This window comes from Porphyromonas gingivicanis JCM 15907, from assembly GCF_000614585.1.
GTDB classification, from domain to species: Bacteria; Bacteroidota; Bacteroidia; order Bacteroidales; family Porphyromonadaceae; genus Porphyromonas; species Porphyromonas gingivicanis.
In genome coordinates this window covers 1-48,706 of the sequence record NZ_BAKX01000010.1, presented here as the reverse complement: position 1 = coordinate 48,706, position 48,706 = coordinate 1, and the positions used below count along the sequence as shown (strand labels likewise).

General features: G+C 43.4%; 33 protein-coding genes, 1 tRNA gene, 9 pseudogenes and 1 CRISPR repeat array. Of the genes and pseudogenes, 22 read left to right on the top strand and 21 right to left on the bottom strand.

Translation table 11 applies throughout. The features are described from left to right. The 4 genes from JCM15907_RS08870 to JCM15907_RS08855 all read right to left on the bottom strand — a co-directional run. Positions 1 to 618: transposase (locus JCM15907_RS08870; RefSeq protein WP_025843520.1), on the bottom strand; the 618-nt coding region annotated here is incomplete at its 3' end. Between the two features lie 239 nt (positions 619 to 857). Beyond that, entirely contained in the window at positions 858 to 2,417 is a 1,560-nt protein-coding gene (locus tag JCM15907_RS08865) for a T9SS type A sorting domain-containing protein (RefSeq protein WP_025843519.1), read from the bottom strand. Between the two features lie 19 nt (positions 2,418 to 2,436). Beyond that, positions 2,437 to 2,979 carry a T9SS type A sorting domain-containing protein gene (locus JCM15907_RS08860; protein ID WP_025843518.1) on the bottom strand — a complete coding sequence of 181 codons (543 nt, stop codon included), beginning with the start codon at positions 2,977 to 2,979 and terminating at the stop codon, positions 2,437 to 2,439. Between the two features lie 185 nt (positions 2,980 to 3,164). After that, positions 3,165 to 4,508, bottom strand: a complete 1,344-nt coding sequence (locus JCM15907_RS08855; RefSeq protein ID WP_148297509.1) for a hypothetical protein — start codon at positions 4,506 to 4,508, stop codon at positions 3,165 to 3,167. Positions 4,509 to 4,721: 213 nt separating this feature from the next. On the opposite strand from JCM15907_RS08855, the gene JCM15907_RS13070 reads away from it, so the two are divergent. Then, complete coding sequence (locus JCM15907_RS13070; RefSeq protein WP_025843516.1) at positions 4,722 to 4,997, top strand: hypothetical protein; 276 nt, start codon at positions 4,722 to 4,724, stop codon at positions 4,995 to 4,997. A 149-nt stretch (positions 4,998 to 5,146) separates the two neighbouring features. Here JCM15907_RS13070 and cls read toward each other — a convergent pair whose 3' ends face one another. From cls to JCM15907_RS08805, 8 genes and pseudogenes are all read right to left on the bottom strand, one after another. Beyond that, a complete protein-coding gene (cls, locus tag JCM15907_RS08845) occupies positions 5,147 to 6,574 on the bottom strand; it encodes a cardiolipin synthase (RefSeq protein WP_025843515.1) in 1,428 nt (475 codons plus the stop codon). Between the two features lie 212 nt (positions 6,575 to 6,786). Beyond that, positions 6,787 to 8,037 carry an ABC transporter permease gene (locus tag JCM15907_RS08835; RefSeq protein WP_025843514.1) on the bottom strand — a complete coding sequence of 417 codons (1,251 nt, stop codon included), beginning with the start codon at positions 8,035 to 8,037 and terminating at the stop codon, positions 6,787 to 6,789. A gap of 21 nt (positions 8,038 to 8,058) precedes the next feature. Beyond that, positions 8,059 to 9,938: pseudogene (locus JCM15907_RS11655) on the bottom strand (ABC-F family ATP-binding cassette domain-containing protein). An 18-nt stretch (positions 9,939 to 9,956) separates the two neighbouring features. Next, on the bottom strand, positions 9,957 to 10,802 hold the full coding sequence (locus JCM15907_RS12475) for a transglycosylase SLT domain-containing protein (RefSeq protein ID WP_025843513.1): 846 nt from the start codon (positions 10,800 to 10,802) through the stop codon (positions 9,957 to 9,959). Between the two features lie 25 nt (positions 10,803 to 10,827). Beyond that, entirely contained in the window at positions 10,828 to 12,255 is a 1,428-nt protein-coding gene (rlmD, locus tag JCM15907_RS08820; protein ID WP_025843512.1) for a 23S rRNA (uracil(1939)-C(5))-methyltransferase RlmD, read from the bottom strand. 9 nt (positions 12,256 to 12,264) lie between these two features. Beyond that, positions 12,265 to 13,655 (bottom strand): annotated as a pseudogene (glmM, locus tag JCM15907_RS11645) (phosphoglucosamine mutase). Positions 13,656 to 13,775: 120 nt separating this feature from the next. After that, positions 13,776 to 14,405, bottom strand: a complete 630-nt coding sequence (locus JCM15907_RS08810; protein WP_036882901.1) for a DUF4827 family protein — start codon at positions 14,403 to 14,405, stop codon at positions 13,776 to 13,778. 13 nt (positions 14,406 to 14,418) lie between these two features. After that, positions 14,419 to 15,519 carry a DHH family phosphoesterase gene (locus JCM15907_RS08805; protein ID WP_051522459.1) on the bottom strand — a complete coding sequence of 367 codons (1,101 nt, stop codon included), beginning with the start codon at positions 15,517 to 15,519 and terminating at the stop codon, positions 14,419 to 14,421. A gap of 266 nt (positions 15,520 to 15,785) precedes the next feature. Here JCM15907_RS08805 and bioD point away from each other — a divergent pair, with 266 nt between their 5' ends. From bioD to JCM15907_RS13890, 3 genes are all read left to right on the top strand, one after another. Further along, complete coding sequence (bioD, locus tag JCM15907_RS08800; RefSeq protein WP_025843509.1) at positions 15,786 to 16,451, top strand: dethiobiotin synthase; 666 nt, start codon at positions 15,786 to 15,788, stop codon at positions 16,449 to 16,451. Positions 16,452 to 16,533: 82 nt separating this feature from the next. Continuing rightward, positions 16,534 to 18,030, top strand: a complete 1,497-nt coding sequence (locus JCM15907_RS11640; protein ID WP_306305491.1) for a RelA/SpoT family protein — start codon at positions 16,534 to 16,536, stop codon at positions 18,028 to 18,030. Further along, positions 18,027 to 18,797: an ACT domain-containing protein gene (locus JCM15907_RS13890; protein WP_306305490.1), complete on the top strand. Its 771-nt coding sequence runs from the start codon at positions 18,027 to 18,029 to the stop codon at positions 18,795 to 18,797. The genes JCM15907_RS11640 and JCM15907_RS13890 overlap by 4 nt, the downstream gene beginning before the upstream one ends. Before the next feature lie 184 nt (positions 18,798 to 18,981). Here the strand turns inward: JCM15907_RS13890 and JCM15907_RS08790 are convergent, their stop codons facing one another. The 3 genes and pseudogenes from JCM15907_RS08790 to JCM15907_RS13525 all read right to left on the bottom strand — a co-directional run bounded on the left by JCM15907_RS08790 (position 18,982) and on the right by JCM15907_RS13525 (position 22,652). Further along, entirely contained in the window at positions 18,982 to 19,938 is a 957-nt protein-coding gene (locus tag JCM15907_RS08790; RefSeq protein WP_025843508.1) for a calcium/sodium antiporter, read from the bottom strand. A gap of 90 nt (positions 19,939 to 20,028) precedes the next feature. After that, the gene (locus JCM15907_RS08785; RefSeq protein WP_025843507.1) at positions 20,029 to 21,258 is read right to left on the bottom strand and encodes an ROK family transcriptional regulator; all 1,230 of its coding nucleotides are present in this window, start codon (positions 21,256 to 21,258) and stop codon (positions 20,029 to 20,031) included. A 4-nt stretch (positions 21,259 to 21,262) separates the two neighbouring features. Then, positions 21,263 to 22,652: pseudogene (locus tag JCM15907_RS13525) on the bottom strand (DEAD/DEAH box helicase). Between the two features lie 253 nt (positions 22,653 to 22,905). Here JCM15907_RS13525 and JCM15907_RS08770 point away from each other — a divergent pair. The 11 genes and pseudogenes from JCM15907_RS08770 (at position 22,906) to JCM15907_RS13055 (ending at position 33,237) form a co-directional block, all read left to right on the top strand. Next, complete coding sequence (locus tag JCM15907_RS08770) at positions 22,906 to 23,943, top strand: radical SAM protein (protein WP_025843506.1); 1,038 nt, start codon at positions 22,906 to 22,908, stop codon at positions 23,941 to 23,943. A gap of 428 nt (positions 23,944 to 24,371) precedes the next feature. Next, complete coding sequence (locus tag JCM15907_RS13515; RefSeq protein ID WP_148297507.1) at positions 24,372 to 25,658, top strand: GAG-binding domain-containing protein; 1,287 nt, start codon at positions 24,372 to 24,374, stop codon at positions 25,656 to 25,658. Positions 25,659 to 26,144: 486 nt separating this feature from the next. Further along, positions 26,145 to 26,215: transfer RNA gene (locus tag JCM15907_RS08760), tRNA-Gln, on the top strand. A gap of 321 nt (positions 26,216 to 26,536) precedes the next feature. Next, complete coding sequence (locus JCM15907_RS08755; protein ID WP_025843504.1) at positions 26,537 to 26,995, top strand: 6-pyruvoyl trahydropterin synthase family protein; 459 nt, start codon at positions 26,537 to 26,539, stop codon at positions 26,993 to 26,995. Further along, entirely contained in the window at positions 26,992 to 27,594 is a 603-nt protein-coding gene (locus tag JCM15907_RS08750; protein ID WP_036882567.1) for a 7-carboxy-7-deazaguanine synthase QueE, read from the top strand. The genes JCM15907_RS08755 and JCM15907_RS08750 overlap by 4 nt, the downstream gene beginning before the upstream one ends. Before the next feature lie 8 nt (positions 27,595 to 27,602). Beyond that, positions 27,603 to 28,628, top strand: a complete 1,026-nt coding sequence (locus JCM15907_RS13510) for a TolB-like translocation protein (RefSeq protein WP_242396881.1) — start codon at positions 27,603 to 27,605, stop codon at positions 28,626 to 28,628. Next, entirely contained in the window at positions 28,622 to 29,575 is a 954-nt protein-coding gene (locus JCM15907_RS13505; RefSeq protein ID WP_242396880.1) for an OmpA family protein, read from the top strand. The genes JCM15907_RS13510 and JCM15907_RS13505 overlap by 7 nt, the downstream gene beginning before the upstream one ends. A gap of 10 nt (positions 29,576 to 29,585) precedes the next feature. Continuing rightward, positions 29,586 to 30,142, top strand: a pseudogene (gene rfbC / locus JCM15907_RS11625) (dTDP-4-dehydrorhamnose 3,5-epimerase). Beyond that, positions 30,139 to 30,711, top strand: a complete 573-nt coding sequence (locus tag JCM15907_RS12470; protein WP_025843502.1) for a hypothetical protein — start codon at positions 30,139 to 30,141, stop codon at positions 30,709 to 30,711. Before rfbC ends, JCM15907_RS12470 begins: the two are co-directional and overlap by 4 nt. Before the next feature lie 71 nt (positions 30,712 to 30,782). Further along, a pseudogene (gene uvrB / locus JCM15907_RS11615) lies at positions 30,783 to 32,814 on the top strand (excinuclease ABC subunit UvrB). A gap of 255 nt (positions 32,815 to 33,069) precedes the next feature. Further along, the gene (locus JCM15907_RS13055; protein WP_159099936.1) at positions 33,070 to 33,237 is read left to right on the top strand and encodes a hypothetical protein; all 168 of its coding nucleotides are present in this window, start codon (positions 33,070 to 33,072) and stop codon (positions 33,235 to 33,237) included. A gap of 543 nt (positions 33,238 to 33,780) precedes the next feature. Here JCM15907_RS13055 and fsa read toward each other — a convergent pair. The 6 genes and pseudogenes from fsa to JCM15907_RS08695 all read right to left on the bottom strand — a co-directional run bounded on the left by fsa (position 33,781) and on the right by JCM15907_RS08695 (position 40,113). Further along, the gene (fsa, locus tag JCM15907_RS08720) at positions 33,781 to 34,446 is read right to left on the bottom strand and encodes a fructose-6-phosphate aldolase (RefSeq protein WP_025843501.1); all 666 of its coding nucleotides are present in this window, start codon (positions 34,444 to 34,446) and stop codon (positions 33,781 to 33,783) included. A 39-nt stretch (positions 34,447 to 34,485) separates the two neighbouring features. Continuing rightward, positions 34,486 to 35,044 (bottom strand): annotated as a pseudogene (locus JCM15907_RS11610) (gamma carbonic anhydrase family protein). 6 nt (positions 35,045 to 35,050) lie between these two features. After that, positions 35,051 to 36,849: pseudogene (locus JCM15907_RS11605) on the bottom strand (aminopeptidase P family protein). A 29-nt stretch (positions 36,850 to 36,878) separates the two neighbouring features. After that, positions 36,879 to 38,462 carry a DUF4301 family protein gene (locus JCM15907_RS08705; RefSeq protein WP_025843500.1) on the bottom strand — a complete coding sequence of 528 codons (1,584 nt, stop codon included), beginning with the start codon at positions 38,460 to 38,462 and terminating at the stop codon, positions 36,879 to 36,881. Positions 38,463 to 38,490: 28 nt separating this feature from the next. Next, positions 38,491 to 39,411: a DUF8429 coiled-coil domain-containing protein gene (locus JCM15907_RS08700; RefSeq protein WP_025843499.1), complete on the bottom strand. Its 921-nt coding sequence runs from the start codon at positions 39,409 to 39,411 to the stop codon at positions 38,491 to 38,493. Between the two features lie 45 nt (positions 39,412 to 39,456). Beyond that, the gene (locus tag JCM15907_RS08695) at positions 39,457 to 40,113 is read right to left on the bottom strand and encodes a DUF3256 family protein (protein WP_025843498.1); all 657 of its coding nucleotides are present in this window, start codon (positions 40,111 to 40,113) and stop codon (positions 39,457 to 39,459) included. Between the two features lie 200 nt (positions 40,114 to 40,313). Here JCM15907_RS08695 and JCM15907_RS08690 point away from each other — a divergent pair, with 200 nt between their 5' ends. The 7 genes and pseudogenes from JCM15907_RS08690 (at position 40,314) to JCM15907_RS11585 (ending at position 47,521) form a co-directional block, all read left to right on the top strand. After that, positions 40,314 to 40,619 carry a GNAT family N-acetyltransferase gene (locus tag JCM15907_RS08690; RefSeq protein WP_051522458.1) on the top strand — a complete coding sequence of 102 codons (306 nt, stop codon included), beginning with the start codon at positions 40,314 to 40,316 and terminating at the stop codon, positions 40,617 to 40,619. A gap of 442 nt (positions 40,620 to 41,061) precedes the next feature. After that, a pseudogene (locus JCM15907_RS11600) lies at positions 41,062 to 42,203 on the top strand (acyl-CoA dehydrogenase). Positions 42,204 to 42,219: 16 nt separating this feature from the next. Then, positions 42,220 to 43,003 (top strand): annotated as a pseudogene (locus JCM15907_RS11595) (electron transfer flavoprotein subunit beta). A 7-nt stretch (positions 43,004 to 43,010) separates the two neighbouring features. Then, a complete protein-coding gene (locus JCM15907_RS08670) occupies positions 43,011 to 44,024 on the top strand; it encodes an electron transfer flavoprotein subunit alpha/FixB family protein (protein ID WP_025843496.1) in 1,014 nt (337 codons plus the stop codon). A 348-nt stretch (positions 44,025 to 44,372) separates the two neighbouring features. Then, entirely contained in the window at positions 44,373 to 44,717 is a 345-nt protein-coding gene (locus JCM15907_RS11590; protein WP_502685357.1) for a DUF8478 family putative metalloprotein, read from the top strand. Between the two features lie 171 nt (positions 44,718 to 44,888). Continuing rightward, the gene (locus tag JCM15907_RS14045) at positions 44,889 to 45,344 is read left to right on the top strand and encodes a carboxypeptidase-like regulatory domain-containing protein (RefSeq protein ID WP_502685356.1); all 456 of its coding nucleotides are present in this window, start codon (positions 44,889 to 44,891) and stop codon (positions 45,342 to 45,344) included. After that, positions 45,299 to 47,521, top strand: a complete 2,223-nt coding sequence (locus JCM15907_RS11585) for a TonB-dependent receptor plug domain-containing protein (RefSeq protein ID WP_502685355.1) — start codon at positions 45,299 to 45,301, stop codon at positions 47,519 to 47,521. Before JCM15907_RS14045 ends, JCM15907_RS11585 begins: the two co-directional genes overlap by 46 nt. 784 nt (positions 47,522 to 48,305) lie before the next feature. Continuing rightward, a CRISPR array of direct repeats spans positions 48,306 to 48,667; the repeat unit is 30 nt; unit sequence CTACTAATCGCACCATTATGGAATTGAAAC. Between the last annotated feature and the right edge of the window lie 39 nt (positions 48,668 to 48,706).

Sequence of the window (48,706 nt, the reverse complement as noted above, 5' to 3'; positions counted from 1 at the left end):
AGATTTCAACTCCGCCTCCCAATTCAACGCTCCCTCTGTGGGATGATTCACCACACAAAGCACCTCGCGACTACCATCTGGAAGTAGACCCAGCATCGTGTAGTAAGCCTCCTTAGAGACACTATCCTCTCGCCGAGTAAAGGCAAACGTTGCATCAATGTACACTGCCAAATAGTGAGGAGACAATTGGCGTTCTAACCACTTGGATATCTCTGCCTTACTCGTATTGGAAAGGAAGCTAACTTGCTGTTTACTATAGTGATGTCCATAGAGGCGTTCGCACACGGCGCCAATATCTTCGCACGAAAGTCCTCGCGTATAAAGTTCATGGAAGAGCAGGGCGCGTTCGCTTTCCTGATGGGAGAGGATGCCCAAAATCAGGGGCTGGAAATGCCCTGAACGAGTACGTGGAATCCGAAGCTCAAAGCTACAGCCATAGCCCCGCCATCGACGGGGACGGAAACCATTGCACTGTTCGCCTTTATGCTCTTGGACAAAAAGAGAACGTTCTTGCTTGGAGAAGGTGTTCAATAATACACGAATAAGTTCGTTAATACCTGACTCCGATGATAGCATTTCAGAAATAAATGCCGACTTTTGTGATGTTGTAAGCTCCATTGTTCTTAGTTTGTTTTTTCTTCTTACCTCAAAGTTAAGAGCTACGGGGCTTACACACTTTTTGAGGACAGTATCGCCGCATTCAGTTTCAGGGTTATCAAAAGTACAACTGTCTGCTTGACAAAAGAAGGGGCTGCGCCAAAATCTGATTTTGACACAGCCCTTTTTTACAGTTAAAGAAGTAATACAGCTATTATTACTCTAATAGTAGCTACATTGATAGATTAATCGAAAGCCATTTACGGCACTATCACTTTTATAACGGTGGTATTGACACGTACAAAGTAGACTCCAGGCTCCAAAACCAAAGGGATGCTTTGTACTATTTGTCCATTGTACACCTCTCTACCACAAATATCGTAGAGAGTAAAGGAAAGAGTTGCCTCGTTGGGACAATAGAACCTAAGCGCACCATTGCTATACCAAACGTTAAAAGGATTGATAATCCGATCGATAGCAGAAGGAAACGAAGTGTGCCATTTCAATTCAGGATGATTGAGTCCTTGGGTAATTACCCACGTGTTGGTAAAATCCCACTCCTTGAAAGATGCAGCCTTTTGCATAGCCTCACTATTGAGAGCTGTAAGTTCTACATCAGCATGAGAGGTGCCTCCTACCCCTTCAAGAGCGGTATTGGTATCACTTGCATAGTAGCATCCCATAACAACACCGCCTGCTTTAGCTCCCATAAAAGCACCACAAGAAGCATCAGTAGATTCAACCCGACTTGCCGAAAAACAATGTTTAATAGAGGCAGTAGAATAAGCCATCCTTCCTACTAAACCACCACACAAAGTATTACCTTCGACCGTGGCTGTACTATAACTATCTTGCAAGGTAGCCTCCTCATGCGCTCCCACGACTCCACCAATAAAGCTATCTCCCTTTAGGGTACTCTTTATTGTTAAGCAACGAGCAATCTCTGCTTCCTTACTACCTCCAGCTATACCTCCAACATATACATTTCCCTGAACATCAAGATTAACTGCACGGCACTCAAGCACTTTAGAACGCATCACATAACCCACTACACCTCCAGCATAGCGACCATTATCTCGAGCTATCACCGTTCCCTGTGCAGTACAGTGCTCCACGGTCCCTTCGCTACTCCAACCAACGATAGAACCAATCCAATCTTGCCCTTTTACAGTAGCAGACGATGAACAGCCATACACCACAGCTTCACTATAGATATAACCTACCACACCGCCAACATACAGAGCAGCCTCTACACTACCGCCGACAACATGGCAATTGGTTACCTTACCGTCGAAAAGATAAGCCAGTAAGCAGGCTGCATTTTCGCTAACCAAAATTTCAGGGGCTTCTATACGTATATTCTTTAGTTCCCCTCCAGATACATAGCCAAAAAGACCTCCATATATCGCTTGGGGGCGGTTTTCATACAAACCTCTAATTGTATAATTTTTTCCGTCATAAATCCCCTTAAATCCTACCTTGGTCAAAAGGTAATTAATATAGTAGTATCCACCTATGGGCTTCCAGCCCTTTCCCCCATTCCACGAACGGGTTTCACTCATATCAATATCCTGGGTTTGCTCAAAGTAAACATCTGTGAAGTCAAACTTTTTACTATTCACTTCTCCCGCAATCCACAGAAGATGCTCAATAGAGCTTATTTTATAGGGATTCTCTTGTGTACCCTCTCCCGAAGGTTCTTTGGCGCGCTCCACAGGATATTCATCTTCTTCCTGTGTATAGGCAGGTAGAGGCGCAAGAAAAGAGAGGAAAAAGACAATGGGAAAGAGAAATAACTTCTTTACAAAACAATGTGTCATAACTTACCTCCTTTTCAGATTAGTAAACGAAAACGTAGGCTTGATGCCCTACTCTAACAATATAAGTACCTTGAACAAGGTTTTCCAAATGCAATGTATGTGTCCCCATGGGTAAAGTCCATTGACGCAATAACTTTCCATCATTACTATATAGACTTATAGGATTAACCCCTTGACTTTCGACTACTAATTGCCTTGAGGAAGCAATGAAGTAAACAGGTAACTTTTGAGCCAATACCTCTTCTGTCTGTGATTCGACCTTAGGAATCATAGTTACCATAATATCTTCTAACACATAAATACTGAGAGAATTATCTGTATAAGGCTCACTACTATTAGAGAGATAAGGTTTTCCATTTACTTCCCAATGGTCTACAGGAACTTTACCTGCAGGATTTTCTATGGGATATGTTTCAAAAAGGACTTCATCTCCAGGTCCTACGGGAGAGTCAGGCTCTATCTCGGGCGACCCCTCTACGCTTCGATGCTTACAACGCAAAGCATACTTTGGATCTTCAGGTTGATCAAATGTTACGGTATATGTTTTTCCTATTGGATGCAAAACAGCCTCGAGGTCAAACCCCTTAGGTAATTGTCCTTTGTAAAAAACATCAGGTCTGGCAGGGAAGATATTCCCCTCAAGAAGCCAGCGAGTAAGGGCATATCCGTCTTTTATATGACTATCAAAATATACACCTCCTTTATGGGGTAGGATGTATTTATCTTTAGTACCCTCTTTTGGCGCAACTACAGAACCAGCTCTCCATTCTCTTCAATATTTACTTCTCCTCCAGTAGAACCTTCTTCTGGTACAAAGAAACGAACCTCTATAGCCTCTGCCGTAGCAACATCATATTCCGCTGCTTCCATAATCCCATCAACGCGTACCTGTTTCTTGTTATACATACCAAAGATGTCTCGCATCTTATCTCCATCCTTACGCTTCCACAAATGAATCACGTATCCATTTTTAGGCACAAACTGAAGATAAAAAGGCTTGCCTTTAGGTACTTTATAACTTACACCATCTGCCTCAGGGGCAATAACATCACCGAGTTCTTCACCATTAGCTCTAAAAACGCTACGACTTGCCATGTGGGTAGCTTTTTTACCAAATGTAAGAAGGACCGTTTCTTCGGGTACAACAATCTCAGAAACTAAGACAACTCTTACATTCAAATTGGAATAGGCCTTAATGTCTATTTGTGAGGTTACAATAGGTTCCCCCGTAGCATCTGTATAAGTCTTGTCATTGACAATCCATTTTTCTATTTCGGGAGCCGAGCCGTCAAGGGTTTCTATCACAAAAGTTAGAGTACTTCCTGGCTCTATTTTGTCTCCTGATGCAACTTCCTGATTGCTACTATTCTTGCAAGTTATCGTATGGTCATCTACCTGTGAGTAGGTTACTTCAAATGTATCTCCCTCTTTGTAGGTTAAAGGTTCTACTCGTAAATCTTTTTCTATTGCAGATTGATACCATTCATTAGGATTTTGAAAAGGAATATTCTCATTTATTTTCCATCCCATAAGGTAATAACCATCTTTTAGGTTAGGGTCAAAGTAGCAAGCCCTACCTAAAGGAAGCATAACTTTTCCATTTTCTCCTACCTGTATTTCAAAACCATAATCATTTTGCTCCTCAATATTTACCAAAGGGCCATCGGTTATTTGTGCATCTACTTTGAAAGTTACTTCTACTAACTGAGCGATATCAAGACTAATGATAACATCCGTTTTAGGCATAGTCAATTGATGCGTAAGCAGAGAATAACTATTCCTTACTTCTCGCCCTGACTGTTTCCAAAGATGTGCCACATAGCCCTCTTTTATAGAAGCCTTAAGTTGAAGTTCAGTTCCTGGTAAGATAAAAGCCTGGCGATTTTCATCTAAAACCACAGCTTGAGTATAATTACCAGAAGCATCTTTCGAATAGAGTTCGATTTTCTCTAAGCCTTTGACTTCTCCAACAGGAGTAAAGATGAGTTTTTGGGTTGAGCTTTGCGCCTGCATAGCAAAACAAAAGGCAACAAGGAGTGTTACGCTCCACATTCCTTTCAACCATCTACCATTAAGCAGTGTTCTTTTCATTGTATTTATCTGTTTATTAGTGAAACTGTTCAAAAAAGAAAATACCAACACTTGCTTTTTTACATTTAGTATTATAAAGAGTAGAAGTGTTGTTTTTCACAAAAATATATAAACCATTTGAAACACATTAGATAGCGAGTAACTTTTTGCACACATTTTTAAAACAACATCTCCTACTTATAGCTAAGAGATAAATTCAATAGAAATGGTTGCATGGGCTTCAAAAAGTCTGTTGTAACGAAACTCTTGCAAAACTATACAGAATGCTGTGATCACAACAGGTCCATAAGGCGAAAACAGAGCAAGTTTAGTGGTTCTTCCAAAGCGATTTATCGAGACTTAAAAGGGATTGAAAGGGTGGCTAAAAGGAGTGTACAAAAGTATGCTCCCCAAGCCAATGTCGAAAATAATACAGTGAAAGGAATAGGGAAAACAATCCTCAATAGAGGTTTTCTCATTAAGATTACTACACGAGTCAAAAAGGTATAATACATTGCTTCAAAACCATCTGTGTAAACTCTCAAAAGGTATAATGGTTCTGCTTGAGAGGATTAACCCTTACAAGTACAATGCAATTCTTCTCCAAAGATTGGGAAGATTATCTATTAAAAATGGATAAAAGGGAGAAAAAAAGGAGACTAAAGTAATGGAGAGAATAGACGGAAGAAACTCTCCTTTAGTTTTTGACCACGCGAACGTTTACTCCACGAAGAGAGAGCAAGATCTTGGCTACAAGCAAGATCTTCAAAGAAAGTTTTATTCACTCGACCCGTAAACTCCGCACTATAAAAAAGGGCGGAACTCTCAAAATTATGCTCGAAACTTCGGAAATCCATATTAGCAGAACCGATGAAAGAGAGTTGCCCATCTACCGTAAGTACCTTAGAGTGCAAAAAACCCTTTTCATACAAATAAACCTTTACTCCTGCCAATAACAACTCTTCTATGTAGGAAAGCGAAGCATACTGTGTGGCTAAAGAATCTCCCCCCTTAGGCAATATCAAACGTACATCAATCCCTCCCAAAGCTGCTATCGTTAGTGCATGGCTCAAAGTAGGAGTTGGAAGAAAGTAAGGGGTCTCTATATAAACACTCCGAGAGGCTCGTAGTATCATGCTGATAAAAGTCTGTTCTATAGAGCGCCACGCCCCAAAAGGAGTTCCCAAAACAAGTTGCATCGGGATAGTCTCTTGAGTTGTATCTAAAAGTTGGGGCAAAAAGTAGTCGTGAAAATAGACCACTCGTCTCGTCACCAAATACCAATCTATCAAGAACGAGCTTTGTAATTCCGAGACTGCAGCCCCTGTAATACGTACATGAGTATCTCGCCAAGGTCCCAATTCATTACCTTTATAGTAACGATTGGCTATATTCATTCCTCCTATATAGCCCACTTTACCATCTATAATAGTTATTTTGCGGTGGTTGCGATAGTTAACCTTGGAGGTAAAGAAAGGAAAAACAACCTTCATAAAGGGATAGATTTGTATCCCACTATCTCTTAATCGATTGAGAAACTTCTTTTTCGTTTTCCAAGACCCCACATCATCATAGAGGATACGCACTTTCACGCCTTCTCTCGCTTTCCGTACCAAAAGCGAAGCAAAGCGTTCCCCCAACTCATCGCTATCAAAAGCATAATACTCTAAATGTATATGATGGGTGGCTTGCTCTATATCCTGTAGCAAAGTTTCAAACTTCTCTTTGCCCCGAACAAACAAATCAGCATGCTCTACAGGCAAAAGGGGAGCGTTGGAAATCTCTTTACATAAATGAACCAAAGGATGGTAGGTAGATGGTATCTTCTCAATAAGTTCTCTATTGGTATGCTCTCCAAAAGAATATGGCAGGCTACTAAGACGGTGATACACCTTACGATGAATCATATTGACATGCCTAAGATCTTGCCCAAAAAGGAAATAGAAACCAATCCCTACTACAGGTACCAACAAAACGACTATTACCCAAGCTATAGCCTTGATAGGGTTACGATTTTCTGCCATTACCACCACGGCAATGGTCAGAACAAGTATTCCGTAGAGTATGCTTACGATGAGGGAAAGCATTTTTAGAACCTATGACAACTACTCTTTTTTAGACTACAAAAAACTACAAGAGAAGAGGTATCTCCTCTTGCAACAGCGCAAATGTAAGTAAATTAAAATAGATACTACATTATCTTATCGCTAAAAACAATACATTTTATCAATACAAGAGAGATTTCTCCCCCTTGTCCTAAGTGATAGAAATAACTTCTATTAGAGCTCTTTGAAGCTAACTATTGGTTAAAACGAATTGTTTGTATGGAGCGAATACGAGCTATAATACGTATAGGAAATAGCAAGAACAGCATCGAAAGAGTAAAAGTGCCGATATTGACCAATATAAACCCGAGCCAATTCCACGCAACAGGCACTTTAGATACATAGTAGGACGAAGGGTCTAAGGAGAGTATTCCCGTCGTACTCTGTACAATAGAAAGGGTAAGAGCTATCAAGTTGCCCCAAAGCATCCCCCTACCTATAATAAAAGTAGCTAAGTAGAGAAATAAAGAGCGGAAAGTCTGTTGCGTAGCTCCCAAGGCTTTCAGAAGCCCCACCATCTGAGTTCTATCTAAAATAAGGATTAGTAACCCCGTAATAAGAGTAAAAGCAGCAACTAAGGAAAGTAGCGTGATAAGAAGCAGGATATTGGAGTCTAACATATCCAACCATACAAAGATTTGGGGCAAAGTCTCCTCTGCGTAATTCCAACCCACAGATTGCGATGTTATTTGTGTAGAGCGAGAAAGCTCTCCAATGATAGCCTCAACAATAGCATCGGGAGGAGTAGTGCGGTCTAAGAATAGTTGAATTTGAGAAACTTGACTCTCTTCCGCACCAAGAGCTCTCGCTATGGGAGAGAAGGGGGCAATTACCAAAGGTCCTCCCACTTGAGGTATATCTACTATACCTGCCAATGTAAAGGAGCGCATAGTAATATCTTCTGCCGTGAGGTAAAGCGCGACTTTATCTCCAACGGACAAGTTCATCTTCTGAGCAGTCTCTTGCGAAAGCAGGATAGGATTATGTAGAGTATCAGTATCATCAAAAGCGGGAATACTACCTGAAAGGAGGAAATCTTTTACTCTCTTAAAGCTCTCTCCCGAATTAACAGCTGTTACCACCACTCCCTCATAGGACTCTTTCGTTTTTAGGATACCTGCTGTTTGCAACTCCCGTCGCACCTCTTTCACGCCCTCTATCTTTTGTAAAGAGAGTAAGATGTCGTCCGATATTTCAAAAAAGTCCGAGGTTATATGTCCCTCTGAGGCATTGCTCAAAATGATATCGCCCGTAAGAAGCGTTATTTTATTTCGCACCTCTTGACGAAACCCAGACCCCACAAAAACGGTAAGTAGCATCACTGTCAAACTGAGAGCAATACCTGCTATCGTAAAGCGTAGAAGAGCTGTTATGGGACGCCCCTTCGACTCTTTACGTCGAGATAGTCTGCGCGCAATAAACCAAGAGAAATGACTATTGTTCATTGTTTCTTACTCGGCTCTATACTACGCTCCTAATTCAGACAACTCCAGCCAACGCATCGACTTTTCTTCCAAAAGATTAGAAAGCTCTTCATACTCTCTGCCCACGGATAGTAGATGGTCGGAGGATAAAGTACCCGAAGACATCTGCCGAGATAGCTCTGCTGTCTTTTCTTCCAACATAGCTATCTCTTGCTCTAAACACTCGAACTCTTTCTCTTCCTTATAGGAGCGTTTCTGTTTGCGCTCTTTACGGCGTTCGTTCTCCTGCAACGCAACTGCATTTTTCTTCTGCTTCTCCTGCTCCAAACGATTAGTTTCAAGGGCAAGAAGTTGCTCCTTCCACTCCCTATACTGAGAGTAATTACCCGGAAAGTCTCGCACAATGCCGTCTCCCTCAAAGACAAAAAGATGCTCAACCAAAGCATCCATAAAGTAACGATCGTGACTTACAATGATAAGACATCCTTTGAACTCTCTTAAATACTCCTCCAAAACGCCCAATGTAATTAGGTCAAGGTCGTTCGTAGGCTCATCCAATATAAGAAAGTTAGGACCCTGAACCAACACCGTACAGAGATATAAACGCCTTAGTTCGCCACCGCTTAATTTCTCTATCGGAGTATATTGACGCTCTGGAGTAAAAAGAAATCTCGTGAGCATCTGTGAGGCAGAGATAGTTCTCTCACCCTCTGGGAGCGAGATATTATCGGCAATGTCGGTCATAACCTCAATAACTCGCTTATCGGGAGGAAAGTTTCCGCCCTGCTGACTAAAATAGCCAAATCGAACGGTTTCTCCTATGTCGAAACAACCTTTATCAGGTACTAACTCTCCCAATAAAAGTTTCAAAAAAGAGGTCTTACCTACTCCATTGGGTCCTACAATCCCTACCTTATCATAACGGGCAAAAATGTATTCAAAATCTTTAAGGATAACCTTCTCCCCAAAAGAGAAATTGACACCTTGAGCGGAAAATATTTTATTGCCCAAATAGACCTTATCGGCGGAAAGCTGTGGACCACACTCCTCTTTAGGGGGAGTTATCAACTGCTGTAATTCATAAAAAGCATCCTTACGAGCTTTCTGTTTTCCCCCTCTCGCCTGAGGTTGGCGACGCATCCATTCGAGTTCCCTTCGATAAAGATTATTCGCTTTTTGAGCAGCCTCTCGCTCCGCCTCAATACGTTCTATACGTCTCTCAAGGTATCTCTCGAAGCCACACTGATAACTATAAGCCTTCAATGGTGTTAGCTCCATAAAGGAAGAGCAAACTCTATCTAAAAAATAGCGGTCGTGAGTAACCAATAGCAAGGCGAGCTTACTACGAGAAAGGTATTTTTCTAACCACTCAATCACCTCTAAGTCTAAGTGGTTGGTGGGTTCGTCCAATATCAATAAATCGGGTTCTGTAAGCAAAACGCCAGCCAAGGCAACTCGTTTCTGCTCTCCTCCCGAAAGGGAGTCGACTGGACGAGATAGGTCTGGCACCGAAAGACGATGCAAAATCTCTTCTGCCTTACGCTCATAATCCCAAGCCTGTAGTGCATCCATCTGAGGTAGCAACCTCTCTATCGTAGCTGTATCTCCCTGCATTGAAGCCTTACGCCACTCCCCCACTAAAGAAGCCACCTTATCCAAAGAATTAAAACACGCCTCTAAAATAGAGCCTCCTCGGGGCAATACGGTCTTTTGAGGCAGGTAAACAATCTTTATGTCTCTACGTTTGGTTATAAACCTGTGTCGGGAGTCTCCTCTCCGACGAGGATACGTAGCAAAGTGGTTTTACCAGTTCCATTAGCAGCAATAAGTCCGACTTTCTCACCTTCTTCTATAGAAAAAGATATGTTCGAAAAAAGGAGTCTATCTCCATAAGCCTTTGAAATCTGATCTACCTGCAACATAAATAAGTAAAAGAAAGATTACCCCTCTGCAGCCCACACCTCGTCGGCATAACTTTGGGCATAAGTGAGCACTTTAGTTATATAATTGATTGTATGCTTACCATTGAAACGGCCATAACGTAGCCCCTTGGTAGCATAATACTTCTTCTCCGACATCTTGAGGATATAGGGCATTACCTCGTCCCACTTTAGAGGGTCGGCTCCATAGTGTTGAGCTACCTTTTGCGCATCACTAATATGTCCTGGACCACTCACGTAAGATGCTATTATAAAGAGCATTTTATCGTACGATTCGGGCACTTTAGAAAAGTATCTTTCCAACGACTGTATACAACGAACAGAAGCGTTTACGGCATTTTTAGCGTTCTTTATCTGGGTGCGATTGTAGCCATATCTCCGTGCTGTAGCTGGCATAATACCCATCAACCCTCCCGATACTGTAGGGCGAAAACCCGACTCTACCTTGCCAATAGCTGCCAAAATAGTCCAGTCCCAAGCTAGCCTCTCCGCCGCTTCGATAAATAGTTGGTCATAAGAAGATATCTTCACCCTCTGCGAAGTTGGGGTTTTCCTTAACAAAAAGGTATAGGAATACAAAAAAGAATTTGAGTCTTTGAAACAAGAAGGCATATCTAAAGGCTGAAAAACAGCACTATCAACCTCCAAACTCATAGAAGATTGCCTGAGGCTCGCTACATATTGCCCCTCCTGTACAGCGAAGGAGTTTCTATTAGCTGCCATCATACGCATGGGTAATATTACCACTATCAAAGAACTCAACAAGAGTGAGACCTCTGGCCAGGCAGAGGTCAACCAGCTAAAAAGGTCTTTCTGACAAGAAAATTCTTTTATCCATTTCTTCATTACAGATATAAGAACAGTTCAACAACTATATATGTTCCAGTAACAGAACATTTTCCACATGATGCGTATGAGGGAACATATCCACCGCTTGGGAAGTTACCGCCCTATATCCACCCTCTACAAGTAAGGCTACATCCCTCGCCTGAGTGGCAGGATTACAGCTCACATAAACAATACGAGCAGGGGCTGTACGAAGCAAAGTCTTTATAACATCAGGATGCATACCCGCACGTGGTGGGTCAGTTATAACAACATCTGGCTGCCCTTCACGAGCAATAAATTCGTCCGTAAGCAGGTCTTTCATATCGCCTGCATAGAAAGAGGTATTCTCTATGTTATTTATAGAGCTATTGAGCTTGGCATCCTCTATTGCCTCCGGTACATACTCTATACCCACTACCTTATGAGCCTTGCGAGCAATGAAATTAGCGATAGTACCCGTCCCTGTATAGAGGTCATAGACCACCTCTGTACCTTTTAAGTCTGCCAACTCTCGAGCCACACTATACAGCGTGTAGGCCTGCTTACTATTAGTCTGATAGAACGACTTAGGACCTACTCTAAAGATAAGGTCTTCCATCTTTTCTTCAATATAAGGTTTACCGAAGAAAGTATATACCTCTAAATCTCCAATCGTATCGTTGCACTTAGTATTAATGACATAAAGTAGAGAAGTTATCTCTGGGAAACGCATAACAATGGCGTTTAAGAGAGCTTCTCTTGCCTCTTTTTGCTCTTGAGCAAAAGCGACAAGCACCATAGTATCTCCCGTCGAAGTAGTACGTATCATCAATGTGCGCATGACCCCTTGCTGCTCTCGAAGGTCAAAAAAAGGATATTGTTCAATACGCTCTTTACAGAAGTTGCCTACAAAATTACGAATATCATCGCTCAACGAAGCACCCAAATAACAGTGCTCTAAATCCAAAACTTTATCAAATTTGCCTGGTATGTGAAACCCTAATCCTGCTCGCTCAGCATCAGTAATAGCTTCAGGTAAGGAACTCATCTCAGCATCGGTTATCCATCTGCGATTGCTGAACGTAAACTCCAACTTATTTCTATAAAAGTAAACCTCAGTAGAGGGTAATATGGGACGATATTCTCCAATAGAGACTTTAGCAATACGCTCCATAGCATCTCTCACTTGGGTATCCTTAGCTTTTAACTGCTCCTCATAGGGTAAATGCTGCCACTTACAACCTCCACAGATACCAAAATGGCTACAACGCGGCTCTATGCGTAAAGGAGAAGGCTCATTAATTGCCACAATACGTCCCTCGGCATAGTTCCTCTTCTTACGCAAAATCTGAACTTGGCATCGGTCGCCGGGAACTCCATAAGGAATAAAAATGACCATTTCATCCCAATAAGCGATGGATTGCCCCTCGGCAGCTATGCGCTCAATGAGTACATTATCCAATAATGGTAAAGGTTTCTTATTACGTGCCACGCTTGATATTTATTTCAAAAGGCTCAAAACTACTTCCCTAAATTGATTTGCCAAAGCATCTGCTTCTCCTTGAGTAGCAGCCTCTGTGTAAATACGGATAATAGGTTCCGTATTACTGGGGCGAATGTGTACCCAAGAAGAGGCAAAGTCTATTTTAACGCCATCAATGGTATTGGGCGTATGCTCAGCATAGAGCTTCTCTATCTGTGATAGTAAAGCCCGTATATCAGTACCCTCTGGGAGGTCTGCCCGCTGCTTACTCATAAAATAGTTAGGATACTCTGCTCGAAGAGCACTTACACTCTTTCTCTTTTTCGCCAAATGAGTCAAAAAGAGTGCTATACCCAAAAGGGCATCTCTACCTGCGTGTAACTTGGGATAAATAACCCCTCCGTTACCTTCACCTCCAATGAGGGCGTTGGTTTCTTTCATCTTAGTAACCACATTAACCTCGCCTACAGCAGCAGCGGCATATGTACCCCTCTCCCCTTTTTCGGTTACATCACGCAAGGCACGTGTAGAACTCAAGTTAGAAACTGTATTGCCTCCTCCGTGAAACTCCAATAGATAGTCTGCTACAGCTACCAGAGTGTACTCCTCTCCAAAAGGCAATCCTTGCTCATCAATAATGGCAAGTCGGTCTACGTCGGGGTCTACCGAAAAGCCAACATCTGCTCTCTGCTCTTTAACAGTATGAGAAAGCTCTGTAAGATGATGAGGAAGAGGCTCTGGATTGTGTGCAAAATGCCCCGTAGGCTCATCAAATAGAGGAAAGATAGTCGTTACTCCCAACTTATCAAGGAGATAGGGAACAGCAATACCCCCTACGGAGTTGATGCTATCAAAAGCGACCCTAAAGCCCGCTTTACGGATAGCCTCTACATCTACCTCTTCCATCTCTACTATCTTCTGACAATGCTCTTTCAGATAGTCTGCCATGGTAACTTTACCCATCTGCTCTACAGATACGTAGGAAAAAGACTCTGCCTCAGCAATAGCAAGGACCGATCTGCCTCTGCATCGGAAAGGAACTCTCCATTCCCTCCCAAGAGTTTGAGGGCATTCCACTGCTTGGGATTATGGCTTGCCGTTATAATAATCCCCCCTTGAGCCTTGTAGCCTATAACTGCCATCTCTGTGGTGGGTGTGGTAGCAAGGTCTATATCTATCACATCGCACCCAATAGCTATGAGTGTACCCGTTACAATACGACGCACCATATCTCCAGATATACGAGCATCTCGCCCTACTACAATAAGCGGTTTATCTAACCCAGATTGCTCCTTTATAAAGGTAGCATAAGCAGCTGTAAAGCGAGTGATAGAAAGAGGATTCAAGCCCTCTTGTACGGCACCACCTATAGTGCCTCGAATACCTGAAATGGATTTTATTAACGACATTACTTTATTATATAGCATCTTTCGCCTCTCTACTCTCCTTTAAGTTAAGATCGGAAAGAAAGAAGGCTTTTGGTTTATATTTTATGGTATTTAGTAGTGGTTATCGCTCTCAGAGAAGCATCAATACTTTGAAAACTCGTAGCGCACCTCTTCGCAGTACATAGAAAGACCCGTCTCATAGTTCAGCTCAGGGCCTATCGCAAAGGGGATAATAAGGCGCACCTTAGCACCATTGCCCAACAAACTCATAGGGAAAGCCAACCCCTCACACATAAGAGAGTTGAGATTGGAAGAGGGAGCCGAAGGAAGTTTAATAAAGTGCAAAGCCCCTCTATTGTAACGATCTACGTAGAGAAACTCCATATCTTGATACCCTCCATTCGAGAGGTTATCAAAAGAAAGTTGCTTGACGTCCTTAAACATATGCCCTTTAAGGCGTACATTGACACGCGTTTTCTCAGGAATAGCACGCTCTCCGCCTTTTTCTATAACACACATATAGAGGTTATTACTGAACTTATAGTAAACATCGGGTTTGAACTCTTGCTGCCCCTCTTTAGCTTTTTCGACCACAATGTTATTAGAGGCGATAAACTTGTCAATAGCCTTTTCTTCCTCTCGCAAGAGCTGTGTAAGCGATTTTATCTCTTTCTCCTTCTGACAAGATACCCATAGGGGAGAAAACCCTATAAAGAAAAACAAGAAGAAGGGCAACATACGTTTCATATTCAACGAAATAGAAGCATTCATAAAAAACATACTATTATTTATTTTGTGTTGTGTGATGTGTTTTCATATAGTCTAAAAAGAGAGCCACTGCCTGCTCCAAAGTAGCATCAGGCATCTCTCCACCTGAAGCATTTTTGTGTCCCCCTCCTCCATAGCATTGACGAGAGAGTTCGTTTACGGGAATGTCTCCAATCGAGCGAAGCGATATTTTGATCCCCTCATCTACCGTCTCTCTAAAAAAGGCAGAGCAAGTAACGCCCTCTATATCCAAAGGCTTATTGACCAAACCATCCGTATCTCCCACTGAGACTTCGAAACGCTCCAACTCCTCCAACGATAGGGTAAAATAGGCAGCACTAATCTCCCGGCACACCTTGACTTTTTCATAAAGGATATACCCCTCAAGGCGTTGTCGCTTCTCTTTGAAGTTATGGAATACTTTGTCTACAACAAGGTCTTTGTCTGCACCGCAACGCAAAAGAGCTGCCACGAGTTCATAAAGAGATGGAGAAGATGAGTTATGATTAAAAAGCCCTGTATCTGTCATAATACCTGTTAGCAATGCCGTTGCCGCCTCTTTGGAGATAGCACTGCTCCCCTCACCCTCTAAAAAAAGGCGAGCGACAACCTCTGCCGTAGCCGATGCTTCGGTACAACTCCACTGCCAATCAAATTCATCAAAAGGATCCAAATGATGATCTATCATAAGTACAGGAACAGGATGGGCTGCCAAAGCCAGACGCAAACGCTCTTCCAAATTCTTTCCGACTCTGTACAAAGCATTAAAATCCAAACAAAGGAGCAAATCGGCATTACGTAAAGCCTCATCAATACGCATCCCATCAGTCTCCTCCAAAAGTATTTGCCCTGCCCCCTCCATCCAGAGCAGATTGCTGGGTAGACCTCCCGACATAACAACAGAGACATTCATTCCCTTTCCTTGTAGTATAAGGCGCATTGCCAAAGTGCTCCCCACCGAATCTCCATCGGGAGAGCGATGTCCAAAAAGAACAACATTATGCGCCTCTTTCAAAAAGGCATTCAGCTCACTCCATGCCTTTTTATAGTCTCTGTTAGGTATCTTTATTGCTGTCATCAGAGCAAAAGTAGTACTTTTTGACTCTTCTATAAACATATTACCTTACAAAGGATAACCTAAAAAAGAAAGTATCTGTGCTAACTCGCAAAAGGGTTAATGGTTTCGAGAGTTTGCACGGAGGGTTTTGTGGCAAAGGGTTAATGGTAGTAAGAGGGATAAAAAGAGCCTTTGAATCGCTATTGACAGATCAGTGTACTCTAAGACATCAAAATATTTTACAGCTACGACAGTAGTCTACAAAAGAATATTTATACTATTTTTGCAGGAATACAGGAATAATTTACTCCTACTACAAGGAAGTAATGGACAGAAATAAAGTTCTCTTTATCACAGGTATTGACACTGGGATAGGCAAAACGTATGCTACCGCCTTTTTGATAAAAGCTATGCAACAAAAGGGCTTGCGTGTGGTGAGCCAAAAACCCATCCAAACTGGGTGTGTGGGGCGTAGCGAAGACTTAGACATACACGATAAAACGCTTCTATTCGCAACTCCCGAACAAAAAGATGGAGCCGAGCCACACCGATGCACCTATCTCTTTCCCTTCCCAGCTTCCCCACACCTCTCTGCACAGATGGAAGGGGTGAGTATTTCTGTGGAAAAGATTGACCAAGATACTACTGCCCTTCTTCGACAGGGATACGATAGAGTACTTATGGAGGGTGCAGGAGGGCTAATGGTACCTATGACTCGAAAGCTACTCACCATCGACTTCGTAGCCGAGAGAAAGTATCCAGTGGCACTTGTTTCTTCGGGTCGTTTGGGTAGTATCAACCATACGCTCCTTAGCATCGAAGCATTAAGAAATCGGGGCATCGACTTGGAGACTTTCGTATACAACAAATACACCTCTGCCGAAGAGGCGTGCACTCCTATCGAGAGCGATACTGAAAAGTATCTCAAAGAGTATTTGCAAAAGCACAGCCCCTCTACCAAGTGGGTAGAACTTACCGCTCTCGTACTATAATCCTTACTTCTACCTACTTTTTCTCAACTATTCAGAGCGCATATAATATATAGCAGGGATGTTAATTTAATTCTACTTTTCTATGGAACCAACTAAACACAAAGCTAATGAGGTGGTACACCTAACTCCCGAAGAGGAGAATCGCATGATTATGGATCAGTACAATGCCCTAATAACGGCATATATGAACTCCAAACATAGAAGAAAAGTAGAGCGCATTGAGAAAGCCTTCCTCTTGGCACGTAAGGCACATGAAGGTGTCAGGCGCAAGAGCGGCATTCCCTACATAACACATCCCTTGGCTGTAGCACAAATCGTCTGCTCAGAGATGGGACTGGGTTCGACCTCTATTGTTTGTGCCCTGCTCCACGATGTAGTCGAAGATACCGACTATACCACAGAAGATATGCGCACTATGTTTGGCGATAAGGTAGCCCAAATTGTCGAGGGACTCACTAAGATACCCTCCGATATGTTCCAAGGGGGAGTAAACGTTTCTGCACAAGCGGAAAACTTCAGGAAGCTACTCCTCACGATGAACGAAGATATACGCGTTATCCTCATCAAAATAGCAGACCGCCTCCATAATATGCGCACACTGGAGGCTATGCCTATGGCTAAGCAACTAAAGATTGTAGGCGAGACACTCTATGTATATGCCCCCATTGCTCACAGATTAGGACTTTTTGCCATAAAGACTGAACTTGAAGAGTTGAGCTTTGCCATAGAACATCCCAAAGAATACAAAGAAATAAAGGATAAGATATCTGCTTCCGAGGAGGAACGCAATCAGATTTTCGAACGCTTTGCACACCCTCTCAAGGAACGTTTCGAGGCAATGAACATTACCTACGAAATGAAAACTCGTGTCAAGTCTGCCTACTCGATTTGGCACAAGATGCAGGAGAAGAAAATACCCTTCGAAGAGGTATATGACCTCTATGCGGTACGCATCATATTCGAAAGTAAACCAGACATCAGCGATAAAGATTTATGCTGGGATATATATGGGCGCATCACAGATATATATAGGACGAAGCCCGAACGTATACGAGACTGGGTTACTAACCCAAAAAGTAACGGCTATAAAGCCCTACATACCACAGTGATGGGACCAGATGGAGAGTGGATAGAAGTACAGATACGGAGTAGAAAGATGGACGACATCGCCGAATTAGGCTTTGCCGCACATTGGAAATATAAGTCCGAAGTCTTTGAAGAAGACTCCGAATTGGAAAAATGGTTAGCCACTATTCGAGAAATATTGGAGAGCCCGACTCCCGACTCTATGGACTTTTTGGACACTTTCAAACTTAATCTCTACACGGAAGAAATATCTGTTTTCACTCCACGAGGCAAGATGATAACCCTTCCTCAAAAAGCTACTGCTCTGGACTTCGCTTTTGCCATCCACGGAGAAATTGGCAAACACTGTATCGGAGCGAAGGTAAACCACCGACTCGTCCCTTTCAACTATACCTTGCAAAATGGAGATCAAGTAGAGATTATAACCAGCGAGAAGCAATCGCCCACGCCTGAGTGGCTTAACTACGTAACTTCTGCCAAGCTCGTGCCATGATAGACGAAGTACTACGCAAGCGTCGTCGCGAAGCTGTTGCATTGGGAGAAAGAGAGGTCGTAGCTCTCTTTGAAAAAGATGGACAGACGGTTACCACAGCTCACTTAGACAAGGTGGCAAACTTCTTCAACTTCCATAAAAGAGAAGAATTCTTCTATGCTGTGGGGAGCAAAGTAATAGCCCTTCCCGATAGCTTTAAGAAACTCATCCAAGAGGGAGACAAAGGCAACTTTTTCACACGAATGTTTCGCACCTCTAAGAGCAACAAGAGCAATGGTAAAACTTCTAAAGAAGAAAGCACATCAATAGGCATCAATACGAAGAAACCCTTCTTACTGGAAGAATTCAACTTTACACCCAACTATGAGATAGCAACTTGTTGCAACCCTATATTAGGCGATGAGACAATAGGCTTTGTCGAAGAGGGCAATAGGGTGATAGTACACAAACGCTCCTGTACTAATGCCACTCGACTAAAAAGCAGTGCAGGCAATCGTATCGTACAGACTCTTTGGGGCGACCATCCCAACTCTCTTTTCGAGGCTACATTTGACATTAAGGGTATCGACTCAATAGGTATTCTCAACGCTATTATCCAATACATTAGTGAAGACATTAATATCAGTATTACAGGTATTAATTTGTCTTCTCACAGCGGTGTATTTGGAGGGACATTCAAGGTTATGGTGCATAGTACCGACGATATACGACGCATCTGCGATGGGTTGAAGAAAAATCCCTCTATCAATTCGATAACACGTATCTGACCAAAGCGTAAACAGCTCAAGCCATTTTTCAGACAGGTACAATACAAAAAAATAGGCACCTCCTTTACATCTCAAGGAAGTGCCTATTTCTTTTTCAATCTCACATAGGGCTACTCGGCAAGAACAATAGTTGTGCCGATTTACACACTATCTTAATCACACATTGGTAGGGCGTTATTTTCCCTTAACGGAGTACGAGAAAAGTATTATAAGCTATGTAACAAAGCAGAAGTACCAACCCCTCTAAGCGAAGTATTTTACGGTGCCCAAAACAGATGGTAAACAGATAAAGCAACACAACGGCAAGAAGCATTGTTCCATAATCCACAAGAGTAATACCAGAGATACCAATAGGTTTGACCACAGCCGTAGTACCTAAGATGAAAAGGAGATTGAAAATATTACTCCCCACTACGTTGCCAATGGCCATATCAACCTGACCTTTGCGAGCCGCCACCAATGATGTCGCGAGTTCGGGTACAGAAGTACCAATAGCCACTAAAGTTAAACCAATTACAGCCTCCGATACTCCCAACCCACGAGCTATATCAGAAGCTCCATTAGTAAAAAATCTACCTCCAAATATCAAAAGAGCTAAACCTCCCAACAGCATAACAATGGAAAGCCAGATGGGATACTGTTTAATCTCTAGAGCGTTCTCTGCCGACTCTTCCTCTCGCCTTGCAATAAACATAGTATAAGCCATGAAGAGGATAAAGAAAGCCAAAAGCACCATTCCCTCCGAGCGATCTATCACGTTGATAGAAGCCCCATTTACCATAGTATCTAAACAGAGTACACTGGTTATAATCGTAAGCAAGATAACCACTGGTATCTCCACTCGTGTGGTAGTGGTAGCAACTTTCAAAGGCTTTACCAAGGCCGTTAGTCCCAATATAGCCAGTATGTTGAAAATATTACTCCCCACCACATTGCCCAATGATATATCTGACTTGCCTGATATAGCAGAAGTAAGACTTACCGCCATCTCTGGGGCAGATGTTCCCATAGCAACAACAGTCAAACCAATAACCAAAGGCGTTACCCTCATTCGCTTGGCTATTGAAGAAGCTCCATCTGTCAAAAGATTAGCTCCATAAAAAATCATTGCAAGCCCTGCAAGAAGGAGTAATATACTCAACCACATACTCATCTACACTTCTGTAAAACTATTTTTATACTCTACCAATCAGAGGAGAAAGCTCGAAGCGTAAACGAGATGAAAACAGACTCATTCAAAACGTCTTGAACGAGCTATTCGACAAGCACCTATTAGTCCAGCTTCTTCCCCCAATTCAGCTACAACAATTTCCGTATCACTACTCACCAAGTTGAGCGTATAGGTACGAACTATTGTCTCTACAGGAAGACGCAATATCTCTCCAGTAGCAGCCAAACTTCCACCTATAATAACCAATTCAGGGTTGAATATGTTTATTAGTCCTGCCAATTGTCTACCCAGCTTACGACCCACAGAAGCAAGCACTTCTAAGCAAAGGACATCTCCCTTATTGATAGCCTCAATGATATGCGAAAGATCCAATTCTTCACCTTTGAGTACTCGATTACTCAGAATGGAGGTCTCCCCAGAACGGATTCTTTCTATAATTTCACGGTGTAGCGCATGACCTCCTATTTCCGTCTGCATACACCCTTTTTTGCCACACTGGCAAAGGATTTCATTGTCGAATATACTAATATGTCCAAACTCTCCGCTGAAGCCCGACTTACCTGTGTAGACTTTTCCATTGAGTATCACCCCCAAGCCTAAGCCCCAACTAAGGTTAATGTAGAGTACATCCTTGGCATTCTTATGAACACCCACTCCCTGCGTATACTCTCCGTATGCCAACCCTCGGGTATCATTATCTATAGTAACGAAAAAGCCCAATTTTTTACTCATAATCTCTGCAAAAGAAGCCTCCTTTTGCAAGTCAGAAAAGAAAGTATAGCTGTACCCTGTTCTCGAATTAATCCGACCGGGAAGGTTAATATTTATATTGAGTAAGTGGTCTTTACCGAGGTTGTGACGCTCTATAAAACCTAAGATTAGAGAGGCAAGCTCATCTAACTTCTCGGGCTGATTCTGAAGCTCAAAGGGAATATCATACTCCTCTTTCAAGATATTGCCCACAATATCCATATAGCCGATATTGAGCTTATTGTGGTGTACATAAACCCCTACGAAGCCTCCCACATCGGGGTGCAAGCCATACAAGTAGGGGTATCTTCCGCCATGGGTCTCCAATTTCCCATAACTCATTATACAACCTTTCTCTTCCAAGTCTCCTATAAACTTGGTTACTGTAGGGGCACTGAGCATAAGGTGATGCGCCAAATCTGTAATGGTAGAAGGCCCATGCTCGATGCAATAGGCTACTATTTTCCGTTTGGTCTGTCCAACTTTAGTGTTAGGGTCTATCTCCCTGATAAGAGCGGACTTTGTTTGCAGTCTATTCATACGTTCATTTGTTGTTTTGTTCTTCATGGTTTTTATTCGTCAAGTCCTTTTTACGTCGATGGCGAACGGGTCTTCTTCGGGCGGAAGTCGTCTTTTTCGCCTCTTTTTTTTGTATAGATTCTGTTTTTTTCGGCTCTCTTTCAGAAGGATATGTCTTTTTAGAAGACTGCGAATGAGTAGAGACTTTCTTTCGTCTCTGCCTACGCTGCGAAGACTTACCCCTTTGCTGGGGTGCATAGAGAGGTACTGCTCCTAACGACTCATCGATAGGAAGTTGCGCAACAGCATAGCCTAAGAAGTGTTCTAATGCATAAAAAGCAGGCAAATCTCGTTCCGTTACGAGCGTAAAAGCCATTCCTCCCTCAGAATTTCCTCGTGCTGTACGCCCTATTCTATGAACATAATCTTCGGGGTCTCGAGGCATATCATAGTTTACAACTAACTCTATATCGTCTATGTCAATACCTCTGGCGACGATATCAGTAGCGACAAGAATATCAAAAGCATTGGTTTTGAACTGGCGCATTACTTGGTCACGCTCCGACTGCGAAAGATTAGAGTGCATTTCAGCCACACTCAGTTTTTCCTTTTTGAGTGCTTGCGTCAGTTGATGTACTTTCAATTTAGAAGAAGCAAAGAGTACTGTTTTCGCCCCCTTGGGTATAAATTCTCCATTAGAAAATAGCTTCTTGGCGACAGCCAACTTCTGCTCCTCATAACAAAGGGAGACATACTGCTTTATAGTCGTAGGAGGCTTCGAAACAGAAAGTTCTATCCGAACAGGATCTTTCAATATCATCTCTGCCAAGGTTGCTATTTTTGGAGGCATAGTGGCTGAGAAGAGTACCATCTGACACTGCTTAGGCAACAAACGACAGATGTTCATAATGTCTTCATAAAAACCCATATCGAGCATCCTATCGGCTTCGTCAATAACGAAATAGGCAGTTTTTGAAATATCCGCCACATTGAGGTTAAGCATAGATATCAAACGCCCAGGAGTAGCCACAACGATATCGGTGCCTTTCTCCAAACTTCGCTGCGTTTGCGCCCAAACTACACCATCAGTTCCCCCATAAATAGCGTAGATGATATAGAAAGATAGTAACCAAAACCCTCTATTTGCTGATCTATTTGCTGAGCCAACTCACGAGTTGGTGCCATAACAATGGCTTTTATGGAGTCTTCTCTAAACTCTCCAAGATAAATCCTATTGATAATAGGCAAAAGATAAGCTGCTGTTTTACCTGTACCCGTCTGGCACATCCGAGTAAGTCTCGCCCCTCAAGGAGAGGTGGGATGGCTGCCTCCTGTATGGGCGTAGGGGTTCTAAAGTTCATCGCTTCTAACCCATCCAATACAGCATCTTCTAAATCAAAGTCAAAAAAGTCCACTTTACCCCTATATTAATGCCACAAAGGTATATACTTTAGCAAGATTATCCAACAATATTAAGATGCTTTTAGTCCAAAAACAAGAAATTCAATACCATATAACCTATTATTATCTCCTCCACCTCTTTGAAACAAAGCCTCTATTTCCCCCTTTAAAACACAAGAAAGACAAGGTTATTTAGGATATATCAAAAAAAGACCGAACAGAAACTTTTGAGCGGGGAACTATGAAATAAATTATAATTTTACAGATATGAAAAAGGCTTCTATCACCAAACTAAAGCAAAAAATCGCTACACAAGTGAGCAAATCAGCCAATATCCGACTGAAGTTTGCTATTCTAGCAACTCTACATCTCCTCCGAAAAAGATACATCGGAGTATATATAGATCCTATATTAGCATGTAACCTTCGATGCAAGATGTGCTACTTCAGCGATCCTGAGAAACAAAAAGAGATGAAAGGGAGTCTTAATAGAAAGGAAATAGAAGCCTTTGCACGCTCCCTCTTTGGATACGCACTACGACTACAAATAGGTTGCGGAGCTGAACCCACTCTTAGTAAAGAAACGCTACACCTCATTGAATTGGGAAAGGCATATAAAGTACCTTTTATCTCTCTAATAACCAATGGGAATCTACTATCGTACGAAGATATTAAGAGTTATGCCCAAGCTGGACTAAATGAACTGACGCTCTCTCTGCACGGAACAACTCGTAACACCTACGAATATCTAATGGAGCGAGGTTGTTTTGACAAATTCCTCCACCTCTTGGAGGGCGCCGACAAAGTAAAAAAGCAGTATCCCTCCTTACAAATACGTATCAATTATACTCTCAATGAGGATAATCTTACCGACTTGACTCTACTGCCACAACTAATTGCCCCCTACTCCATTGGTACTGTACAGATACGCCCCGTACAGAAAATAGGCGAATCTGTCTATAACAACTTCTCAATGCAACAACTCATTGACAACTACGAAACAATTATTGCCCCCGTACAAAAGCAACTTATCGACAGAAAGATAACCCTACTCTGTCCCAGCAAAGAAAAGATGGCAATAACCCATCAACCTCCTCGCAAGTTAGATATGCTCTTTGAGGAATTCACCTATTATTATCTTTCGCCCAAGAGTTGGGGCAAAGAGGATATTGATTTCAGGACAACCTCTTTCTATACCTACGCCTCTCAACGGAGAGTATTGCAGCAAATCCTAAAGGCTATTGCTATGCCCAACAATACGTATCAAGAGAAAGATGCTAACACAACTAAAAAACTGAACTATTAGGTCGAATTTAAGGGACTAACTGCACTATCCAATAAGGATTAATGCTTTTACTTCAAAGGAATAATGGTTTTGAAAGTTCACACAGAGGGTTAGAGCTATAAGGGTTAATGGTTAGCATTGCATAGTCTCCAAGATTGGGTTAGAAGGTACTGTCCGAGCTTCAAAGGAGCTGTTTTTTCAATGAACTTTGCAAGATTTGCAAGACTTATTCAAACGTTGCAATCGAGTTCATTGCACAATAAGCCCAAATAAAACCTCCTCTTAGAGAAAATCGTTTTGAGCCACAATCAGATTACTACTTTCAACACTATACCCCTACTTCTGAATAAAAAATCTAACTTTGTGTTCGATATCAGAATAAGAAAAACCAATTAATTGAATAATTCAGAATGAACCAAACTTTAAAATGCATCTTCTTTTCACTTCTAATGGGTCTCACCTTGGTAGCATGCCGAGACAAACAGGAACCCAATAAACCTACTCCTCCTAATCCTAGTATTCCTATACAACCCGATAAACCTGATAACCCAGACAAACCTGATAACCCAGACAAACCTGATAACCCAGATAAGCCCGACAATCCAGATAACCCTGATAAACCTGATAATCCAGACAAACCAGACAACCCAGATAACCCAGATAAGCCCGACAATCCAGATAACCCAGATAAGAAAGACTTAGTCATTGACCTTACAGAGAAGAATATCAAACTCCTTCTCTCTGAAAGTAAAAAACGAGCATCATTTAATATCACATCGGGAAGTGGCTCCTATACACTGGAAGCCCAACCAGCCGATGTATTACAGCTTTCTCTTACAGATAATAAGCAAATAAATGTAGTTGCTCTAAAAGCTGGAGAGGCCAACCTAATCCTAACAGACACCAAATGGGAAAAGAAAATTACTATACACGCTACGGTGAGCGAGTTAGCTACTCTTGCTCTATCCCAAAAAGAACTTCTTTTTGACCTTGATAAAGGTGTCTCTTCTCAAGAAATTGGTATTGTTTCTGGTAATGCCAACTATACCATCAGCATAGAAGAATCTGCTAAGAATAAAATCAAAGTAGAGCTCGTTGATAACTCCCAACGCATCGTGGTAAAGTTGCTTGACACCAATAAACTTATTACCAAAATAACAGTAAAGGACAACGAAAGCAATCAAACCCAACAATGCGAAATAAAAGTCTTGCCCAAAACCATACCTCATCAATCTACCTTCCCCCACATACAAATTGGAAACTGGTCGGAAAAATCGAAAGAGGAATGCATCAAGATTATAGACAAACACATTGAAGAAGGAAAAGAGTGGCAGAAACGTGTGGAAATGTTACCAGCATTACCCTCAATCCCTCGATACAAAAATCAATCAGATAACTACAAATTTGCAAAAGGTTACTTCCCTGGAAAAATAAAGTACTACAATCAGAATAAACAGACTCTTAATCCAAAAGAGCGTAGTTCTTGGGATTTATACCTTGAATTATATCAATATGGGACTGCCTGGTTCTGTATTGAATGGATGGCTCGTAGGGCAGAGCAAATGCACTCTAAATATCCTGAAAACAAAGCCATAGACAAATTAATTACCGAAACTTTTGATGGTCTCTATTTAACTCAAGAGGGCGGAGATTTCTTCATTGGCTTTAATAGAGACTTGATAGGGGGCTATAACCAAATAGTAGACCTATTCAATGGATTAGAAAGGAATTTCTAAGAAGGGTACATTTAGAAAGCATTTTACCATTTTAGAAATATCTCCCTCCAAGATGGTCAAAAGGAACCAATAACGAGACTGAAAGAAGCATATAGAATCTATGAATGCAACTAAATATCGATAATAACGCACTCGTGGCATTATTATACGACAGTCTCACATTGTGTGCACACCGTCTAAAAACGATTCTAAAGAGCGTCTTGTAAAATAATTCGAGACGCTCTTCCTTATTGGAGACCAGTATGCAATAGCATAGTCTTTGAGGCTGACATAGTAACACAATGAATTCGATATTACAGAGCAATCTCCATCAATAGCATAAGCCAACCTTTAGTCAGTTTCATCAAAGCAAAACTAGGTTACGAGAATAGGAGAAAATCTATCTGTCAAAGAAATTCGTTTATTTCCTCCAAAAGTATTGCTCAATTCGATAAGTTTATCTACCTTTGCAGTCGCAAACTCACAGAGGGAGTATGCTTTTGGTTTTGTCTCATGGTGTAATGGTAGCACAACAGGTTTTGGTTCTGTTTGTCAAGGTTCGAATCCTTGTGAGACAACTCGTAATGGAAAAGGAGGAGCAATACAACGCTCTTCCTTTTTTTGTTATTCTTCTATGGTATCTTGTATCCTTCTTCATACAATGAAATGGGTTTGTGACTTGTCTTCGAAAATCTCCTTCCCCAAAAAGCATTCCCTCTTTTTCATTTTGAACAATAATCTATGCTCACTTTTTTTCTAATAGAAAAGTATCTCTGGAGTCCGCTACAATTATCTCTATGTAATTAGATATACATTTTGCCTCAAGTAGCCTGTAAGAAAAAGAGCAAGAGGATTATTAAGAGGTACAGAAGATTATCGTAACTTTGAGAACAGAAACGATGGAACAGACAAATAACTATCAACCTCTACTGACAGCAGAGCGCTACCATGATATTAGTATGGGGCATCGTGTTGTGGGGCACGAACACAAGTGCCGACACCTGCACGGGCACAACTATCGCATCCATTTTATATGCTCAGCTCGGCAGGTAGACTCTCTGGGAAGAGTTATAGACTTTGGGGTTATCAAGTCTCTCCTCTGTGAGTGGCTTGAGGAACATTGGGATCACAAAATGATGCTCTGGAGCGAAGACCCTCTACTCTCCTCTCTTTCGGAGATTGTACCCGATGATATTGTGGTAGTACCTTTCAACCCTACGGCAGAGGCGATAGCCTCTTACCTTGTAGAGGAACTTGGGCCACACCTTTTGAAAGGTTCGGAAGTCTCGCTCATAGCTTGTCGTGTAGAGGAAACAGCTAAGTGTAGTGCCTCTTACCATCGCTTACCTCAATTATGAAGCTACACATCAACGAGATTTTCTACTCGCTCCAAGGAGAAGGGGCACAAATGGGACTCCCGATGATATTTATTCGTTTCTCGGGCTGCAATCTTCGTTGTTCCTATTGCGACACAGACTTTGAAGACTACACAGAGATGACACTCGATGAACTCTCTACAGCAATCTCGGTTTACCCTGCTCATAACATATTGTGGACAGGAGGAGAACCCTCGCTATATCTTACCGAAGAGATTGTAGACTACTTCCATAAAAGGGGATATAGGCAGAGCATTGAGACCAATGGCACTCACCCTGTACCCACCAACTTAGATTACATAACTTGTAGTCCGAAGCCCGAGTCCCTGTCTCTACTACACAGGAACTTTCCCAATGGAGTCAATGAGTGGCGTTTTCCGTTCGGTACAGAAGCTCCTTTGCCCCCTCGCATTAACGAATTGCCTAAAGCACAAAACTACTTTCTGAGTCCTATCTTCTCTACCGATGAGAATACAATAACCCAACGACCTCTTGCGTTGAGTGCCTGTATAGAGTACATCAAGCAACATCCCCAATGGAGGCTAAGCATACAACTGCACAAACTTATTGGCATAGCATAACACAGAGTATGGGTGTAAGCTATAAGATAGTTCTCCCCTTAATGGTACTATGGCTCCTCTTTTCGGGCTGTAAAGCCATCAAAGTAAAAGAGGCTGAGACTGCACATATAGCAGGTCGCTATGCTCAAGCGGCACAACTTTACGACAAATTGTACCGCAATACACCTCGTAAAGAGATTGAGAAAAAAGCCTATTTTGCCTTCAAAGCAGGCGAAAATTATCGCTTGGCACGAAACATACAGCGGGCGCAAAGTGCTTATTTGGCTGCTCGCAACTATCAATATCCCGACACTATTCTTCAGCTACGCATTGCTCAAATGCAACAGAGTACGGTGCAAAATAAAGATTGGAGCAAGGGGTTTCAAGAGTACCTTTCCGTCGTTCCGAACGATTACTTCGCCTCTTTGGGGGTTGAAAGCTCGGCACAAATACATACATTGAGGAGCAATCCTTTCCGTATACATGTACGTCCGGCTAAAGAACTCACCTCTTCTAAGAGCGACTTTGGAGGAGCCTTTACTCCTGATGGCAAGGCCTTTTACTTCTCTTCGGCACGCAATCGCAATCCTGAACTTGAGAATAGCCCCATCACGGGAGAGAAGCCCAATGACCTCTACTATATAGCCCAAGATGCACAGGGCAAATGGTCAAGGGCGGATAGTGTACCCGGAGGTGTCAATACCCTTTCGGACGAAGGGATGCTCTGCATCACTCCAGACGGAGCTAACCTCTATTATACCTATGCCGAGAGTGATGACCTCTACGATAGAACAGCCAAAATATACCGAGCTTCTAAGAGTGGAGAAGGAGGTTGGAGCCAAGGTTCAGAAGCCAAGATTTGGGAAGATTCACTCAAAATGGCAGCTCACCCTGCCCTCTCAGCTTCGGGCAAAACGCTCTACTTTGTAAGCGAGGGGGGCTATGGAGGCAAAGATATCTACACTATTCCTACAGAGGAAATAGGAACCTCAACGCCCACCAACATCGGTGTCTCTATCAACACCCAAGGCGATGAAATAAGCCTTTCATGGTAGGAGATAGCACACTCTACTTTGCCTCCAATGGTCGCATCGGATTGGGCGGATATGACATCTACAAAGCGGTACTACAACCCTCTGGAGAGTGGCAAGTAGCACACATGGGAACTCCCCTCAACTCAGCACAAGACGACTATGGCATCACCTTTAACCCTGCACCCTCTAAAGAGTTTTCGGCAGAGGGTTATTTCTCCTCTTCCCGTAGTGATGCCCGAGGCTATCCGCACATTTTTAGTTTCAAGCAGTATGCTATCATCACACAGTTAGAGGGATACGTTTACGATCGAGAGGGGTATCCTATATCGGGAGCTATACTACGCGTCGTTAGCGAGCATACACCTGAAAATCCTATCATAGTCTCCTCTCGCGAAGATGGTTACTACGTGGTTGATTTAGAGGGAGCAACAAACTACCTCCTACTGGCAGGAGCAGAAGACTTTCTAAACCAATACGCCGAGTTCAAGACAGATCCAGCTACGGAAGATGCTTCCTACCAAATCGATTTTCAATTGGCATCTCGCATCCGATCCGAAGTTTTTCAAGACATCTACTATGAGTTTGACAAGGCTACCTTGAGGGAAGAGAGCCTTAAGGACTTGGGAACAATGGTCAAAATACTCAAGGACAACCCCGACATCACGGTAGAAATAGCCTCCCACGCAGACCGTAAGGGAAGCGATGCTTACAACATAGCCCTCTCTAATAGGAGGGCACAGTCGGTTATCGACTATCTCTCCTCGCAAGGTATTGCTTTGGAACGCTTGCATTCTCAAGGGTATGGCAAAAGTCGCCCTCGAGTAATCACGACACAGCTCCATCAAAAACACCCAGAACTACCCGAGGGAACGATTCTTAACGAGGAGTTTATTCTCCAACAAAGTGAGGAGCTACAAATCATTTGCGACCAACTCAATCGACGCACCGAGTTTACCGTAATAGAATAAACACCTTATGATGCAGTACACTCCACTCCACATACCCGATGTATGGGTAGTAACTCCGCAAGTTTTTGGCGATGAGAGAGGCTACTTTACAGAAACCTTTCGGCAAGAAGAGTTTCACGAAAAAGTCTCTTCCACACCGTTTGTTCAGGAAAACGAATCGGCCTCACGGCGAGGCGTACTGCGAGGATTGCACCTACAAGTCGAGTGCCCACAAGCCAAACTAGTGCGCTGTATCTATGGTAGTATCATAGATGTAGCAGTAGACCTCCGCCCCGATTCACCTCACTTCGGGCAACATATCCTCCGCAAACTTGACGACATCAAGAAAGAACAATTATACATTCCTCGAGGCTTTGCACATGGGTTTCTCGTACTTAGTGAGTGGGCTATATTCTCCTACAAAGTGGATAACCGATATGCTCCCGAGTACGAATGCTCATTATCGCCCTTCGACCAGCGTTAGACATCGACTGGGAACTCTTTGGGATACCCGAAGATGAGTTTGTACAGTCGTCCAAAGACCTCCGAGGTATATCGCTTGATGAATACAAGCAGAGATATTTATGAAAATATTTTCATTCGTTTTTCAGGACAAAGAGCTACTCCACTACTACTACAAAGGAGAGGCTCTCATCCGTCCCAACTATCCTTTTTTCATACCCAACATAGAGGAAGCCTACATAGCCTGCCCCGCTCTTGCACTACGCATCGGTCGCACAGGCAAAGAGGTGGCGGCTCGCTTTGCGCACAGATATATCCAATCCATCGGTGTGGGCTTTGACCTCATCGCTCCGAACCTGTTAGAAGCGAAGAAAATATCCGCTTCTCCGTGGGAAGAGGCGGTAGCTTTTGAATACGCTTCTGTTGCCGAAGGGTTTGCCCCTATGGAGGATATGCCTCCCTCTCACACACTACATTATTACAATAGTAAGGTATCTCAAAGCGTTTACACAAGTACTATTTCGGAACAGGCTATACGCCAAGCAGTAGAATGTATATCACACCTCAACATTATCCATATAGGCGACGTTTTATTGCTCCGTAATGAGGAGCTACTCCACTGCCCCTCGCCCTCGAAGAGGAGATACATATTTCGCTCGACGACGACTCCCAAAGGAGCTGTACACTGCGCATAAAATAGCCTATCTACCCAACCAATACCCCACCCTTGCTCTCTTTTTTCTACTAAAGACTATCTTCATTTGCCATGGAATTTCGGTTAAGCAGTCAATTTCAACCCACGGGAGACCAACCCGAAGCGATACAAAGCCTCGTAGAGGGCGTAGAGATGGGGCTCCCTGCACAGACTCTATTGGGCGTTACGGGGTCGGGAAAGACCTTTACCGTAGCCAATGTAATAGCCCGACTCAATAAGCCTACGCTCATCATCAGCCACAACAAAACGCTAGCGGCACAGCTCTTCGGGGAGTTCAAAACTTTCTTCCCCGACAATGCGGTCGAATACTTCGTCTCCTACTACGACTACTATCAGCCCGAAGCCTACTTGGCAACGACCGATACCTATATAGAAAAGGATATGGCGATCAATGCGAGATTGAGCGGATGCGCCTCAAAACCACCGCTTCGCTACTCTCGGGACGACGAGATATTATCGTGGTTGCCTCCGTTTCGTGCCTCTATGGTATGGCAGACCCACGCGCCTATTCCGAGCGCATCATTACGCTTTACCAAGGTCAGCAGATAGGGAGAGAGCAACTTATGCGTCTTTTAGCCGAGGCACACTACGTTAATAACAAGGCAGAGTTTACGAGTGGCACGTTTCGAGTAAAGGGCGATATGGTAGACATCTTCCCAGCGGTTGAGGGTTACGACGGTATTGCCTACCGCATAGAACTGTGGGATGACGAGATTAGCGATATTACCATCATCAACCCTGTTACAGGAGAGCGACAAGGAGCCTTAGAGACCCTCAACATACACCCTGCCAACCTTTTCGTTACCACCAAGGAGCAGACCAAAATCGCCTTGGAAGAGATCGAGCGAGACCTCTCGGCTCGAGTAAAGGAGTTAGAGGAGATAGGCAAGCATTACGAAGCGCAACGCCTTTGGGAGCGTGTACGCTACGATATGGAAATGATACGAGAGATGGGCTATTGTAGCGGTATTGAGAACTACTCACGCTACTTCGACGGACGGCAAGAGGGGGCACGTCCCTTCTGTCTCTTCGACTATTTCCCCGAAGATTTCCTATTGGTTATCGACGAAAGCCACGTGACTATTCCCCAAATACGGGCTATGTACGGCGGAGATAAAGCACGCAAAACGGCATTGGTAGAGTACGGATTTCGTCTACCCGCCGCTATGGATAACCGTCCGCTCACGTTCGACGAGTTCAACAGTCTAACCCCTATCTCCATCTACATCAGTGCAACACCTGCCGAGTACGAGTTGGAAAAGAGCCAAGGCGTTATCGTACAGCAGATAATCCGCCTACGGGACTCCCCGATCCTATCATCGAAGTGCGCCCCATAGAGCATCAAATAGACGACTTACTCGAAGAGATTCACAAAAGGCGCGAGAAGCATCAGCGGGTTTTGGTAACCACTCTCACCAAACGCATGGCAGAGGAGCTGAGCGAATACCTGCAACGAGTAGGCGTAGCCACTGCCTATATCCATAGCGATGTGGATACGTTGGACCGCATCCGCATATTGGACGAACTGCGCAGTGGGGTCTTCGACGTGCTGGTGGGCGTCAATCTGCTCCGTGAGGGACTGGACCTCCCCGAAGTATCTTTGGTGGCAGTCTTAGATGCCGACAAGGAGGGCTTCCTCCGCTCGCATAGGTCGCTAACGCAAACAGCGGGGCGTGCGGCGCGCAACTTGGAGGGGATGGTTATCTTCTATGCCGATAAAATCACCGAAAGTATGCGCCTTACCATAGAGGAGACCGCCGCCCGACGTACCAAACAGCTTGCCTACAACAAGCAACACAACATCATACCTCGTCAGGTGCAGAAGGGGGGCATCAGTTTGGTCAAGGGCAAAGAACAGACCTTTGCCACCGTACTACCCAATGCTTATGTAGAGCCTACAGCTGGCGAGGGGATGCAAGACCCCATTACCCAACGACTCAACAGTCGAGACTTGGAGCGACTACTCGAAAGCACACGGCAGAGAATGTACGCCGCCGCCAAGGAACTGGACTTTATGGAGGCTGCCCGACTGCGAGAGGAAGCGAACGCTATCCAAAAAAGACTCGAAGAGCGCACCCCATAACCACCCCAACAAAACTTATAAAGAGCTCTGCAACGGTCTCAACTTCACGGCACTCAAGCCCCTACGAAATAACCCAATACAAAGCCCGAAGCCATACTCCAATTAGAACAAGAGTTAGACTTTAGGCTTTGTATTGGGTTGTCTCATAGAGAGCTCTATTTTTAAGATAAACGTTTGTTACAAAGGTAATAAGAGTATGTAAAATAGTCCTAAGCGCAATGCTCCAAAGCGCCCAACTTCTAAAGTTTTCATTGGATGTATAACAGTGTAAGGAGTACAGCTCCGATTATTATGGCTATGGGTATCATCTACGAACCCCAAAAGGGTGCTATTCCCCACTCAGAAGCGAATTTTTCTAACAATCCGTGTAAACTTCCAAAAGGGTCTATGGTTTTCGATAAAAGGTATGTAGGTTTCTTGTAAAAGGTATATAGTTTTTTAATTAGAGGTATAATGGTTACAGAGATAAGCATTATACCTTTTGAAACCGCACTATAATGGGAGGGAACTTATACCATCGTCTCCGCACCTATTGGGTCTGTACCCTATTATTACAGGGACCACAGCATCTCGCAAAAGCTCCCGAAAAAGGGACTTTTCATACCTATATCAAGGCTTCTTTTGACAGCAAGAAAAACCGATCGAATTGATACAAAAAAGGCATCGAGAGGAGGGTTACTTCTCTCAATGCCTTGTTGTTGGGTTATTCTGTCCCGTCCGTTCAATAGGCACAAGCGTGCAATAGAACGAGCATCATAGAGCCTCTACTCGGTCTACTCAAGCGCCCTACGCTTCCACTCTACTACTCCACTCTGTGGTAGGTTGAGGGAAAGGAGGTGTCTACTCATACGCTCCAAGCCCTTGCCCTACGACTCTACCCTGTGGAGGGTCGGGCAATATGGTCTATTGTTCGGATGCCTTATGCCTCCTCCGCTCATGGAGGGAGAGGGAGGTATGGGCGATTTCTTACTTATTGCGCTCGGCTACTTTGCGTTGGTCTTCGATGAAAGCTGCCAATCCATTGTCAGTCAAAGGGTGTTTCAAAAGCCCCTTGATAGCACTCAACGGACAGGTAGCCACGTCTGCCCCTGCCTCCAAGCACTCTATCACGTGGCGTGTGTGGCGGATGCTTGCTGCCAACACTTCGGTAGAGAAACCATAGTAACGGAATACTTCTACGATTTGCTGGATAAGTCCTACTCCATATCCGCTAATGTCATCAATACGACCCACAAAAGGAGACACATAGGTAGCACCTGCCTTAGCTGCAAGGAGAGCTTGCCCCAAGTTGAAGATGAGCGTACAGTTGGTACGAATGCCCTCTCTGCTGAATTGGCGCACCGCCTTGATACCATCTTCCGTAGCAGGAACCTTTACCACGATATTGGGGTGTAGGCGTGCCAACTCGCGTCCCTCACGGAGCATCTCTTCGAGTTCGGTGCTCATCACCTCGGCACTTACATCGCCGTCTACAATCTCACATATCTTCAAGTAATGCGCTTTGCAGGCTTCCTCTCCACTGATACCCTCCTTTGCCATAAGCGAAGGGTTCGTCGTTACGCCGTCCAATACTCCGAGGTCGTTCGCCTCACGTATGCTTGCCAAATTGGCTGTGTCAATAAAAAATTTCATCGTTGTTATAGAGATTATTTATTCTTACTATCAAGGGTATTATTGCTCTTCATCGTGGATTTCTCTGTCGGGGTGTAGCTCGGGGTGGCTATACCACGAGGCATAGACCGAGTAATGATGAGCGGTAGTATGGTTCATCTTGTGCGACTGCTCGGGATCTATCTTTTTGATAAACTTGGCAGGATAGCCCCATAGAGCGTATAGGGCTCTATCTTAGTGCCTTTAAGTACGACCGAACCAGCGGCTACAATAGCCCCTTCGCCCACCTCTACATCGTCCAAAAGTACCGAACCCATACCGATAAGGCATAATCGTGGATGATGGTGCCGTGTAAGGTTACATTGTGCCCTACGGAGACAAAGTCGCCTATCTCGATGTGCGATACTTTATATTGCGTATGGAGTACACAGCCATCTTGGATATTACAGTTCTTACCAATCTTAATGCTGTTTACATCGCCTCGAAGTACGGCATTGAACCACACGCTTGTATGGTCGCCCAAGGTTACATCTCCTATAACCCTCGCCCCATCGGCTATGAAACAATCTTTGCCGATGGTAGGCGTAAAGCCACATACCGATATAATATTTTTATCCATACAGGGTTAGAGTTTTTGAGTTTTTGCTCGTAGCCAAGCAGCCTCTTCTGCCGTTAGTAGGGGCGATAGGGCTTGATATACGCTCTCCTGATAGTTGTTGTACCACTCGATTTCCTGCTCGGTGAGGAGCGTTTTGTCTACAAGGCGGTTGTCCAAGAAGCATAGCGTCATGGTCTCAAAGCCCAAGAAGGTACCAAACTCGGTACGGCACTTCTCTACCGTTACGATGAGGTTCTCGATACGGATACCATACTTGCCCGAGCGGTAGAGTCCAGGTTCGTTGCTGGTAAAGGTGCCGACTGCCATAGGCGTAGGATTGTTGTCGGTGCGGATATTTTGGGGGCCTTCGTGTACGTTGAGGAATACCCCTACACCGTGCCCCGTGCCATGTCCGTACGATAAGCCACGATCCAAAGAGCCTTGCGAGCCAATATATCGAGCTGATTGCCTCGAGTACCCTCGGGAAACTGTGCCGTAGCAATGGCAATATGTCCCTTGAGAACGAGCGTATAGTCCTGCTTCAACTGTGCCTCGGGCTCCTCTTTGCCCAACGCCATGGTACGGGTAATGTCAGTAGTACCATCAAGATACTGACCGCCACTATCCAAGAGTAACACGCCTTGGTTCTTAATCTTGTGCGCTGTGGACTCTTCGGCACGGTAGTGTACAATGGCGCCGTGGTCTTGATAACCGCAGATTGTGTCGAAGCTGTCGCATACATACATCGGATCTGCTGCACGGAAAGAGGTCAACTTCTCGCCCACTTCGACTTCACTGGGCGTAGCTCCTTGCTCTAAGGTGTTTTCCAACCAGATGAAGAAACGGGTCAAAGCCACTCCGTCGCGCAACATAGAGCACTTTACGCCCTCGAGTTCTGCCTCGTTTTTGTAGGACTTCAACAGCGTTACCACAGAGGTAGCATACACTTTGCCACACTCCTTAGAGAGCGACTGGTAGATGCTGTGCGTCATACGCATCTTGTCGATGAGCACGCAAGTATCTGCTGGAAGTTGGGATAGGTAGGTAAATATCTCTTCGTAAGGAGCGGTACGTACGCCCTGCTTCTTGAGCTCTTCCTTGAGGGCATCAGATACTTTCGACTCGATGGTAAAGAGTACCGACTCTTTTTCGCCGATAAATCCGTAGCCTACCCCCACAGGGTTGCACTCTACATCATTGCCACGAAGGTTGAAAGCCCACGCCAATTCGTCCAACATAGTCAGGACGATAGCATTAGCTCCGAAGGGTTTCAGCTCGCTCAAGATGCGTTGTGTACGAGCCTTTGTAGCCTCGCCAGCATACTTTTCGGGGTGTGCGAAAAACTCTTTGGTAGGGATAGCGGGGCGGTCGCTCCAAGCCTTTTTCATAAGGTCGTGCATAGCATTTAGCTCGATGCCAAAGGGAGAGAGAGCCGTGCCAATACGCTCAATCTCGGCTTGACTAAAGCAGTTGCCATCGCATCCTACGATAGCACCTTTGGATAGTTCTGTTGCAAGGAATTTTTCTATTGAAGGTACACCTGTAACTCCTTCCTTGAAAAGGGTAAAAGGAGTACCCTCTATCTGCTGTGCACCCTGCAAGAAATAACGAGAGTCAGTCCAGAGTCCAGCCTTTTCAAGAGTAATGACTACCGTACCAGCCGAACCTGTAAAGCCCGAAATCCAGCTTCTACTTTTCCAGTGTGCAGGGGTGTATTCGCTAAGATGCCCGTCACTACTGGGGATAATGTATGCCTGCATATTTAAGGCTTTCATCGCAGAGCGCAACGCCTCTATTCGTTCCGTAATTGAAGTGTTTGTATTCATATTGCAAAAGAATATAGTTTTTATTGTTTTTAATCGTTTATAATTACCCCTTGATGTGACGGACGAAGCAGATCGTTCACCGTCTTTACAGGAGTAAATGTATCGCTGGGGACCTCTACAAAGAGCGTATTCCACCTGTCCATAGCTCCATTCCAAAGTCCCGGGCGCTCTAAGGTAATGAGTTTTTCTCCCTCGTAACTTTTTTCAGAAAGAAACGAGGTGCGCTCATTCACAAAGTCTGTAAGGTTAAAAGGAGTACCCTTGTAATCGATGGTCGAGCAAACAATATCCACGGGATTGAAGAAGCTACTCGCTTGCCATATCTCCACAGAGCGTCCATCACTCTTATCTATCTGAGAGCTTTCTAATATTTGTAGAGAGGTAGTGCCATCAGCCTCCCTTACTATATACGGCCCTCCACCAGGCTCTCCTTCATTGCGTACCATACCACAAACACGTATAGGACGATTCAAGATATGGTAGATACGGTCACTAAGCTCTTTATCTCCCAAAATTTCCTTCTGGGGAATGGCTATACAAAGCGTTTTATGAAGAAACAAAGCTAACTCTTCAAGTTGCGCACGGGTTACTCTTCCCTTTTCGAGCAAGCGTAGATAATTAAAAATACGCTCTCTCACTACAACGAGTACCCCTCCTAAGAGCTTTTTGTAGAGTATCGTATTGCCTTTGAGGTGATCAGGGATAACGTTGTCAATGTTCTTGATAAAAATGACATCTGCCTCGATTGCATTGAGGTTATGTATAAGGGCACCATGCCCCCCAGGGCGGAGTAGGAGCTTGCCCTCCTTAGTGCGGAAAGGTGCCCCCTCTTCATTGAGAGCCAATGTATCGGTACTGGGCGATTGGATGCTTAATGTATAGTTGCACAAAACGCCCAATTGCTCCTCCACGCGCAGACGTACTCGGTCTAAATGACTCTTGAACATCTCCATATGCTCGGACGACACGGTAAAGTGAAGGTAGATTTGTCCATCTCTATTTTTGGTGTAAAGAGCCCCCTCTACCAGATGTTCCATGGCAGCAGTACGTACCTTCTTGTCGGTGTACTTATGGAAAAGGAGCAATCCCTTGGGTAGGGAACCATAATTCATCCCCTCCTTGAGAAGGAGAGATTGGGCTACCGTGGCATAACGTCCGTTGTTAATGAGCTTACTAATAGGACTCCACTCGTTACGCAAGCAAGCCTCGCTCAATTCGCCAAAGAAGGCAAAATCGTTGATACGTTCAAAAAACAGTGTTTGAGCAGGAGTTAATTGCTCTTTGGCAATAGGTTCACTTTGAGGCAAGAGAGAGTACAACTCCTGAAACATACGGCTGGCAGCTCCCGAAGCAGGGACAAACTTGACAACTCTATGACGAGGATTAGAGCAATAGTCGTTCCAAACCTCCAAATATTTGGGTTGTTCTTCTCCTGAAATAGATATAACCCCATATTCGAGCGAAGCACTCCCCTCCAACACTTGGAAGGTAGTCCCCGAACGCATTAATTCTATTTGTCTTAACGCCTCTTCTTGCGTTATACCGTGCGCCTCTAAATGCTGTATATCTTCTTCGGTAAAGAGAGTATCGTACGAAGATATTACTTCTTCCATGGTAATATAATAGTTATTATTTACTGCTTTATAGTACGAGAGAGGTAGAGCCTATCATCTCTCCATCGGCAAAGAAGTGAAGACGATAAGTACCACTGAGCAATGTTTCGTTGATATTCCAGTAGAGTGTTACAGAGAGGTCCTCTCCCCCATATTCGACAGCTTTGGCAATAGTAGATTGGAGTATAGCTCCCTCGTACTGAAAGGTTGCGCCATTCGATAGTACGGGCTGGTCATTAGGATTCAATATGCGCACATATATAGTACGTCCTCCAGGCGTGGCTGTAATGTTTTTAGCTATGGTTAAATCTATCTGCACTGTCTGAATGCGGTCGATGCGACGAGTCTTTTTACCTCTTTTATCCAAAGAGAGGCAACGTATATCACGAGCTTCCAGGCGAGCAGCTCTTGCCACTTGATCTGTAAGAGTAGTTTTTTCGGTACGTAGGCGCGCAGCTTCTGCCTGTACAGAAGCCATATTACTCTTTACCTGCCGATTCTCTTCGGTCAGTTGTGTATTGAGTCGTTGCAGAGAGTCTACCTGACTAACATAGGTCTTTAGCACTTTCCGGAGCGTTTGCACCTCTCGGGAAAGCTCTCCAATGCGTTTCGCATCTGCCGCCTTAACCGCCTTTAGCTCTTCAGAAAGTCGTTCGATCTTAGCCCTTTGTGAACCTAACTGTTCGAGCAGCGAATCACTCGAAAGGTTCATATACTGCTCTCCGTAGCCACTTCCTGTGCGAATCTTCTCTACCTGCAAGCCATACTCTGCTTGCAATTCGGTAAGTTCATCTTCCATTTTGCTCTTTTCGAGTGCAACAAAAGCCTCTTTCTCTTCAACAAGGCGCTCCCTTTCTTGATAAAGTAAATAGCCTCCAACGAGCAATAAGAGGAGCACAGCCGCTCCTACTATGATGATAGATAATCTTGCGTATTTCTTACTTAGCATAATGGCTATATGAGCTTATAATAATAGTGTACACTGTTTATTGAGTTACTGTTCGAGGACAAATCCTTTCTTCTTCCACTTCAAAGTAATAGGTTCAGAGCGGAGGAGTTGTTGCAAAATCATTTTCTGCTCTTCTGTTGCTATCGAAACATAAGACGGATAGAGGGTTAGACTCATATCAGCCTCTACAAAAGTTCCATACATAGGAAGATAAGGTAACAACTGCTCTATCATTTTGAACGAAAGAGAAGAGCGATCTACCGAAGGAGAAAGGAAGTGAAAGCCGTCTATCGAAGGTAAAAACTCCTCTTGTGAGAGCTGTTCGCCCCTATCGTTGTAAAAAGATATAAAAGAGATGGGAGAGGAGACCTCCAATGTGCGCATATGGCACAGCACCTCCCCTTTGCGATGAGGCAAGAGAATAAGTTCATCAACGATACCACTATCTGAAAGGATACGGAGATATTGATTCGTCACAACCTCTATTTTCAGAGTGGCTCCAAGAAAATCTTTTATCTCTTTTCCCTGCTGAGCATTTTTAATAAAGTCGGAGCAATCCTCTTTTGAGAGTAGCGGGAAAAGCTCTTCAGAAATAGGGATTACCCTCTTTTCGATAGACTGGGCAAGAGCTGCTTCTCCGCCAAAAAAGAAACAAAGCCCGATAAGAAACGCACAAACAACTTTGCTATTGAGAAATCTCATTGGATAACGTCCTTTTTAAATTCGTAGGAGCTATTGGTTGCCAAAGAACTCCCCTCTTGCAAAGATACATATTTAGAATGCAAGATTTTATCCTTTAGAACAGATGGGTTCTAATCTACACGATGAGAGCAAGTGAAAGAGTAGTATTTTAGCACAGGAGTACTATTTTTGCAACTACATCTACACCTATATTATATTGTATGAAACAAGAGATAGAAATCGTACACATCCAAGAACTATCCACAGGCATTTTTGAAGCGATGATGAATGGAAAAAAAGTAGGCGAACTGACCTATCGCAAGCAAGGTAATAACTGTTGGGTCGTGAACCATACTGAAGTTACCGAGCAATGCAAGGGACAAGGAATTGCTCGCTTGCTGGTAGATGCCGTTGTACTCTATGCTAAGAAAAATGGCTATTACATCTTGCCCGTATGCTCGTATGTGAAAGCTCTTTTCAACAGGGTACCTGAGTTTCAAAAGTGTCTGTATAAGGAAGAGCAATAGTCGCCCGAAAGAGATAAAGTCCTACCATCAATCGGAGTGCTTTTCAAGACCTTTAGAGCCTACCCTTCTGGGACTACTCTCTTCAAGGTATAATATGCTCTCCAAAGACACATCCACATTTTCCCTCTGAGCAAATATCTCGACTTATACCCATTAACCCTTTGGGACAAAACCCTCCGTGCAACCTATCAAAAGCATTAACCCTTTTGGAGAAAACCATTAACCCTTTGCCCTCTTACCTATCGTGCTGTTTTAGCCTTGTTCGGAAGCTACCTAACGATACCCTTTGGGACTCAATTAATCGTCTCCAATGGGTTGTAGTTTTTATAGAGGTTGTCTCTTATATTTTCATTTTAATTTCTATCTTTGCAACTGATACGTGTAAAATTTTTCACTGTATCTACAGACGTAGGAAATATTATTATTAATCAAATATATCACTATGGATTTTTCGCAAACTCCACAAGAGCAGCTGTTCTTGCAAATGATCACCGCTTTCGCAGAAAAGGAAGTAAAGCCTTTGGCTGCCGAAATCGATGAACAAGAACGCTTTCCCATTGAAACTGTGAGAAAAATGGCCAAGCTGGGTATCATGGGTATCCCTGTTCCTACACAATATGGAGGAGCTGGCGGTACAAACCAAATGTACTCAATGGCAGTGGAAGAACTCAGTCGCGTATGTGCTACGACTGGGGTAGTAGTCTCCGCACACACCTCTCTTTGTACAGCTCCTATTTTAGAGCATGGTACTGAGGAACAGAAGATGAAGTACCTTCCAAATTGGCTTCTGGGGAGTGGATTGGAGCTTTTGGATTGACAGAACCTAATGCTGGTACAGACGCTTCAGCACAACAAACTACAGCTGTAGATGCAGGAGATCACTGGGTACTCAATGGTAACAAGATATTTATTACCAACGCAGAGTATGCTCATGTATATATCATCTTCGCTATGACCGACAAGAGCCTCGGTAACCATGGCATCACCGCTTTCATTGTAGAAAAAGATATGCCAGGCTTTAGCGTTGGTAAAAAAGAGCTAAAGATGGGTATTCGCGGTTCTGCAACTTGTGAGTTGATTATGGAAAACTGCATCGTACCTAAAGAAAATCTTTTGGGTAAGATTGGTGGAGGCTTCAAGATTGCCATGAAGACTTTGGACGGAGGTCGTATTGGTATTGCTTCTCAAGCATTGGGTATTGCTCGTGGAGCTATGGACGAAACCGTTAAGTACACCAAGGAGCGTAAACAATTTGGTCGTAGCATTGCTCAATTCCAAAACACACAATTCCAATTGGCAGACTTGCAAACTCGCATCGACTGTGCCGCTCTATTGGTGCGTCGTGCCTCTTGGAAGAAAGATAACGGTCTACCCTACTCTGTAGATGCTGCAGAAGCAAAACTATTCTGTGCAGAAACAGCAATGGAGATGACTACTAAGGCAGTACAATTCCATGGTGGATACGGCTATACACGCGAATACCCTGTAGAACGTATGATGCGTGATGCCAAGATTACTGAAATTTACGAAGGTACGAGCGAAGTACAGCGTTTGGTTATTGCTTCAAACCTATTAAAAAAATAAGGAGGACATATAGATGTTGAAAATAGTTGTTTGTATCAAACAAGTACCCGATACAACCGAAATTAAGCTCGACCCCGTAAAAGGAACTCTTATCCGCGATGGGGTCCCCAGTATTATGAACCCTGATGACAAGGGTGCATTAGAGCAAGCCCTTCTCTTCAAAGATAAGTTCGGAGCCGAGGTAACTTGTGTTACGATGGGTCCTCCTCAAGCAGAGGCTATCATCCGTGAGGCTTATGCTATGGGCGTAGATAAAGGTATTTTAATCTCTGACCGTCGTTTCGGTGGAGCAGATACTTGGGCTACAAGTTACACCATTTCTCAAGCTCTTAAGAATGTGGAGTATGACATCATCTTTGCTGGTCGTCAAGCCATTGACGGAGATACCGCTCAGGTAGGACCTCAGATTGCAGAGCAGCTCGACTTGCCTCAAGTTACTTATGTAGAAGAGGTAGAGTTTGATGGCTCCAAGAAACTCACTGTTCGCCGCAATGTAGAAGAAGGACACGAAGTACTTGAGGTAGAACTACCTTGTATGCTTACCTTCTTGGCTTCTGCTTACGAACCTCGCTATATGAACGTGCGTGGCATTATGGAGACCTACACAAAAGAAGTAACCGTGTGGAATGCTGACAGCTTCGAGACAGATCCAGAGCGCCTTGCTTAAGGGTTCTCCAACAAGCGTTAAGAAGTCTTTCACTAAAGGGGCTAAGGCTATGGGTACACTCCACGATGATATCACTCCAGAAGAAGCTGCTGATATCATTGTTGCCAAATTAAAAGAGAAATTTATCATCTGATGCTATTATGAACAAGGAACAATATAGAGGAATACAAGTTTTCGCAGAGCAACGCGAAGGTGTTGTACAAAACGTTGCTTTTGAACTTATCGGAAAAGCTCGCGAACTGGCAGATTCTATCGGAGAGAAGGTAACGGCAGTACTCTGTGGTTATCAGGTTGGGCATCTTACACAAGAACTTATTGCAGCGGGTGCCGACAGAGTTTTGGTAGTAGATGATGAACTACTCAAAGATTATGTTACAGAGCAGTACACACAGGCTGTAACCCATATCCTTAATACCTATAAGCCCGAAATCTTCTTGCTTGGAGCGACAACTATAGGTCGAGACCTCGGCCCTCGTCTTTCGGCTCGTGTACATACAGGCTTGACAGCAGACTGTACCTCTTTGGAAATTAATGAAGATCGCAATCTTCTCATGACTCGTCCTGCATTTGGAGGTAACTTGATGGCAACTATTATCTGTAAAGAACACCGCCCTCAAATGTCTACCGTGCGCCCTGGTGTTATGCGTCGTAAAGAAAGCGACCCATCAAGAACAGGAGAGGTAGAAGCCGTTAAAGTTGCATTTGATGCATCAAAATGTCGTGTACGTTTAGTACGCAAGGAGCGTGAAGAAAAGAACCTTGTTGATATTACCGAAGCACACGTACTCGTTTCGGGAGGTCGTGGAGTTGGTACACACGATGGCTTTACCAAATTGACTGCTTTAGCAGAGGTATTGAAAGCGGAAGTATCCTCTTCTCGTGCTATGGTAGATGCTGGTCTTATGGGACACGACCGTCAGGTAGGTCAAACAGGTAAGACTGTTCGCCCAGACCTTTATTTTGCAATTGGTATCTCTGGAGCTATCCAACACCTTGCAGGTATGGAAGAGTCTGACTATATCATTGCTATCAACAAGGACAAGTTTGCACCTATCTTCCAAGTAGCAGACCTCGGTTTAGTAGGCGACCTTCACAAGGTAGTACCTGTACTTACGGAAAAACTCCGTGCAGAATTGGCTAAGTCAGGTCGTTAATATCTGGTCCATACAACTATTCCTCCGAGTAGGAGGATAGTTCTTTTATATGAAAAACTCTCTTGCTTACAAGCGGGAGAGTTTTTTATTATCCCTCTTCTCACATAGCCCTATTCTAAAAGAGAGCATTGCACAAAGACTGTACAGCCTCTCTATAATGAGCCATAGGTATTTTTGGAACTTATACTACTCTCTTTCAAGAATAGTTTTCTCACTACCCAAGTGTAATTAAATCTATCATTACCTCTCCTAAATAGTAGGTAAAATTGACCTTTTAAGACAAAAATGAACTTGTTGCATGCTTCTAATGTTCTACCTTTGAACTCATATGAAAGAAGCTATTAGGTCATTCTCACGCTACGCTCTACTTATACTTTTTATAGTATATGTTGCTTTATAGCCTTCTTTACACATGTGCATATCATAAATGGAGTGGTTATCTCTCACGTGCATATAGAGTCTCAAAAAGACAAAGATCGCTCCACCTCCAACGAACCGCACTCCAAAAGCGAACTGATTATATATGGTCAGCTTTCATTCCTTGGAGCAAGCTCTTTAGAAATATCTTCTATACTCATTAAAGAGCCTACTACTTGGATTAGTAAGAAGGACTTTATACCAGATTATTCTCAGGCTCTTTACCGATTTACTAGTTCATCTTGTTATCTACGCGCTCCTCCTTTTTCTTTCTAACCTATCATAAGTGGGTCATAAAAAGATAATAAGTAGAGTGTATCGAATGCAAGGGGAAAGCTAACCCTCTCTTCTTTCTCAGAAGATGAGAGCTTGATTTCGGACTGCCTATTTCCTCCTCTTTTATCATTCTCAGGGGATGGTTCTATCCTTCACCAGCCTATTTTTCAAATGTTTCTACACCGCAAGAAGTTTGTAGAGACTACACCTACTACTCAAAACGATGGCAAATCGCTATACGCTATGCAGAGAGTAGTTACCCAAAAGCAACTTTTCGAGAGCTTCATAGAGCCCTCTCAACAAAAAAAACAATACACAGAAAAAAAATATGAAATACATAAATACAATTGGATTTATTATAGTTTTCCTCCTTACCTCAGTCGTGGCACAAGCTCAGAAAGTAGGAGGAAACGTTACAGGCACAGTGGTGGACAAAAACACCAAAGAGCCGATTGCCCACGTGCAAGTATTTGTCAAGGGAACCACACTGGTACAACCACAGACACAAACGGCAACTATAGTCTTAAGAACATACCTGCAGGACAACGAACCATAGTGGCAAAATTTGTAGGTTACTCTACTTGCGAAGAAAAAGTACACATCGAGAACGGAACGCTCGCCACTTAGACCTTTATCTCAATGAGGAAGTTTTCTCTTTAGATGGTGTTGTAGTTTCTGCCAATAGGAACGAAACGCTTAGAAGACAAGCTCCTTCTCTCGTCACGGTACTCTCTTCAGATCTTTTCTTGAAGACTAACTCTACCAACCTTACGCAGGGGCTAAAGTTTCAACCCGGATTGCGCGTAGAAGACAACTGTCAAAACTGTGGCTTCAATCAAGTGCGTATCAATGGGTTGGAAGGTTCTTACTCTCAAATTCTCATCGATAGCCACCCTATCTTTAGTGCCTTGGCAGGTGTATATGGACTGGAGCAGCTCCCCGCCAACATGGTTGAGCGAGTAGAGGTTATTCGAGGAGGAGGTTCCGCCCTTTTCGGCTCAAATGCAGTGGGGGGAGTCATCAACGTTATCACAAAGGAACCCTTGAGAAACTATGCCGAGATTAGCCACTCTACAATGACTTTCAATCACGACAAAGGTTGGGGGGCATTTCAAAACACTACCCAATTCAATGGCTCTGTTTTGACCGAAGACCGCAAAGCAGGGGTTATGGTTTTCGGACAACATAACTATCGCCCTGGTCAAGATATAGATGGCGATAGTTTTACCGAACTTCCCAACCTTCGCAATCGCTCCTTAGGCTTCCGTTCTTACTACAAAACCAGTCCTTATGGCAAAGTAACTCTTGAGTACCATAGTATGCAGGAATACAGACGTGGTGGCGACCGTTTGGATGCTCCTCCTTTCGAAGCTCGTATTGCTGAGTACCTCCAGCACTATATTAACGGAGGTAGCTTACGCTACGACCAAAACTTTAGAGATGGAAAAGACTTCATCTCTCTCTATCTCTCTGCTCAAGATGTACAGAGAAGAAGTTATTATGGAGGTGGAGATCACTCAAAAGACCTATTAGATCCATTAGTAAATACAAGTTCTACCAACACTCCCGAATATGAAGATGCCTTTAGAGCTCTCACCTCTTACGGACTAACGAAAGGATTAGATATGCAATTCGGCGGTATGTATCGCCACACTTTTGGAGAGAATTGGGACTTCACGGGCGGTATCGAACATACCAACAGTAAATTGGATGATAGAAGTGGTTATCGCCCCAATAAGATTGACCAAAATACATTTACTTGGAGTCAGTACGACCAATTAGAGTATAAGACCGAAAAGTTTAGTGCCCTCATTGGAGGACGCTTCGACTTCGTACGTCTTTTTCAAAACAATACACTCTATATCGACCCTGTATTCAGCTTTAGTCCAAGAGCCAACGTTCGTTACAATCCCATACAAGATTTGAGCTTCCGTCTCTCTTATAGTGAAGGATTTCGTGCTCCTCAATATTTCGACGAAGATTTGCACGTTGAATTGGCGGGAGGGACTCCCATTAGTCGCGTACTTGCCTCTAATTTGAAAGAAGAACGTTCTCGAAGTATCAGTGCCTCTTTCGATTGGTATCACCGTACCGACGAATGGCAATTCAACGTGATGGGAGAGGGATTTACCACTTTCATCTCTAATCAATTCAAACCCTCCGATACCGAAAAGACTATCAATGGAGAGGAGAGAACTATACGCACTATTTACAACGACAAAGAGGGTGTCGCAAAGGTATATGGAGTCAATCTCGAAGGACGTATCGCCTATAATAATCTGTTCGATATTCAACTCGGAGGAACTTGGCAAAGAAGTCTTTACGGCAGTCTCTATACCCCCATTGAGGAGGATTCCAAAACGGGACAAAAAGAGATTTCTGTAAAAGAATATTTGCGTACCCCTAATTTATACGGCTACTTCGTGGCAACGCTACGCCCCACAGAACACTTCGCCATCAATCTTTCGGGAACTTTAACGGGCAGTATGAATGTAGTACACGAGGCGTATGAGGGCGATATTCCCGCCGAGAAAATCGGTCCTAATGGAGCTTTTGACTTTGTAAAGGATGGTACGCACTACAAGGGTCTTGCCGAAGGACATGCAGCTTTGATAAAAACCCCTTCATTCTTTGATATTGACCTTAAATTAAGCCATGACTTCCACTTGGGGTCTACCATGGTAATCGAGCTAAATGGTGGTATTCAAAATATCTTCAACAGCTATCAAAAAGATTTTGACAAAGGACCTGGACGTGCCTCTACATACGTATATGGCCAATGTTGCCAAGACGAATTTTTATAGGTACAAAGATTAGTTTCTAAATCCTTATTCTTCATAGAAAACTCGCCGATTCTCGGTTAGAGTATACTGACTTGCTAAAAAGAACAATTAAAGGAGCTTCTTCTAATAGAAGAGGCTTCTTTTTATTGGAGAACGTTACATAGTTTGCAAAAAGAAAGCATTGCAAAAAACGGTAGTGTCCTCATAGAGTCTTTGTACATATCTTCAACCTAAAAAATCGGGCAATATAGAGATAACAAAGGAGCAATTCTGCATAAAATCCTTGTCCAACTTCCCATAATATTCCGATTATAACTGGCTCTATTTTTGTACTTTTGTGTAGAGAAAGAAGGACTTTCAAGAGAAGTTCAAGAGCGAATCTAAACAATAAGAATCTGCAGACAGCAATCTAACAGAAAAACAAAAGCTGAATCTCTCAATCTTGAATGCCAATGATGATATAACAATAGTGGTTCTATTTTTGGGAAAGGAATTAGACAAGGAATACATCTGCTAACCTCTCTCTTATAGACTTTCACAATAGGGATTCTTGAAAAAGAGAACAATGCGACAAATCCTCTTTTACCTCATTCTTAGGTTGTCGTTCTTTACGAAAAAAGACTCATTTGGAAGCAATCGGCCACTCGATATTGTTCTAATCCTTGAAAAATACTTGATTTCTTAAGGTTGTCGTACCTCCACTATTTTTATACAATTACCCATCGACAACTTTTCTTCTTCAAAAAACAACTTTTTTCCTTGGTAAAGTGCGTATTTACGTCATTTTTTTCTTGTAATTTTACGGCTACTAATCGCACCATTATGGAATTGAAACGCCCTCAATGTAGGGCAAGGTTGCAAGTTCGGGAAACTACTAATCGCACCATTATGGAATTGAAACTTGGGGAACTATACAAGGAACTCAATCGGAAAGACAGACTACTAATCGCACCATTATGGAATTGAAACAAAACATCGACGAATACGGTATCAGAGGGTAGTTTAGACTACTAATCGCACCATTATGGAATTGAAACTCGCAGTTGTATACTGTGAACTTCAATCACGATTATCTACTAATCGCACCATTATGGAATTGAAACCCATCCTTTTTACGCTTGTTTGACTCGCAAAAACCTACTAATCGCACCATTATGGAATTGAAACAATCTGGCTTTGGCTGTTCGGTGGGTTGATTCGTTGGCT

What these genes read in the sequence shown, in the direction of transcription:
- JCM15907_RS08865 (WP_025843519.1), bottom strand. Translation starts at nt 2,417, where the DNA reads ATGACACATTGTTTTGTAAAGAAGTTATTTCTCTTTCCCATTGTCTTT.
- JCM15907_RS08855 (WP_148297509.1), bottom strand. Translation starts at nt 4,508, where the DNA reads ATGAAAAGAACACTGCTTAATGGTAGATGGTTGAAAGGAATGTGGAGC.
- JCM15907_RS13070 (WP_025843516.1), top strand. Translation starts at nt 4,722, where the DNA reads ATGGGCTTCAAAAAGTCTGTTGTAACGAAACTCTTGCAAAACTATACA.
- cls (WP_025843515.1), bottom strand. Translation starts at nt 6,574, where the DNA reads ATGCTTTCCCTCATCGTAAGCATACTCTACGGAATACTTGTTCTGACC.
- JCM15907_RS08835 (WP_025843514.1), bottom strand. Translation starts at nt 8,037, where the DNA reads ATGAACAATAGTCATTTCTCTTGGTTTATTGCGCGCAGACTATCTCGA.
- JCM15907_RS12475 (WP_025843513.1), bottom strand. Translation starts at nt 10,802, where the DNA reads ATGAAGAAATGGATAAAAGAATTTTCTTGTCAGAAAGACCTTTTTAGC.
- JCM15907_RS08810 (WP_036882901.1), bottom strand. Translation starts at nt 14,405, where the DNA reads ATGAATGCTTCTATTTCGTTGAATATGAAACGTATGTTGCCCTTCTTC.
- JCM15907_RS08805 (WP_051522459.1), bottom strand. Translation starts at nt 15,519, where the DNA reads ATGTTTATAGAAGAGTCAAAAAGTACTACTTTTGCTCTGATGACAGCA.
- bioD (WP_025843509.1), top strand. Translation starts at nt 15,786, where the DNA reads ATGGACAGAAATAAAGTTCTCTTTATCACAGGTATTGACACTGGGATA.
- JCM15907_RS11640 (WP_306305491.1), top strand. Translation starts at nt 16,534, where the DNA reads ATGGAACCAACTAAACACAAAGCTAATGAGGTGGTACACCTAACTCCC.
- JCM15907_RS13890 (WP_306305490.1), top strand. Translation starts at nt 18,027, where the DNA reads ATGATAGACGAAGTACTACGCAAGCGTCGTCGCGAAGCTGTTGCATTG.
- JCM15907_RS08785 (WP_025843507.1), bottom strand. Translation starts at nt 21,258, where the DNA reads ATGAATAGACTGCAAACAAAGTCCGCTCTTATCAGGGAGATAGACCCT.
- JCM15907_RS08770 (WP_025843506.1), top strand. Translation starts at nt 22,906, where the DNA reads ATGAAAAAGGCTTCTATCACCAAACTAAAGCAAAAAATCGCTACACAA.
- JCM15907_RS13515 (WP_148297507.1), top strand. Translation starts at nt 24,372, where the DNA reads ATGGGTCTCACCTTGGTAGCATGCCGAGACAAACAGGAACCCAATAAA.
- JCM15907_RS08755 (WP_025843504.1), top strand. Translation starts at nt 26,537, where the DNA reads ATGGAACAGACAAATAACTATCAACCTCTACTGACAGCAGAGCGCTAC.
- JCM15907_RS08750 (WP_036882567.1), top strand. Translation starts at nt 26,992, where the DNA reads ATGAAGCTACACATCAACGAGATTTTCTACTCGCTCCAAGGAGAAGGG.
- JCM15907_RS13510 (WP_242396881.1), top strand. Translation starts at nt 27,603, where the DNA reads ATGGGTGTAAGCTATAAGATAGTTCTCCCCTTAATGGTACTATGGCTC.
- JCM15907_RS13505 (WP_242396880.1), top strand. Translation starts at nt 28,622, where the DNA reads ATGGTAGGAGATAGCACACTCTACTTTGCCTCCAATGGTCGCATCGGA.
- JCM15907_RS12470 (WP_025843502.1), top strand. Translation starts at nt 30,139, where the DNA reads ATGAAAATATTTTCATTCGTTTTTCAGGACAAAGAGCTACTCCACTAC.
- JCM15907_RS13055 (WP_159099936.1), top strand. Translation starts at nt 33,070, where the DNA reads ATGTATAACAGTGTAAGGAGTACAGCTCCGATTATTATGGCTATGGGT.
- fsa (WP_025843501.1), bottom strand. Translation starts at nt 34,446, where the DNA reads ATGAAATTTTTTATTGACACAGCCAATTTGGCAAGCATACGTGAGGCG.
- JCM15907_RS08705 (WP_025843500.1), bottom strand. Translation starts at nt 38,462, where the DNA reads ATGGAAGAAGTAATATCTTCGTACGATACTCTCTTTACCGAAGAAGAT.
- JCM15907_RS08700 (WP_025843499.1), bottom strand. Translation starts at nt 39,411, where the DNA reads ATGCTAAGTAAGAAATACGCAAGATTATCTATCATCATAGTAGGAGCG.
- JCM15907_RS08695 (WP_025843498.1), bottom strand. Translation starts at nt 40,113, where the DNA reads ATGAGATTTCTCAATAGCAAAGTTGTTTGTGCGTTTCTTATCGGGCTT.
- JCM15907_RS08690 (WP_051522458.1), top strand. Translation starts at nt 40,314, where the DNA reads ATGAAACAAGAGATAGAAATCGTACACATCCAAGAACTATCCACAGGC.
- JCM15907_RS08670 (WP_025843496.1), top strand. Translation starts at nt 43,011, where the DNA reads ATGAACAAGGAACAATATAGAGGAATACAAGTTTTCGCAGAGCAACGC.
- JCM15907_RS14045 (WP_502685356.1), top strand. Translation starts at nt 44,889, where the DNA reads ATGTTTCTACACCGCAAGAAGTTTGTAGAGACTACACCTACTACTCAA.